Here is a 57671-nt window from a genome sequence, read left to right as displayed (position 1 = left end):
ACCTGGCAAGCCTAGCCGCCGTCCGTACCGGCCGCTTCCGCCACTCCACCGCCCGCACCAGCCGACCGCTTCCGCCACTCCGGCATCCGGCTCCGCCGCTGCGCCGCCCGGTCATCCGGCGGCGGCCAGCACGGCGGCTTCGAGTCGGGCCCGCTCGGCGTCGTCCGGGCCGGCCCCCACCAGGTAGAAAGCGTCGACCACGTCGCCACCCAGGGTGGAGATCCGCGCCGCCCGCACCTGGGCGCCGGCCTCGTCGAGCGCGCTGGTCACCCGGTAGAGCAGGCCGGCCGAGTCGGCCGCCCGCAACTCCAGCACCACCGCGTCGGTGGCGGCCTCCCGGTGCCACACCACCCGGGGGTCGGCCCCGGCCCGGCGGGCGGCGAGTGCCCGGCCCCGTAGCCGCTGGGTGACCGAGACGTCACCGGTGACCGCCCGCCGCAGGTCGGCGGTGAGCGCGATGGTGTCCGGCGGGGTGCCGTACCGGGGCTGGACCCGGAACTCGACCAGCGCCCGCCCGTCGACCGTGGAGGCGTCGGCGGTCAGCACGTCCAGCCGGTGCAGGGCCAGGCAGCCGGCGACCGCGGCGAGCAGGCCGTGCCGGTCCGCGGCGGCCACCGCGACCCGGTCGTCACCGCCGATGTGTACGGCCGGTAGCGGACCCGCCACCAGTGCCGGATCGGGTCGCGGCGGCTCGGGAAGCACCCCGGTGTCCAGCGCGGTGTGCACCCGGCGGACCAGTTCGGCGATCAGCCGTCCCTTCCAGTCCGACCAGGCCGCCGGGCCGGTCGCCAGGGCGTCCGCGCGGGCCAGCCCGTGCAGCAGGCCGAGCGTGGTGGTATCGCCCACCGCAGCAGCGACCTGGGAGATCGTCACCGGATCGCTGAGGTCACGCCGGGTGGCCACCTCCGGCAGCAGCAGATGCAGCCGGACCAGCTTGTCGATCATGTTGACGTCGTCCGGCGGCAGCCCGACCCGGGCGGCGATCCGCGCCGCCACCGGGGCGCCGACCGTACTGTGGTCGCCGGGCAGCCCTTTGCCCACGTCGTGCAGGAAGGCGCCGAGCAGCAGCAGGTCGGGCCGGTCCACCTCGCGGGTGAACGCGGTCGCCTCCTGTGCCGCCTGAACCAGGTGCCGGTCCAGGGTGAACCGGTGCACCGGGTTGTGCTGCGGCAGGCTGCGCATCCGGGGCCACTCCGGCAGCCAGCCGTCGACCAGCCCGTACCGGTCGCAGGTCTCCCAGGTGGGCACCAGACCGGGACCGGCGCCGAGCAGGGTGATCAGCGCGGCCCGGGCCGCGTCCGGCCATGGCGCGGGCAGCGGCGGGCAGTACGCGGCGAGCCACTCGCAGGTCGCCCGGGCGATCGGTAGCCGGCTGGCGGCGGCGGCTGCGGCGACCCGCAGCGACAGGCTGGGGTCCGGGCGGGCCCCGATCGCGGTCCGGGCGAGGACCAGCTCACCGTCGTGCTCGACGACGTCGCGGGCCACCGGACGACGCACCGGCGGGCCGCCGCCGCGCCGCCGGCCTGAGCGCAGCCGGTCGGCGCTGCGCCAGGCGTCGTCGAGGGCGTGGGTGATGGTGCGGGCATCGGAGGCGACCCGGCGCAGCAGGGTGTCCGGGTCGTCCAGGTCGAGCAGCCCGGCGACGGTGGCGCGCTCCTGGGCCACCAGCCGGTCCACCCGCCGGCCGACGGCGACGTGCAGCGCGTCGCGGGTGTCCAGCAGCCGCAGGTGGGCCGCGCGGGCGGCCGGACGCATGCTGTCGGCGATGCCGGCCAGGGCGATGCCGCGCAGGATGCCGACGTCGCGCAGCCCGCCGGCGGCCTCCTTCAGATCGCCTTCCAGCAGGAAGGCCAGCTCGCCGTGGGTACGCCAGCGGGCCTCGGTGACCTCGCGCAGCGCCGGCAGCTGGCGGACGGCGGTGCGCCGCCACTGGTCGGTCGCGGCGGACTGCAGCTCGGCGGTGAGCTCCCGGTCGCCGGCGACGTGCCGGGCGTCGAGCAGGCCGAGCGCGACCTTGACGTCGTCGTGGGCGACGGAAAGCGCCTCCGGCAGGGTACGCACCGAGTGGTCCAGCCCGAGGCGGGCGTCCCAGATCGGGTACCAGATGCGGGCGGCGATCTCGTCCATGCCGGCGACGCCACGATGGAGCAGCACCAGGTCGAGATCGCTGTACGGGGAGCACTGCAGCCGGCCGAGTCCGCCGACCGCCACCAGGGCGATACCGGTCAGCCCGGCCGGCATCAGCGAGGTAAGCCAGACATCGAGTGCCGCCGCCCGGTCCACGCGGGCGGCGGCACCGATGCCGTCGGACAGCGACGGGCCGGGGCCGGCCGCGTGGCGCTGCCGGACCCCGACTCCGTCGGTCATGGGTTCTCCCTACCGGTTCGGTGGGCTCGCCGGCTCAGAGCGCGTCGAGACCGCGCTCACCGGTGCGGACCCGGATGACGTCCTCGACGGCCGTCACCCAGACCTTGCCGTCGCCGATCTTTCCGGTACGGGCCGCCGTCACGACCGCGTCGACGACCTTCTCGACGTCGATCTCGTCGGTCAGCACCTCGATCCGGATCTTCGGCAGGAACTCGACGGTGTACTCGGCACCCCGGTACACCTCGGTGTGGCCCTTCTGGCGTCCGTACCCCTGGACCTCGCTCACGGTCAGGCCGGCGACGCCGAGGGCGTGCAGGGCCTCCTTGACCGCGTCGAGCTGGTACGGCTTGATGACCGCGGTCACCAGCTTCATGTCTAACCCCTCCATCAGGGAACGTTAACCGGCGACCTTCTCGCTGACCGGTGCGGACTCGCCCGAACCGGCGGGCGCCTTCCCGATGCCGGCGGCGGCGAACCCGCCACCCGAGGTGCTACCGAACTCGTAGGCACTCTCCGCGTGCTCGGCGGTGTCGATGCCCTCGACCTCGGCGTCGGCGCTGGCCCGGAAGCCGATGGTCTTCTCGATCGCGAAGCCGATGATGTAGGCGACGACGAACGAGTAGACCAGCACCGCGACCACACCGAGCGCCTGCAGACCGAGCAGGTCGATGCCACCGCCGTAGATGAGTCCGGCGTTGCCCTCTCCGGCCAGCACCTCGACGGCCAGGAAGCCGATCAGCAGCGAACCGATGATGCCGCCGATCATGTGCACGGCGACCACGTCGAGCGAGTCGTCGTACCCGAGCTTGTACTTGAGGCCGACCGCCAGGGCGCAGACCACACCGGCGATGATGCCGAGCGCGATCGCCCCGAGCGGCTCCAGGAAGGCACAGGCCGGGGTGATGGCGACCAGACCGGCGATCGCACCGGAGGCGGCGCCGAGGGTGGTCGGCTTGCCGTCGCGGAACCACTCGACGACGATCCAGCCCAGTACGGCGGCCGCGGTGGCCACCTGGGTGTTGATGAAGGCGACCGCGGCGGCACCGTCGGCGGCGACCGCCGAGCCGGCGTTGAAGCCGAACCAGCCGAACCACAGCAGGCCGGCGCCGAGCAGGACCATCGGCAGGTTGTGCGGCTTGAACTTGTCCTTCGGCCAGCCGACCCGCTTGCCGAGCACCAGGGCCAGCGCGAGTGCCGCAGCACCGGCGTTGATGTGCACCGCGGTACCACCGGCGAAGTCGAGGACGCCGAGCTCGAAGATCCAGCCACCGCCCCACACCCAGTGCGCGACCGGGAAGTAGACCAGGGTGGCCCACAGGCCGGCGAAGAGCAGCCAGGCGCCGAACTTCGCCCGGTCCGCGATCGCACCGCTGATCAGTGCGACGGTGATGATCGCGAACATCATCTGGAAGACGACGAACAGCAGGTCCGGGATGCCGCCCTCGGAGCCCGACTCGAGCATGCCGCGCAGGCCGGCCATGGAGAGGTCACCGGTGACGCCGCCGACGTCGGTGCCGAAGGCGATGCTGTAGCCGTAGAAGACCCACAGCAGGCTGACCAGGCCGATCGCGCCGAAGCTCATCATCATCATGTTGAGCACGGACTTGGACCGCGTCATGCCACCATAGAACAGCGCCAATCCGGGCGTCATGAGCAACACCAGGGCGGCTGAAGTCAAAATCCAGGCGGTGGCACCAGAATCTAGTTCCGGCACGCTGCCTCCTCTCAGTTGGAAACATAACCGGCTCCAAGAGGCAGCATCGCCCGCTCGCCGGTTGCGCGAAGCTTGCTGGGCAGCTGTTTCACGCAGGGTGCCCGTGCCGTTTCCAACACGTGACGGGTTGTTTCCAACATGTGAAGAACACTTCACTATCGCCAGATCAGGCAGGGTCATATCAACCGAATAGCCACCGCCGGCTGTCCGGAAGACGACAGAACTCCTCACCCGTCCCCGGACCGCTGCCGCCCCGGCCCGCCGCCGGTCAGCGCAACGCGTACTCCAGGATGTGCCGTTCGTAGTCGAGCAGCCGCAGGTCCCGCATCGGCCGACGGAGATGGCCCTTGTGCACGATCCGGACGAACGCCGGATCTCCGGCGGCGGCCATCCGCCGGATTCCCTCCACATGGTCGACGACCCGCTTACGGATGGTCCGGACCAACCGGTGCCGGTCGCGGGGGATCAGCCCGTACGCGTCGGCGAACAGCCGCAGCCGGCGCGGCCGGTCCGGATGCCGCCAGCCCAGCGTGTAGGAGTCCCGGTCGGAAAAGAGCGGCACCCAGGTCCACGCGGCGTACGCGACGTCGTAGATCCGCGCCCCCGGCGACGCCAGGTCGAAGTCGATCAGGGCGAGGGTGCCGTCCGGACGCCAGATCACGTTGTGCGGAGCCGCGTCGTGGTGGCAGATCACCTCGGTGTCCGGCGGCGGCGGGCCGAACGAACGCCAGACCGCGCTACGCGGCGGATTGAACCCGTACTGGGCGTCGTGGAACATCCGCAACATCGTCGCGACGGTGACCAGCGCCTCGTCGCTTACCCAGTGCGGCGCCAGCGGATACTCGCCGCACTCCCCCTCGACGTAGGAGAGGACCTCGCGATTGCGTTCGTCCATGCCGAGAGCCCGGGGCGAGCCGGTGAACCCGACATACTCCAGATGCCGCAGCAGCGCGTGCACCGAGGGCGTCCACGGGCCGACGTTGCGCCGGACGGTGTCTCCGACCCGCACCACGGTGCTGACGTTGCCGCCACGCAGTGGGATTTCCTGCTGGGTCACGTACGGTCTCCCGAGACGTGGCTCCTGATTGCGGTACGTCACCCGAGGCTACGCATCCATTCCACGTGGATCGGCGCCCATCAGGGCGTCGACGAACTGCGCCGGATCGAACGGGGCGAGGTCGTCCGGACCTTCGCCAAGACCGACCAGTTTGACCGGAATGCCGAGCTTGCGCTGCACCGCGATGACGATACCGCCCTTGGCGGTGCCGTCGAGTTTGGTCAGCACCACCCCGGTCACCTCCACCGCCTCAGTGAACACCCGGGCCTGCTCCAACCCATTCTGCCCGGTGGTGGCATCCAGCACGAGCAGTGTCTCGTGCACCGGACCATGCTTGCTCACCACCCGCTTGACCTTGCCGAGCTCGTCCATCAGGCCGATCTTGTTCTGCAACCGGCCGGCTGTGTCGATCAACACCGCGTCGACCTTGGTGTCGATGCCCCGCTTCACCGCGTCGAAGGCGACGCTGGCCGGGTCCGCACCCTCCGGGCCGCGGACCACCTCGGCGCCGACCCGGGAGGCCCAGGTGGTCAGCTGGTCGGCAGCGGCGGCGCGGAACGTGTCGGCGGCACCCAGCAGCACGGTACGGCCGTCGGCGACCAGCACCCGGGCGATCTTGCCGCAGGTGGTGGTCTTGCCGGCCCCGTTGACCCCGACGACCAGCACCACGCTCGGCTCGCCGCCGGTGTTCAACGCCCGGTCGAGCTGCGGGTCCAGCGCGGCGACCAGCTCCTCGGTGAGCAGCGTACGCAGTTCGGTGGCGCTGCGGGTGCCGAGGACCCGGGTACGCTCCCGCAGCCGGTCGACGATCTCCCGGGTCGGCTCGATGCCGACGTCCGCCGTGATCAGGCTCTCCTCGATCTCCTCCCAGACCTCCTCGTCCAGCCGGTCCCGGGAGAGCAGGTTCAGCAGCCCCTTGCCGAGCAGGCCCTGCGACCGGGACAGCCGGGTCCGCAGCCGGACCAGCCGCCCGGCCGTGGGCTCCGGACGTTCCAGGGTCGGCGGAACCGGCGCCACCGGCTCTGCGGGTGCCTGCTCCGGTTCGGCCGGTGGCGCGACCGGACGTTCCTCGACCGCGACGCCGACCGGACGCTCGCCGTCGGCGTCGGCCGATGGGCGCTCCTGCGGCTGCTCGCCGCCGAGCGGGGTCGGCGGTGCCGGCGGCAGCGGAGGCTGCCGGCGCAACCGGGGCACCACCAGCCCCAGACCGGCGATCAGCAGCACACCGAGCAGGATCGCGGCGAGGACGAGGTAATCCATGCGGAAATCCTGACAGATGGCCGCGACCGCGTCCCGCCCACCGCACCCATCGGTGACACCCACCCCCCGGTACAGTGTCGCCGGCCGGCGACCAACCCCCGCGGACAGTGTCGCCGGCCGGCGATCACAGCCCTCAGGAACAGGTCGGGGAACTGGGTGACGGGCCTGCATGCGGGGTACAAAGGAGGCCGTCCCGCGTCCCTGGCGAAAGGTCGACCATGTCTGCACACCAGCCCGGCAGGGACCACCGGTGACCGACGGCACAACCGCCGGTGGACCGGACCCGCAGCTCCGACCGGCGGCCGGCCCCCGGCTACTGATCGGGCCGTTGCTGCGGCGGGTGGTCGGCGGGCAGGCCACCGTCTGGGTGGAGACCGACGCCCCGGCCACGGTACGGGTCGCGACGACGGGCACGGCGGGCGGTTCGGCCCGCACCTTCAGCGCGTTCGGGCACCACTACGCGCTCGTGGTGGTCGACGGGCTGGCCCCCGGCTCCAGCCACCGCTACGAGGTCTTCCTCGACGACCGGCGGGTCTGGCCGGAGCCGGACTCGCCGTACCCGGGCAGTGTGATCCGGACCCGGCGGGCCGACGACGACGCCCAGCCGGTGCGGCTGATCTTCGGATCCTGCCGGGAGACCACCCAGCACTCCACCGCCCGACGGTTGCCGCCGGACGCGCTCGACGCGTACGCCCGGCGGCTGGCCGGCCTGGACCCGGCCGGCGGCGACTGGCCCGACCTGCTGCTCCTGCTCGGCGATCAGGTGTACGCCGACGAGACGTCGCCGGTGATCCGACGGTTCCTGCGGCGGCGGCGCCGGCATCGTGGGCTGCTGCCCGGCGCCCCAGCCGACCAGGTGGTCAGCTTCCCCGAGTACACCCGGCTGTACCTGGAGTCGTGGCGGGACCCGGAGATCCGCTGGTTGCTGTCGACCGTTCCCAGCGTGATGATCTTCGACGACCACGAGGTGATCGACGACTGGAACACGTCGGCCGCCTGGCGGGCGCGGATGCGCGGCGAGCCCTGGTGGCCGGAGCGAATCAGCAGCGGACTCGCCTCCTACTGGGTCTACCAGCACCTGGGCAACCTGGCCCCGGACGAGGTCGCCGCCGACCCGGTGTTCCGGGCAGTCACCGCCGCCGACGACGCCACCGATGTGCTGCGCGAATTCGGCGCCCGGGTGGACGCCGAGGCGGACGTCGCGCACGACCCGCAGCGCTGGTCGCAGGTGCAGTACCAGTGGAGCTTCTCGCTGGACGTCGGCCGGACCCGGGTGATCGTGCTGGACAACCGGTGCAGCCGGGTACTGCGGCCGGGGGCACGCAGCATGTTGCCGGCCGGTGAGTGGGCCTGGTTCACCGACCGGGCCCACGGCCGCTACGACCATCTGGTGGTCGGCGCGTCGCTGCCCTGGCTGATGCCGCCCGGCATCCACCACCTCGAGTCGTGGAACGAACGGCTGGCCGAGTCGCCCCGGCGGTGGGTCGCGGCGTCGTCGGAGTGGCTGCGCCAGGTCCTGGACCTGGAGCACTGGGCCGCGTTCCGGCGCTCCTTCGACGACCTCGGGCAACTGTTCGCCCGGGTCGGCGCGGGGCCGGCTGCCGCCGACGGGACGCAACCGGACCGGGTCGGCGCCGGGCCGGGCCATCCGCCGCCGGCTTCGATCAGCATGCTCTCCGGCGACGTGCACCACTCGTACGTGGCGCAGGCCGTGCTGCCTGGGCGGTTACGCACCCCGGTGCACCAGCTCACCTGCTCACCGATCCACAATCAGGTGCCGGCGCTGATGCGGCCGTTGATGCGGTTGGGCTGGTGGCGAGGGCCGACGGCGGCGCTACGGGCGCTGGCCCGCTCCGCCGGACTGCCAAGGCCGTCGGTGCGCTGGCGCAAGCTGGACGGCCCGTACTTCGGCAACGCGGTCAGCACGCTGCTGCACGACGGCGCGACGGCCGAGGTGACGCTGGAGGGCACGACGACCGACGGCGCGCTACGTGAGGTGGCCCGTCGCCGGCTCACCGACTCGGCGGCGGCGCAGCCGACGCCGAGTCGGTCGGCACCGCTGACTCGTCGGCCGACTTGAGCCGCTGACTGATCACCTGGGTGACACCGTTGCGCATGGTGACCCCGTACAGCGCGTCGGCGACCTCCATGGTCCGCTTCTGGTGGGTGATGATGATCAGCTGGCTGCGGTCCCGCAGCTGGGCCATCAGGGTGATCAACCGGCCGAGGTTGACGTCGTCCAGCGCCGCCTCCACCTCGTCCATGATGTAGAACGGGCTGGGCCGGGCCCGGAAGATGGCTACCAGCATGGCGACGGCGGTCAGCGACCGCTCCCCGCCGGACAGCAGCGACAGCCGCTTGATCTTCTTGCCCGGTGGCCGGGCCTCCACCTCCACCCCGGTGGTCAGCAGGTCGTCCGGGTCGGTGAGCACCAGACGCCCCTCGCCACCCGGGAACAGCACGGTGAACACCTGCTCGAACTCGCGCGCCGTGTCGGCGTACGCGCTGGAGAAGACCTCGAGGATCCGGTCGTCCACGTCCGCGACGACGGTGAGCAGGTCCTTGCGGGTCGCCTTCAGGTCCTCCAACTGGTCGGAGAGGAACTTGTACCGCTCCTCCAGCGCGGCGAACTCCTCCAACGCCAGCGGGTTGACCTTGCCGAGCAGGGCCAGCTCCCGTTCCGCCTTCGCCGACCGCTTCTCCTGGGTGGCCCGGTCGAACGGCACCGGCTGCGGTTCCGGTTTGCCGTCGGCGGCGGCCGCCGCCAGCTGGGCCTGGGTGGGCGGCACCGGCTGGTGCGGGCCGTACTCGGCGAGCAGGGTCTCCACGTCCAGCGAGAAGTCCTCGGCCGCCTTCGCCTCCAGCTGCTCGATGCGCAGCCGCTGCTCGGCGCGGGCCACCTCGTCGCGGTGCACGGCGCTGGTCAGCCGCTCCAGCTCGGCCCCGAGCCGCTTTGCCGCGCCGCGTACCTCCTGCAGCTCGGCCTCCCGCGCGGCGCGGGCGCTGGCGATCTCGTCACGGGCGGCGGCCGCGTCGACCATCGAGTCGGCCAGCCTGGTCAGCGCGAAGCGGGCCCCGGCGGTGACCGCGCGGGCGATCTGCGCGCCCCGGGCCCGGGCGGCCCGGCGGGCGGCGGCGCGTTCCCGCGCGGCCCGCTCGGCCGCCGCCTGCCGCAGCAGCGAGTCCGCCCGGCCGGCGATCGACGACACCCGCTCCTCGGCGGTACGGACGGCGAGTCGGACCTCCATCTCGTTCTGCCGGGCACCGGGCAGCATCGCGGCGAGTTCGTCCCGTTCGGCGGTCGACGGCTCCTCGTCGATCGGGGTCGCCTCGGCCAGCCGGAGCCGCTCCTCCAGCTCCTCCAGCGTGGCCAGGTCGCGGTCCCGGGCCTCGGCGGCCTTGTCCCGGGAGGCGCCGAGCCGCTCCGCCTCGGCCCGGGCCGACCTGGCCGCGGCGCCGAGTTCGGCGAGCCGGCGGGCGGCCGCGTTACGTTGCCCCTCCGCCTGTCGACGCTCGGCGGCGGCCTGTGCGACCTGCTCCTTGAGGCCGGCCGCCGCCTCCCGAGCGGTGTCGAGCTGCCCGCGCAGCTCGGCGACGGTGGCTTCGGCGGTGAGCCGGTTGCTGCGGGCCTCCTCGACCGCCGCCTGTACCTCGATGAAGCTGGGGGCCTTGGCGGATCCGCCGGCGGCGGCGTAGGCGCCGACGATGTCGCCGTCCGGGGTGACCGCCCGCAGCTGCGGATGGTCGGCGACGGCCGCAGTGGCCGCCGCGAGGTCGCCGACCAGGATCACGTCCCGCAGCGCCCGGTGCAGCGCCGGCCGGAGCTCATCGGGGCAGCTGACCGCGTCCGGTGCCCAGGTCGCCCCAGGCGGCATCGCCGGCCGCAGGGTGTCCGGCGGGCCGATCATTCCCGGCCCGGCGGGTCCGGCGACCAGCAGGCTGGCCCGGCCGGAATCCTGGATCTTGAGCAGCCGCATCGCCTCGGCCGCCTCGTCGATGCCGGTGACCGCCACCGCGTCGGCGAGACCGCCCAGCGCGGCGGCCAGCGCCGCCTCGTGTCCGGGCGCGACGGTGAGCAGGCCGGCCAGACTGCCCAGCAGGCCGGGCACCTGATCGGCCCGGGCCAGCAGCGCCCCGGCACCGTCGCCCCGGCGCAGCCCCATCGCCAGCGCGTCCTCCCGCGCCTGCCAGGTGGCGGCCTCCTTCTCGGCCCGGCGCTCGGCGTCGGACAACTGCCGTACCTGGGCGGCGGCGGCGTCGTGCGCGGTGACCGCCTCGGCGTGCCGGGCGTCCAGGTCGGCGTTGTCCCGGTCGGCCTCGGTGGACAGTTCGGCGGCCGCGTCCAGGTCCTGCTGGGCCTGGTCGGCGCGGGCCTGTGCGTCGGCGTGCGCGGCGGTGAGCCGGGAGATCTCGTCGGCGGCGCTGGAGGTGCGGGCGCGCGCCGAGTTGACCTGGCCGGCCAGCCGGGCCAGCCCTTCCCGCCGGTCGGCGATCGCCTTGGCGGCGGCGACCAGCGCCCGTTCGGCCTGGGCCAGCTGCGCCTCCAGCTGCTGGCGGCCCTCCACCGCCTCGGCGAGGCGGATCTGGTCCTCGGTCAACGCGGCCCGCAGCTCCTCCTCCTGCTCGCGGACCCGGTGCGCCTCGTCGGTGAGCTGGTCCGGGTCACGCCCGGGTCGTTCGTCGTCGGGCACGCCGGACAGGTGCCGCAGCCGTTCACCGGCCAGCTGCTCGGTCGACCGGAAGCGTTCCTGCAGGGCGGCGAGCTTGTACCAGGTGTCCTGGGCGGCGGCGAGCAGCGGCGCGTCCTCGGCCAGCGCCGACTCCAGCTCGGCCAGCCGGGACTGTACCTCGGCGTGTTCGGACTCCACCTCGGTACGACGCTGCCGCAGTGCCGTCTCGTCGGCGATCTCCTTGTCGAGGGTGGTCCGCAGGGTGGTCAGGTCGTCGGCGAGCAGCCGCAGCCGGGCGTCGCGCAGGTCGGCCTGGATCCCGGCGGCCCGGCGGGCCACCTCGGCCTGCCGGCCCAGCGGTTTGAGCTGGCGGCGCAGCTCGCCGGTGAGGTCGGTCAGCCGGTCCAGGTTGGTCTGCATCGCGGTCAGCTTGCGCAGCGCCTTTTCCTTGCGCTTGCGGTGCTTGAGCACCCCGGCGGCCTCTTCGATGAAGGCCCGCCGGTCCTCCGGCTTGGCGTGCAGTACGGCGTCGAGCTGGCCCTGGCCGACAATGACGTGCATCTCCCGGCCGATGCCGGAGTCGGAGAGCAGTTCCTGGATGTCGAGCAGCCGGCAGTGGTTGCCGTTGATCTCGTACTCGCTCTCGCCGGAGCGGAACATCCGGCGGGTGATCGACACCTCGGTGTACTCGATCGGTAACGCGCCGTCGGTGTTGTCGATGGTCAACGTGACCTCGGCCCGGCCGAGCGGGGCCCGGCCGGCGGTGCCGGCGAAGATGACGTCCTCCATCTTGCCGCCCCGCAACGCCTTCGCGCCCTGCTCGCCGAGGACCCAGGCGATGGCGTCGACGACGTTGGACTTGCCGGAGCCGTTCGGGCCGACCACGCAGGTGATCCCGGGCTCCAGCTTCAGGGTGGTGGCGGAGGCGAAGGACTTGAAGCCCTTCACCGTCAGACTCTTGAGATGCACGGTCCGATTCCTCGTCCGACGGGTCGCCGTGCGGCCGTCAGTGCTGGTCAGTACGGCACAGGCTAACCCGTCGGTCGGACGGTCACCGGATCCGACGCGGCTGGGACACCGTGACCGGGTCTGAGAGGGGGCCGCAGACGGACGGGACGGGAACCGCGCCACGGACGGGGCCGGACAAAAAGCTGCGCGCCGGCACTTGAGTGTCGGCGCGCGGGATGCGTGCGATCAGCGGTACGTACGGTCACTGGCGGCGGGCGCCGGCCTGCACCGGCGCCCGTGGAGATCAGGTGAGCGCAGGCTCGGGGATCCGCAGCAGGTCGTCGCTCTCGGCGACCGCTGCGGCGAGCCGGTCGTTCTCCGCCCGCAGTCGGGTGATCTCGAACTCCAGTGCCTGTACCGTGGCACGCAATCGGGTGACCTCGTCGAGCAGGCGCCGGTCGGGTGCTGCACCAACGTGGCCGTAGAGGGCCTTCGCCATTTCGTCTCCTTGTAATGCGCTGCCGGAAAGGCCGGCCAACGCGCGCCCGTGAACCCTCGTGTCGGTCAACCCCCGGGCATGCGGGGGCGCGACTGGGCGCGACTGGCGACACCCCCATGGTCCGCCGAAGTCGCCGCTTCGTCAAGTTCCACCAGACGAGGATCCCCACCTCCTCCACCGAATCTATCGCCCAAAAGGTACGAAGATCGGCGGTTTAGCGGCACAGATCACAGTGTCAACGACAGAACCTCAGCCGGACAGCCGTCCGCCTTATCTCTTCCTTAGCGGGATCGCCGGTTTGTCTTAGCGGCGTTGCCGGGCACGGCCGGACACCTTAGCGTCGCACCCGGCACAGCGCCCCCGGTCCCACCGGACGCGGCCGGCTGGGCCGACCACCCACCTGCGGAGGCAACGACCTTGTACCGGCGCAACGACCGGGCCGATGGACCCATCCCCGGCGATCCGACGCCGCCCGCTGACCACACCGCATCCGGTGATGTCGGCTGGGACACCGACCGGTTCGGGCAGAGTTCCTGGCGTGACCACCTCGACGCCGGCTGGCGACCCGGCCCTTCCTCGGCCGACGGCTACTCCGGCCCGGCGACGGCCGACGACTACCCGACCGCCGGCCGGTTCCCTGGCGACGGCGGTTACGACCTCGGCAGTTACGGCGGCGGTCACCCGGCCTACGGAGCGGACCGCCACGAGCACTCGGCGTACGACGGCGTGGACCACGGCGACTACCCCGCCGACCCGACCGGGCAGCTCCCCGGCGGGGCGGAATACCACCCGCAGCCGTACGGCCGCCCCACCGACGACGGGTACGACACCCACCTGATCGCCCGCCCGAACGGGCCGGGGTACGCCGAGGGACCGGGGTACGCCGAGGGACCGCACAGGTACGACAGGACCGGCAGCGACGCCTGGCACGCCGAGACCGAGACGCACCGGTACAGCGTGCTGCGGGACCTGGCCGACGGGCCCGGCGACGCCAACGGCTGGCCCGGTGGTGAGGACGGCTGGGCCAGCGGCGACGATCGCTGGACCGACGACGACCGGGGGCCGCGTGAGGACCCGACCGACACCGGGTCGCTGACCCGCGTGGCCCGTCGGCGGCGGTCTGACGCGCGCGACGACTCCGACCCGGAGGTTTCCGACGGCCGACGGCGCCGACTCGCCGTCGGGCCGGTCACCCTGGCCACGCTGGTCGTCGTGCTGCTGGTGGCGATCGGTGGCGGCGGCGCGATGCTGCGCGCCGGGTTCGGCGACGACTCAACCGAAGGCACCGACGACACCGTCGTGGCAACGGATGTCGATTCGGTCACCGACCCACTCACCGAACAGTCCGTTGGTACGGAGGACCCGCAGATCGGCGAGCCGGAGGTGCTCGACGCCGAACTCGGTGCCGCCCCGACCCCGGCTGCGAGCCCGGCACCGCCACCGCCGACCTCGGCTGCCCCGAGCCCACGCCGTAGCACCGCCGCCCCGGAAAGCTCCCGGCCGCAGCGCACCACCGCCGCGCCGGCGAAGACCAGCGCCGCGCCGCAGCAGACCGCCACCGGGGACACCAGCCGGCAGCAGCAGGTCCTGGCGCTGGTCAACGCGGCGCGCGACGACAACGGGTGCGGCGCGGTGACGATCAACGACCAGTTGGCTGAGGCGGCCCGGCTGCACAGCGAGGACCAGGCGACCAACAACGACATGTCGCACGAAGGCAGCGACGGCAGCGACCCGTGGGAACGTGCCAGGCGGGCCGGCTACGAGCAGGCGATCGGCGAGAACGTGGCGGCCGGTTACCCCACCGCCGAGGCGGTCATGGAGGGCTGGATGAACAGCCCGGGCCACCGGGCCAACATCCTCAACTGCGACGCGGTCGCCATGGGGGTCGGTACGGCCACCTCGTCGAACGGGACCCTCTACTGGACGCAGATGTTCGGGTCGGAGCGCTGAGCTGACGTCGGTCAGCGGCGGACGGCCCGCGGCCTAGGTTGGCAGCGCGGGCAACTGAACGACGACCGGTTCATGAACGACTCCCGGCGGATCAGCGCCCCGCACCGGGTGCAGGGCTGATCCTCCCGCCCGTACACGTTGAGTGACCGGTCGAAGTAGCCGCTCTCGCCGTTGACGTTGACGTAGAGCGCGTCGAAACTGGTGCCACCCTCGGTGACCGCCGCCCGCAGCACGTCCCGTACGTGTGCCAGCAGCCTGGTGACCGTCGCGGCCGGCAGCCGGTCGGTCGGCCGGGTGCCGTGCAGGCCGGCCCGCCACAGCGCCTCGTCTGCGTAGATGTTGCCGATCCCGGAGATCAGCGACTGGTCGAGCAGGGCCCGCTTGATCTCGGTGCGACGTCGGCGTACCGCCGCGACGAACGCGGCGTCGGAGAAGTCCGGGTCGAGCGGATCCCGGGCGATGTGCGCGATCTCGGCCGGTAACTCGGCGCCACCGGCCGAGACGGCGAGCCCACCGAACGTCCGCTGGTCGACGAAGCGCAGCTGCGGGTCACCGTCGACGAACCGGAAGCGGACCCGCAGGTGCGTCTCGTCCGGGGCGTGGGCCGGCTGCAGCAGCAGCTGTCCGGACATGCCGAGATGGCCGACCACCGCGTCGCCGCTGTCCAGCGGCAGCCACAGGTACTTGCCACGGCGACGGACGTCAAGAACCTGCCGGCCGGCGAGTACGGCGGCGAAGTGCAGCGGGCCGGGCAGGTGCCGGCGGATCGCCCGGGGATGGCGCACCTCCACGGTGTCCAGCCGCCGACCGATCACCCAGCCGGCCAGCCCTTGCCGCACAGTCTCGACCTCGGGCAGCTCTGGCATGACAGGCCTTTCTCCGACCGGTGCCGGTGGTGTTTGCGCGCTCAGACCTGGGCGGGCGGATCATCGTCAGCGTTGTTCTCGTCAACGGCCGGACCGGGCTCGTTGGCGACCAGATCGGGCTCGTTGGCGGCCGCCGCGGTGCCGGCGACCGCGGTGGAGTCCACCATCTGCGCGGAGAGGGTACGCCACGCAGTTTCGGCGGCCCGCTGCTCGGCCTCCTTCTTGCTGCGGCCTTCGGCCCCGCCGTAGCGCTGCCCGGCGACCACCACCCAGGCGGTGAAGGTCTTCGCGTGGTCCGGACCGGCGTCGTCGATGCGGTACTCGGGCACGCCCAGTCCGAGCGTCGCGGTCAGCTCCTGCAGGCTGGTCTTCCAGTCCAGTCCGGCGCCCCGGCTCGCGGAGTCCGCCATCAACGGGTCGAACAGCCGGCGGATCACGATCGACGCGGTGTCCAGCCCGTACTGCAGGTAGATCGCGCCGAGTAGCGCCTCCAGGGTGTCGGCCAGGATGCTCGCCTTGTCCCGCCCGCCGGTGCTCTCCTCCCCCTTGCCGAGCAGCAGGTACGGGCCGAGCCCCTGCGGGCCGAGAGACCGGGCCACCTCGGCGAGCGCCCGCATGTTGACCACGCTGGCGCGAAGCTTGGCCAGTTGCCCTTCCGGCAGGTCGGGGTGGCTGTGGAACAACGCCGAGGTGATCACCACACCGAGTACCGAGTCGCCGAGGAACTCCAACCGCTCGTTGGTGGGCAGACCGCCGTTCTCGTACGCGTACGACCGGTGGGTCAACGCCCGTTCCAGCAGGTCCGGTTCGAACGCCACACCGAACGCGGCCTCCAGGTGGGCAACCGGCGGACGACGGAACTGGTTGTTACTCATGGCGATACCTCGTCCTGTTCTGCGATCAGCCGGGTGATGTCATCGAGCATCCGGGCGACAGTCGAGGTCACCCGGCCACGGTGCAGTCCGGCGGCGAGGGTGATACCGGTGGCGATGTCGGCGCCGGTGGCGGCACCGTGGCAGACGACCACCGTCCCGGCGACGCCGAGCAGGGCCGCCGCCCGGGGCGCGACCCGGCCCGGTTCCGGGCCGCCGGCCATCGCGTACGCACCTTCGATGCCTTTGAGCAGTACGTTCCCGGTGAAGCCGTCGGTGACCACCACGTCGATGCCGTCGCCGAGCGTGACGTCGTGTCCTTCGACCAGGCCGACGTACCGGCCGGCGGCGGGCAGGGTGAGGCTCCGCAGCAGAGCGTCGGCGGTACGCCGGACCCGGTCGCCCTTGCCTGGCTCGGCACCGATCGAGAGCAGTCCGACCCGGGGCCGGTCCAGGCCGAGCCGCACGGCACCGTACGCGGCCCCGAAGAGGGCGTGCTGGGTCAGGGTGGCCGGGCGCGCCTCTACCGTGGCGCCGACGTCGAGCAGCACCACCGGGCCGGCGACCGCCGGGACGGTGACGACCAGGGCGGGCCGGCGGACGGCCGGCCACCGGCCGAGCCCGAGCGCTGCGGCGGTGACGATCGCGCCGCTGGACCCGGCGGAGATGAACGCGTCGGCCGCGCCGTCGGCGGCGGCGGCCATGCCGGCCCGGATCGATTCGTCGGCCCGGCCGGTGCCGGGCTCTGCGGCGGTACCGGCCGCCATCCCGCCGGGCGCGCCTGTCGGGCGTACGGTGATCCGCCGGCGCTGATCGTCGGGCAGCGCGGCGCGAACGTCGTCCGCCGCGTCCGGCGGGCCGACGAGCAGGAGCTGGAGATCGGGATCGGCGCGGCAGGCGCGCAGAGCGCCGTCAACCACGACGGCGGGTGCCCCATCCCCGCCGAGGAGGTCGACGGCGATCCGCGAGATGCCAGTCCCGGAGTCAGCGCCGGCCGGTGCCGGCCGGCCGGCCCGCTCCTGAGACGAGGCACCCGGCGTTCGCCGGGAAGTCCGCGCCGCCCGGTCGGAGACCGGCGGCGTCACGACGACCGGATCAGACCTCGATGACCTGGCGGCCGTTGTAGGTGCCGCAGACGGTGCACGCGGTGTGCGGCAGCTTCGCGGACTTGCACTGCGGGCACTCGACGGTCACCACCGGCGTGGTCTTCCACTGGGACCGGCGGGAACGGGTGTTGCTGCGGGACATCCGGCGCTTGGGAACGGCCACGGCTCTTACTCCTCTTGGCGGGTCAGTTGCGACAGGCCGGCCCACCTCGGGTCGACCTGTTGGTGGTTGTGGTCGTCCGGCAGCTCGTCCCAGTGCACCCCGCAGTCGGGGCACAGCCCAGGGCAGTCGCTGCGGCACAGCGGGGTGGCCGGCAGTGCAAGCACCACCGCGTCCCGCAGTGCCGGCTCCAGGTCGATCAGATCGCCCTGCAACCGGCCCACCTCGTCGATGTCGGTCGTCTCGTCCGTGGTGCTGTTCTCGTATGCGTACAGCTCCTGGATCGGGACGGTCAGCGACTCGCTGATCGGGCGCAGGCACCGCCCGCACTCGCCGGAGACCGGCCCGGAGACCGTCCCGGAGACGAGCACCCCTTCGGAGACCGACTCGAGCCGCAGATCGAGGCTCAGGTCGGCACCTTCCGGTACGCCGTTCAGCTCCAGCCCGAGGTCCGCCGGCGCGGGCACCACCCGGCTCACCGTACGCAACGCGCCAGGGCGACGCGGCAGTTCCCGGGTATCGAGAACCAGCGGCGACCTGGGGTTGAGTGTCTTCGACGAGTGATTGCGCATAGTTGGACTCCGGCCTGGTAGAGGCCGACAAAGTAGGTTACCCGAGCAGCGGCGACGGCGTCGAACCGGGGCACTGGTCAGTCAGAAGGGCAGCGGGCGTTCGTTCTCTTCACCGGAGAAGGTACCGATCTCCCGCAGCGCGTGCATCTTGTCCCGGCCACGCTCTATCGACGCCAGCGCCCGGGTGAGGAACTGCTCGAAGTTGGCCAGCGCGGTGTCGACGTAGTCGTCGACCTCGGCGCGCAGCCGCTGCGCCTCGGCGCGGGCCTCGGCGACGATCCGCGCGCCCTCATGCTCGGCGGAGACCGTGATCTCGTTCACCGACACCAGCCGGGCGTGCTCGGCCTCGCCCTCGCTGATGATCCGGTCCGCCTCGCGCTTGCCGGCGTCCATGATCTTGTCGCGTTCCTCCAGCAGCGCCGCCGCCCGGCGCAGGTCGGCGGGGAGCTCGGCCCGGAACTGGTCCAGGACACCGATCATCTCGGCCCGGTCGATCATGCAGTTGTTCCGGGACATCGGCACGGCCCGCGCGGTCTCCACCATCGCGATGATCTCGTCGATGCGGTCGAATGGATCCACCGGCATCTCACTCCCTGTTGTCGGAGGGTCGACCCACCATGATGGCAAGGCCGGGCCAGAACGTCATCATCCCAACTGCCGGACCGGTCGGCGCTCCATCATGATGCGACCCAGGACGACATGTGGTCCATCCCACCCCGGGTCCGGGCGAGTCGCGACGCGCCGGGCGGTTCATCGCGGCTCGGTCGGCCCGCCCGGAGCTGCCGGGCCGGCCCGGTTCACACCTGCTGGGTCGGTGGCGCGGTGACCCGGGCGAGCAGCCGGTCGTGGACCGCCTCGGGCAGGTGCGCCGAGACGTCACCGCCCCACTTGGCGACCTCCTTGACCAGACTGGAGGAGAGGAACGAGTAGAGCGGGTTGGTCGGCATGAACAGCGTCTCCACCCCGGCCAGGCCGATGTTCATCTGCGCCATCTGCAGTTCGTAGTCGAAGTCGCTGACCGCCCGCAGGCCCTTGACCACGACGGCCGCCTCCTGAGCACGGCAGAAGTCCACCAGCAGGCCACGGAACGACGCGACCCGAACGTTGCGGTACGACCCGGTCACTTCGCGGAGCATCGATATCCGCTCGTCGATGGTGAACAGGCCAGCCTTGGACTGGTTGATCAGGACACCCACGATGACCTCGTCGAACAGCCGGCTGGCCCGGCCGATGATGTCGAGATGTCCGTTGGTGACCGGGTCGAAAGAGCCGGGGCACACCGCTCGTCTCATGATCGCCGACCGTACCAAAGCATGGTCTCGCCGTAACGCCGCCCGCGTTCGGCAGTGACGCCTTCCACCCAGGTCAACGCCGATCCCCGGGCTGACCGCTCGACTACCACGACGGCGTGCGGGGCGAGCCACCCGCCGGCGACGAGACCGTCCAGGACGGTCCGGAGTTCGGCGTCGGTCACCGCGTACGGCGGGTCGGCGAAGACCACGTCGTAGCCGCCGCCGTCCGGCGGCGTGGCCAGCGCGGTCGCGACCTTGGCAGTGATCAGTCGGGCACCGGTGCCGGCTCCCAGCGCGGCGATGTTCGCCCGCACGGTACGGGCGGCCCGCGCGTCGGACTCGACCAGCAGGACGTGTTCGGCGCCCCGGGACAGCGCCTCCAGACCCACCGCGCCGCTGCCCGCGTAGAGATCGGCGAACCGCGCCCCGACCAGGTCGGTCATCGTGCCGAGGGTGCTGAACAGTGCCTCACGGACCCGGTCGGAGGTGGGCCGGGTGTTCCCGCCGGGCGGCGTGGCGATCCGCCGGCCGCCAAGCCGGCCGGAGATGATCCGGGTCATCGGCGGCGAACCCCAACGGCGGCCGGTGCGCTCATCCCCGGCACGCTACGCGATCAGCCAAACCGGTCGAATGCCGACCCGGACGGCTCAATCCACCCTCGTGGACCAGGTGCGTCTGTTGTGCAGAGAGACACCCCGAAGCTCAAACGGCAACCCGCAAAGCGGACGGCGAACACGTTGCGTCTATGAATTGTCTCGGAACGACAACATCATCCTTAGCTGGACCTGTGGGTCACCACGTCAGTTCAGGAACAGCTAAGGTCAGGCGCTGTGCCGGCGGGACAACGCCGGACACGACGCACGACGCGGGTCGTTGTCGCACCAATCATCGACTGCACCTCACCAGTCAGGTTGCGCACGTCCGCGCCGGGCCCCTGAACCCCTCACTCAGGAGTACCTGTGAACCGTCTGAAGTCTCCGCTTCGGCGCGCCGTGGCCATCGCGGCCGGCGCGACGATCGGCATGGTCGGCGCGGTGGCCCTCGCCACCCCCGCCAGCGCGCACCACCCCATCCCGGTCGGCCTGCCGGTCTGCAAGACGGCAGAGGGCGACTGGAAGATCGTCTGGAAGGTCTGGAACAGCGAGCGGGACCTCGCCGCGACGCTGACCGAGGTCTCGACCGACCCGGCGGAGACCGACATCACCGGTGAGATCTTTGTCGGCGCGGAACTGCCCACCGGCAGGGACGGCATTCGCGGCGAGCAGATGATCCCGTCCGAGATCACCAAGGTGACCCTGACGGTGACCGCCGAGTGGCTCCGCGTCCGGCCCCGGAAGACCGAGGTCGTCACGCAGACCGTCACCAGCATTCCGGTGAAGAAGCCGAGGCTGCTGAAGCTGCTGCCGATGTGCGCCGAGCCGACTCCGAGCCCGACCGTCGACCCGACGACCGAGCCGACCACCGAGCCCACCGTGCAGCCGACTGTCGAACCGAGCGTTGACCCGAGCCCGACCGCGCCGGTCACGCCGGAGCCGACCGAGCCGCCGGTGGTGGAGCCCAGCGAGCCCGAGGGCATCATCGAGTCCACCTGCGACCAGCTGATCTTCACCATCAACAACCCGGAGGACGGCGAAACCGTCACCGTCGACTTCGTGCCGAACGAGGGCGACACCCTCACCGTCACCGTCGGCCCCGGTGAGTCGGGCGTGGCCGAGTTCGACGCGTTCGAGGGCCTTGAGGTCACCCCGGTCGTCGAGGGCTTCGAGGACGAGTCCGAGGCCTTCGCCTGGGAGCTGCCGGAGGACTGCGACACCGGTGGCGAGGGCGGCGGTTCCCTGCCGGTCACCGGTGCCGCCGCTGGCGGTCTCGCCGCTGGCGCCGTCGCGCTGCTCGCCATCGGTGGCGTGCTGTTCTACCTGGCGCGTCGCCGGCGGGTCACCTTCACCGCCTGAGTCAGCCACCCTGGGTCGTGACTGACTGACAAGTCATCCCCCCGCACCACCCCGAGGAAGGGCGTCGACCATCCCCCCCGGTCGGCGCCCTTCCGCCTGTCCGGCCGCAGCCCCGTTCCCTGGTCCGCCGCAGCCGCTCCCGGCCGCGGATTCAGCCCTTTTCCAGGTACTCGGCGCGTTCGGCGTCGACCAAAGTGCCGACGGATGCCGCCAGCGCCGGATGCCGGGTCAGCTCCGGATCGTCGCCGAGCAGGTCGATCGCCTCGGCCCGGGCCTGCCCGATCAGGTCGGCGTCGCGCAGCAGCGACAACAGCCGCAGGTGGGACCGGCGACCCGACTGGGTCGCGCCCAGCACGTCACCTTCGCGGCGCTGCTCCAGATCCAGCTCGGCCAGCCGGAACCCGTCGGTGGTCGACGCGACCGCGTCCAGCCGCTCGCGGGCCGGCGTACCGTCGGCGGCGTCGGTGACCAGCAGGCACAGCCCGGCCGCCGAGCCCCGACCGACCCGGCCACGCAGCTGGTGCAGCTGCGACACCCCGAACCGGTCGGCGTCCAGCACGATCATCACGGTGGCGTTCGGCACGTTCACCCCCACCTCGACCACCGTCGTGGCGACCAGCACGTCGACGTCACCGGCGGCGAAGGCACGCATCACCGCGTCCTTGGCGTCAGCCGGCAGCCGACCGTGCAGCACCTCGATCCGCAGCCCGTGCAGCGGCCCGTCGGCGAGCAGCGGCGCCACCTCGGTCACCGCCAGCGGCGGCCGCCGCGCCCCGGGATCGTCGCCGTCGCCGGAGGGCTCCTCGTCGGCGCCGGTTCCGGTCGCGTCACCGATGCGCGGGCAGACCACGTACGCCTGATGGCCGGCGGCCACCTCCTCGCGTACCCGCCGCCAGGCCCGCTCCAGAAAGGCCGGCTTCTCCGCCGCCGGCACCACGTGCGAGACGATCGGCGACCGGCCGCCGGGCAGTTGGGTGAGCGCGGAGACCTCCAGATCGCCGTACACGGTCATGGCGACCGTCCGCGGGATCGGGGTGGCGGTCATCACCAGCACGTGCGGCGGCTGCTCGGCCTTGGCCCGCAACGCGTCGCGCTGCTCCACCCCGAACCGGTGCTGCTCGTCGACGACGACCAGGCCCAGGTCGGCGAAGTCGACGCCCTCGTACAGCAGGGCGTGGGTGCCGATCACGATGCCGGCCCGGCCGTCGCGGACCTCGTCGAGGGCGGCCCGGCGGGCCGCCGCACCCAGCGACCCGGTGACCAGCGTCACCCGGGTGCCGGCCGGGTCGCCGTCCAGTTCACCGGCCCGCCCCAGCGGGCCGAGCAGTTCCTGGATGCCCCGGTGATGCTGGGCGGCCAGCACCTCGGTCGGGGCGAGCAGCGCCGCCTGCCCACCGGCGTCGACAACCTGCAGCATCGCCCGCAGCGCGCATACCGTCTTGCCGGAGCCGACCTCGCCCTGCAGCAGCCGGTGCATCGGATGCGCGGTGGACAGGTCGGCGGCGATCTCCTCGCCGATGCGCCGCTGGCCGTCGGTCAGCTCGTACGGCAGGCGGGCGTCGAACGCGGCCAGCAGGCCGGCGTCCGCACGGGGCCGGGGCCGCGCCGGCCAGTCGGCGGCGCGCAGCTTGCGCTGCACCAACGTCAGCTGTACGGCGAACGCCTCGTCCCATTTGAGCCGCCGCCGGGCCTGGAACAGCTCTGGTTCGTCGGCCGGGCGGTGGATCTGCCGCAGCGCCGGGTGCAGGCCGAGCAGGTTGCGGCTGGCCCGTACCGCCGCCGGCATCGGATCCTCGGGCGGGGTGAGCACGTCCAGCACGGTCCGTACGCAGCGGGCGATCACCCAGGTCGGCACGGCGGCGGCGGCCGGGTAGACCGGGATCAGCGCACCGGCGAACTCCTCCACCGGGTCCTCGGCGGCCACCTCGCCGTCGGCGGCACCGTCACCGAGCAGCACGTACTCGGGGCCGTTGAGCTGGCGCACGCCCCGGAACTCGGTCACCTTGCCGGCGAACAGCCCCCAGCGGCCCGGTTTCAGGTCCCGTTCCCGCCACGCCTGGTTGCCGAAGAAGGTCAACGTCAGGGTGCCGCCGGTGCCGTCCTCGACGACCACTTCGAGCAGCTTGCCGCGCCGTTGGCGCATCGGCCGTACGGTGGTCCTCCGCACCTGGCCGAGGACGGTGACCTGCTCCCCCACCTCCAACGAACGGATGTCGGTGTGTTCACCGCGCTGGTCGTAGCGGCGCGGGAAGTGGTAGAGCAGGTCCCCGACGGTGTGCAGGTCGAGGTGGTCGGCCATCGCCTTGGCGGTCTTCGCGCCCAGATTGACCTTCAGCGGAGTGTCCATCGTGCACGGCTGCGTCATCCGGCCTCCAACAACGGCTGCGTCATTCGATCCCTACCAGCAGCGGATAGTGCGGCTGCCCGCCGACGAAGGTGTGCACCTCGACGAACGGCCAGCAGCGGGCGACGTGCGCCGCCACCGCCTCGCCCAGGCCGGTCGGTGCCTGCTCACCGATGATCAGGGTGACCAGTTCACCGCCGCCGCCGAGCAGCTGGTCCAGCAGGTTGCGGCAGGTGCCGGCCAGGTCGGTGCCGATCAGCAGCACCTCCCCCTCGACCAGGGCGAGCACGTCGCCGGGGCGGCAGCGGCCGGCGACGGTGAGCGCTTCCCGGGCGGCGTGGCAGACCTCGGCGTACCGGCAGGCCCCGGCCGCCTCCGCCATTGCGATCACGTCGTCGTCGAAGCGGCGTCGCGGGTCGCGGACGGCAAGCGCAGCGAGGGCCTGCACCGGTGACCGGGTCGGCACGACGGCGACGGTGACGCCGCCGGCTTCGGCCTCCCGGGCGGCGAGCCCGGCGACGGCCTGGGTGTCCGGGTCGTTGGGCAGCACCACCACCTCGGCGGCGCCGGTGCGGCGGATGGCGTCGAGCAGCTCGGCGGTGGACGGGGAGCCGCCGACCACGCCGGCGCCCTCACCGGTGAACAGGGCGGCGAGGCCGGTGCCGGCGGCGACCACCACGGCGGCCCGGCCGGCGAGCGGCGGTGCCGGCTGGTCGGCGAACCGGGTGACCGAGATCCGGTACGGGCGACCGGCGGCGATGCCGGCCTCGATGGCGGCGCCGATGTCGTCGACGTGCACGTGCACGTTCCACACCGGAACGTGCACGTCGTCATCGTCCCCTGTGTCATCGTCCCTGCCGGCATCGCCCGCTACGTCGGAGCCGACGACGACCAGCGAGTCGCCGATCTCGGCGAGTACGGCCCGCATCCGATCGACCGCCCCGGCCGGCGCTTCGAGCAGGAACTGCACCTCGTAGGCGTACCCCTCGGAGCCGGCCCCACTGTCGGAGTCGACGGCGGAGCCGGCACCGCCGGGGCTACCGGGTACCCGGTAGGCGGGATCGCCGGTGTCGCCGGTGTCGGCCGCAGGATCGCCGGTGCGGTCGGTGCGGTCGGTGAGCGGGGTGCCGACCACGGCGGCCAACGCGTCGAGCAGCAGGCACAGGCCGCGGCCGCCGGCGTCGACCACTCCGGCGCGGGCCAGCACCGGCAGCTGACCGGGCGTCGCGGCGAGCGCGTCGCGGGCGGCCGAGGCGGCGGCCCGTACCACGGTGGCGAGGTCGTCGGAGCCGGTCCGGTCGGCGGCCCGCGCGGCGGCGGCGACCACGGTCAGCACCGTCCCCTCGACCGGGCGGGCGACCGCCGCGTACGCCGCGTCGGTTGCGGCGGTCAACGCCGACGCGAGGGCCCGGCCGCGCACCACGGCGGTGTCGGTGAGCGCGTCGGCCAGCGCGCGCAGGATCTGCGAGACGATCACCCCGGAGTTGCCCCGGGCGCCGAGCAGCGCGCCCCGGGCCATCAGCCGCAGCACCCGCCCGTGCGAGGTCTGCTCCCCCTCGGAGGAGTTGTCCAGGTCGAGGGCCAGGGCATGCTGGGCCGAGGTGAGGGTGAGGACCAGGTTGGTGCCGGTGTCGCCGTCCGGCACCGGGTAGACGTTGAGCGCGTCGATCTCGCCCTGGTGGTGGCGCAGCGCGGCCAGCGCACCCGAACACCACCGGCGCACGGCGGCGGCGTCAAGGGTGTCCAGCACGGCGATGAGCCTACTGGCGCACGCCGACAGCCGCCGTGAAGACGACCCGGGTGCGGGCCGGGCGGTCGGCGCGCGGAGACGACCCGATCCGGCCGGGCGGCGGCAACAGGCCGGTCGGGCAGGGCGATTGGCCGCCCGGGTGGTCGATCGGGTAGCCTGGCCAGGTTGTCTGGGCGTGGTGTGTCCCGGCGACCGGCGACCTGATGAACGACAAATCCCCAGGAGTATCCCGTGGCTAGCGTGTGCGACGTCTGTGGCAAAGGGCCGGGCTTCGGTCACAACGTGCCGTGGTCGAAGAAGAAGACCAACCGCCGTTGGAACCCGAACATCCAGACCGTTCGCACTCCGGCCGGTGGCGGCAACACCCGCAAGGTGAACGCCTGCACCTCCTGCCTCAAGGCCGGCAAGGTGGTCCGGGGCGCCTGACCGCGCCGCCCACGACCTCGACGTTTCAGCAGCCGCCGGACCCGATCGGGTCCGGCGGCTGACTGTGTACGGTCACCAGTCGGCGGTGAGCACCCGTCACCAGTCGGCGCTGAGCACCCGGCCGAAGGACAGGCAGCCCGGCGAGTCCCGGTAGTAGCCGAAGTTCGGGATCCGGGCGTACCCGCTGCTGCTGTAGAGCGCGATCGCCTCGGGCTGCTTGTCGCCGCACTCCAGGATGACCCGGCGGCGGCCCTGGCCGGCGGCGGAGCGTTCGACGGCGGCGAGCAGCGCGCGGGCCACGCCGCGGCCGCGGGCGGCGTCGGCAACGTACATCCGCTTCAGCTCGGCGTCCTCGCCGGAGCTGCCGTGGCTGCGCCAGCCGGCGCAGCCGGCTGGCGCCCCGTCCAGGTGGGCGATCAGGAAGGCACCGCCGGGCGGGTCGAAGTGGGCCGGGTCGACCGGGGTGTCGTCGCCGGTGCCGCCGTAGCGGGCACCCAGATCGGCCATGGCGGCGGCCACCAGGCGTTGCGCCACCGCGTCGGTGTAGCGGACCCGGCGGATCTCGACGCCGGCCTGAAGCAGATCAGTCACGCGGTAAAGCGTAGTGCGGTCACCGGCGGTGGCTCAGCGGTGACCGGCGCGGCCTCACTGGAAGTGTTCCCAGCCGGCGACGCCCTGGTAGGGCTGACCGTCGACGGTGACCCCGGCGCCCTTGACCACGTGGCCGACCCGCCGCCAGCCCTTCGGGAGCGGCAGATCCTCGGGGAACGTCGCGGCCAGGGCGTGGTCGTCACCACCGCCGAAGATCCACTGGTACGGGTCGACGCCGAGCGCGTTGGCGGTGTCGCGCATCTGCGGCGGCACCTCGAAGGCGGCCCGGCGCAGGTCGATACCGACCCGGCTGGCGGTGGCGACGTGGCCCAGGTCGGCGATCAGCCCGTCCGAGATGTCGATCATGGCGCTGGCGCCGACGTTCGCGGCGGCCGGGCCGGCGGCGTACGGCACCTCGGGGCGTCGGTACGCCTCCACGAGCAGCTTCGGTGACCGGAAGCCGCGGGACAGCACCGTGTAGCCGGCGGCGGCGTAGCCGAGCCGGCCCGCGATGGCCAGCACGTCACCGGCGTGCGCGCCGCCGCGCAGCACCGGGGTGGCGCCGTGCAGGTCGCCGAGGGCGGTCACCGCGATGGTCAGGGTCGGGCTGGCCGACATGTCGCCGCCGACCACGCTCGCGCCTACCTTGGCCGCCTCGTCGGACAGGCCGACCGCCAGGTCCTCGGCCCAGCCGGCGTCGGTCTCCGGCGGGGCACAGAGCGCCACCAGCAACGCGGTCGGCACCGCCCCCATCGCCACGATGTCGGCGAGGTTCGCGGCGGCCGCGCGGTGGCCGACGTCGACGGCGCTGGACCAGTCCCGCCGGAAGTGCCGGCCCTCGACGAGCACGTCGGTGGAGGCGACCACCCGGCCGTCCGAGGCGGCCACCACGGCCGCGTCGTCGCCGGGGCCGAGCAGGGTGGCGGCCCCCGGGTGCAGCCGCGCGGTGACCCGGGAGATGAGCCCGAATTCACCGGCCTGTGCCACATTCACCGGTCCACCTCGATCATTGTCGTCTCCACTCGGGCACCGTCATGAATCCGGCCTGCTCCGTACGGTAGTTTCACGTTCGAGCCGCTCCCGGGCGGCGGATAGGAGTCGGGTCGTGGTCCAGGCATACATCCTCATCCAGACCGAAGTCGGAAAGGCACGCGACGTCGCCGACGCGATCGCGGACATCTCCGGCGTGGTCCGGGTGGACGCGGTGACCGGGCCGTACGACGTGGTCGTGCTCACCGAGGCGCACACCGTGGACGAACTCGGGACGATGATAGTCAGCCGGGTCCAGATGGTGCCGGGCATCACCCGGACCCTGACGTGTTCGGTGGTACGACTGTGACGACTGAGCAGGTGGACGTCTCTGCCGCCGGGTCGCCGGCCGGCGATCCGGCTCCGGACGGACGGTCTCCGGACAGCCCGGCTCCGGGTGGGCCGGACCGGACGACCCGGCAGGCGGCGATCTGGGCGACCGTGGTGGCGTTGCCGTTGACCGTGATCGTGGCGCTCGCCGCGTTCAGCCGGCTCGCCCCGGCCGGGTCCGACGACGACCCCGGGGCCGCAGCGGACCCGTCGGCGTCGGCGTCCGCCGGTGTCGCGCCGGTGCCGACCACGCCGGTGCAGATCGCCGCCCCGACGCTGGACGAACGCGCCGAGATCGTCTGCCGGGCGCTGGTCTCCCAACTGCCGGGTACGCTGCGCGACCTGCCGCAGCGGCGGGTCACCGCCGGCGCCGAGCAGAACGCCGCGTACGGCGAACCGCCGATCACCGTCGCCTGCGGGGTGCCGGCGGCGGAGTTCCCGCCGACCGACCTGGTGTACGCGCTGGACGGGGTCTGCTGGCACGCTGCCGAGCAGGCCGACGCCACCGTCTGGACCACCGTCGACCGGGAGATCCCGGTGCGGGTGAGCGTGCCCGACTCCTACGACGAACCGGGCCAGTGGGTGACCGCGTTCGCCGACCCGCTGATCGAGACGGTGCCCAGCGACGCGGGCGCCGCCCCGCGCGGCTGCCGCGCCTGACTCTGGGTCCGGTCCGGATCCGGTCCTCCGGTCCGGTCTGGTCGGGTCCGGTCTGGGTCCCGGCGGTCGGTCAGCGCAGCCCGGTGCCCCGGCTCAGCGCGGTACGGATCAGCCGGTCCACCAGCTTCGGGTACTCCAGGCCGGCGGCCGCCCACATCCGCGGGAACATCGACGTCGGGGTGAACCCCGGCATGGTGTTGATCTCGTTGAGGTAGATCTGGTCGTCGTCGGTGACGAAGAAGTCGACCCGGGCCAGCCCGGCGCAGTCCAGCGCGGTGAACGTGCGGCAGGCGTAGTCCTGCACCTGCCGGGTGACCTGCTCCGACAACCAGGCCGGGATGTCGTACTCGCAGGAGTTGTCGAGATACTTGGCATCGAAGTCGTAGAACTCGTGGTCGGTGACCACCCGTACCTCGGCCAGCAGGGACGCCTCGGGGCCGCCGCCGGCCTCGCCCTCGATCACCCCGCACTCGACCTCACGGCCGACGATCGCCGCCTCGATCAGCACCTTCGGGTCGATCTCCCGGGCGGTGGCGACGGCGGCGTCCAGGTCGGCCCAGTCGGAGACCTTGGTGATGCCGTACGACGAACCGGCGCGCGACGGCTTGACGAACACCGGCAGGCCGAGGCGCTCCTTGTCGGCGTCGCTGAGGCTCACCCCGGGGCGCAGCACCGCGTACGGGCCGGTCGGGATGCCCTCGACGGTGGCCAGCTTCTTGGTGAACTCCTTGTCCATCGCGGCGGCCGAGGCGAACACCCCGGCCCCGACGTACGGGATGCCGGCCATCTCCAGCAGCCCTTGGATGGTGCCGTCCTCGCCGTACGCGCCGTGCAGCGCCGGGAAGACGACGTCGACGCCGGCCAGGGCGGCGGCCGGACCGTCGGCCGGGTCCAGCACCATGATCCCGTTGCCGGTCGGGTCGGCGGGCAGCACCACGGCCGAGCCGGACCGGTCGGTGATCTCCGGCAGTTGACGATCGGTGATGGCCAGCTGGCTGCCGTCGCCGGTGGTGAGCACCCACCGCCCGGCGCGGGTGATGCCGACCGGGACGATCTCGTACTCGTCGGTGTCCAGGGCGGCCAGGATGCTGCCGGCGCTGACGCAGGAGATCGCGTGCTCGGTGCTGCGGCCGCCGAAGACGATGGCGACGCGGGTCTTGGCTGGGCTGGTCACAGGGGTGCCTTTCGTTCGCGGCCTGCACGCGCCCGCCGGGCGAGGTCGGGGGAGCCCGGCGGTACGCGGTTCACGTCTTCGCGCTCACGCGGCTGACCCTACTCTGCGTACCCGCCCGCCGGGCCCTGACCGGCCCCGGATCCTCCTGATGATGCAAGGAGTAACCGCCGGGTAGCTGAGGACCCGGGACCCGCGTTCGTTGGGCGGCGGGCTACGAGGGTCACGCGTCGGCGAGCCCGCCTGCCTTTGCCCCGTCGACTCCGCCCGTGGCTACGGCTCGACTTGCCTGCGCAACTTCAGCACTAACCACGGCAGACCAGGTCTGGCACCCCCAAACTTATTGACGTGCTCATGACGCCCTGTCAAGCGCCACCCGAATTGAGGCTCCAAGATCGTTGAGCCCCGCATCCGGAGACACAACAACCATCTGGTCAAGATCAAATCTAAGCCCTCGCCGCGGCCCCAAGTTCTGCATCGGGGTCAATTCTACGGAACTGGCCGGGAATTCCCGCCTTGCATTCACCGAAACGAGGCCTTCCAGGTAAGCCGCGTACGAATCTACTTCAACCGAATTGAAGATTTGCCGCATTCGACCCTTGACACCCTCGACGAATTCTTGGCCTACGCCATCTCGCGTCTTGGCAAACGCCTCAAGGACCGCCCCAGCAAGCTCCTCATTCGAAATCGAATTATCCAGGGTCTTGAACCAGCCGTTGACCACCCAAATGCCGGTATTGACACGAGAGTGGCTCGCCACAACTGTCACATGCTGCAATCTGTCTATCGAACCGTAGCCGATCATCGAACGGTCTTACTGTCCTGCGGATCGACAGCGACACCCGCATGCGTTCCACCGCGACGCTTCTCAAGAGCGCGAACGTAACGAGGACCCGGGACCCGGGTTCGTTCGCCGGCGGTCCAGCGGATCATGCGTGAGTGAGCCCGCCTTTCTTCACACCTTTGACGAAGGTCGACCAGGTACCCGGGTCCACCCCGCAGCACCGGTCCGGACATGTCCTTGCCGTCGCGTAGCGCCACGCTGTGGTCCGGCAGGAACGCGGCCTCCACACATTGTTCTGCCCGTTGCTCCGGCTCGAGTTGAACTACCGAGCGGCGGGGATCTCGCAGGCGTCCATTATGTCCATCTCCTATCACCGGGTTCCCGATTACCTGCCTCGACCCCTGCTCAACCAGCGATGCGTCCCAGATGTTGCTGAAGGCTCCCTCATACCGGCCTATCTCGTGCGACTTGTCTAGGAAGAGTGCCCCTGTGAAGCCGTCGACGTACACCGTGGGCGGCTCGGTCGCCTGCCGTTGCCGTTGGTGGCGGACTCCAAGGACAACAAAGGGACCGACATGATCCCTACATGCATCCCAACGGTGAGCGGCAACCGACCATCGGATGGACCTGACGGCCACCTGACGGCTGACTGCGCATCCGATCGGCGCCTCCTATTTCAAGCGCAACTGTTTGATGGTCGGATTTATAGACAGCTCAGGAACTTCCGCCACCAGCCGCACGTAACACTCATCCAGGAATCGAACAGCTTCCCCTAGAAATTCCTCGCGATTTACCGAGCCTTCCGCGAAGTCCTTAGACGAACTAAATACCACTAAATCACCCTCTTGCCGCAAGCGGACAACGTCATTGTTCTCGGTGAAACCGAAGGCGCCATCTCGCCCCGAAGAAATGCGCTCCACCGCAAACGAGAGAGAGAACATCAAGTCGATGAGCGTAACCATCCGGCCCTTAGGGACGATCTCAACGCCTCCTACCGCCAGCCGAAAGCCAACTCCGAAGTACTTATATCTGAGATCCGTCTCACTAAGGACGGCTGGGTCTCCAGCTCTAGCATCATCCCAGGTCCTAAACCAAGGCGACCCTGGATCAGGAAGGAATATCGACAGAGAAATCATGTTTCCTCACTTACACCCGTTGACCTAGAACGGGAAGGCCGTCACAACCTTACCGTCGTCAACAATAACTCGGATGCGCTTCAACTCTCCGCCGCCATTGTCAGGCCCAGCTCGCCCAACGGGCACGCCGAAGTCCCACTCATACACCTGGCCGGGCCGCGGCGCACCCGTGACGGGATCAGGCGTATTCGGCCGCGGCGTTCCTCGGTCGATAGTTGCGGCGATCCGCTGCTGAACAAGCTTATTCTTCCCAGTGAAGATTCCCGCGTCACTCGTTACTAAATCACCACCTGGACGATGCCTATCGACAATGTGTTGCCAATCCCCATCAGCGAGAGCTTTCGTTCCGCACAGCCCGTTTGAGTTGTGCACCAGCGCCGATTGATTTCCGGCCATCACATAGTACGTGTGAATGTCGGCGACAGTGAGATTGTACGCCACGCCACGTCGAGCGGTCAGCCAGTCGATACCGATGACAGAGAGTCTTTCTCCTGACGCCGTGAGGAGGTGGTCGCCTGGGTCGAGGGCGTCGGCGCGCTGCCATTGTTGGTCAGTGTCGTTCCAGAAGGGGTGATCTTCCGTGGTCGTAACATCTCCGCTGGCTACCGCGAGGTTGACAAGTTGGTCGTCGTGGACCCAGAGGTGGGTTACTCTGCGGGGGCCTTCCTCGCCGGTTTCGGGGTCGGTGGCCATCACCTTGTCGCCGACTTCGATGTCCTCGATCGGCTGGGTGCTGCCGTCGGCCATCAGGACTTCGGTGTCGCCACTGAAGCTGCACGCCTTGCCGAGTTTCCTGAGCCAGGCGACGCGGAGAAACCAGAACGCTTTAGCAGAGTATTTTGCGACTGGCCCACCAGGGATAAACATCGCGGCGAAGAGTAGGCATCCTTGCCATTGGCCATCGCCGCAGCGATTGAAGTCCGCGATGCCGGTGAGTTCCGCGAATGCGATTTGCTGCACTCCTACGACATCCGGATCCAGACTGCCAGCAACGCGGTGGACTCACCATCACCGACATGGAGTGGTCGGCTGGCGTGTGTGATCAGTTATGGACGGGTGTAGCGGTCGGTGATCAGCCAGGCCGGGACCGGGCCGGAGTGTGCCTCGATGCGGCTCACCCGGCCAGGGAAGAAGCCGGTCAGCCCCGCAGGTCCTGCCCCGGCCCCGACGGTCAGCGACCCGGGCGCGGTCCAGCTTGGTGGCGCAGGCACCGCCACCGGGTCACCGGCCACGCCGTCGATGTAGAGGGTGAGTGTCGCCGAGCCCGCGTCGTACACCCCGGCGAGATGCGTCCACTGGCCGGGTACCGCCTCGGCCGGACTCGCCGCGACGGCCAGGTCGGGCAGGCCGGCGTCGTCCGCCCCACGCAGCCGGAACACCCACCGCCCGTCGCTGGCTCGGTATCCAAGCTGGAACGCGTCCGTCTCGTCGCCACCCTGGGCGAGCACCACCGTGTCACTGTCGGGCAGTGGATCTGCCGGGTCACCGTCGAGACGGGCCCAGAGCAACACCCCGAAGGAACGATCGGTACGCAGCACCGGGCGCGGGACCGGATCGTACGGGCTGGTGGTCGAGGCGTACCCGCTCGTCCCGTCGAACCAGGCCGCGTGGCCGGTCGGGGCACCGGAGTCGTGGACGAACCCCGAGGTCTCCGGCACGGTGTCCCAGCCGGCGAGGTACAGGTTGCGGCCCCAGGAGCCGAGGTCGAACTCGTCACCGCACCAGCAGTCAGCCGAGTAGTCGAACCCCCACAGCCCAACTTGTCTCGGCGTCAGCACCCCGAACAGCTCAGGAAGCGTGTCACCGGGATCGGAGAAGCGACCATGCAGGTCCTCCAGGTCCGCCACCCGGCTCCACAGCAGGACGTCCGTCACGCCGCCGGACCACCACTGCGCCGGCGCGCCGGCGCTGAAGCCTCGGCCCACCGTGAACGGCCCAGCCGCCTGCCACGGGGTAGCCGCGAACGCGGCCTCAGCGGCCAAGGCTCCGTTGACGTACAACCGAAGCAGTTCCTCGTCGGCGTCGAACACGCCGGTCAGGTGGGTCCAGTGGTCGACGTCGGAAGCGGCGATCGGCGCGGGACGGTACGCGGAGATCAGCGGACTCGACGCTGCCGTACCCGTCGGCACGGTGAATGCCCAGTGCGGAGCCGGCGGGTCGCCGAGTTGGCGGATGCCCAGCTGGAAGCCACCGGCACCGGTCCCGTCGGCACCGACGGCGGTGCGATCGCCAGACAGGTCAGCTGGCCGGACCCAGGCGGCGGCGCTGAACGAGCCCGAGGTGTCGAGCGCGGACACGGCTGCGGTGGCCGCACCTGGGACGTCGACCGGGTCTTCGGCGACTGCGTCGAAAGCCGGCGTGCTCGCCTCGATCAGGTAGGTGTCCGGTGCCCAGGTGACGTCGCCGCTCGGGACCAGGTCGGGGCCGCCTGAGCGGGCACGGAAACGCTCGTTGTTGGTGTCGATCAGCGGCCAGTGGCCGATCGGCGACGATCGCGAGGTGACCAGGAACTGGTACGTCGTCGTCGGGCTGGGCCGGCCGTACTCGTTGCGCGCGTAGACGTGCAGGGCGTTGGATCCCTCGCCCGGTGGGGTGAGGGTCAACGTCACGCTCGCCCCAGGGGCAACGGTCACCGTGGTGCCTGCCGGGTTGCTCCAGCCGTACACGTAGGCGACGACGTCGGGCGACGACGTACTGAAGGTGAACTCACCCGCGACGTCCCGACCACCGTGTGACACGCCGTCGTCGGGGTAGTCGACCGAGGTCACGGTCGGCGCCGGCACCGGGTCTCCGGGTGGATCAGCGGCCGCCGGCCCGGTTGTGCTCAGCGTCAGTGCGGCGGCTGTGGCGATGGCGGCCAGGATCTGTGGCCAGTGATGTCGTGGGCGGCTCGAACGGATCGGCGGCGTCTGGGCAGCATCCACTAGGGACCCCCGTGGCTATGCGTCATGTACGTCCGACCGTAGAGATCCATGGCCGTATCTGTAAAGGGGGCATCACAATCCGCTACCACAAACCTCCCTCACCGGACATCGAGCAACACAGGGTTATCAGTCGGGTACGACCGGCCAGGCGTACAACTCTGACGAAAACCCGTCGACGTTGAGCCGAGCCACTCGTCCACCGATCGACGGAGTTCTCAAGTCCACTAGTGACGGCAAGATGGGTCAGGTCGAGCATCCCAGGAGGTGGTAGCCATGTCCCCGTCCGTGTTGAACTCGTCCGTACCGCGCCGACGACTGGGCCGGGAGCTGCGTCAGCTGCGCGAGCGGCTGACCCAGCTGCCGCAGACGTCGGTCGCCAGCGAGCTGGAGTGGTCGCCAGCGAGCTGGAGTGGTCGGCGACGAAGCTGTGGCGGATGGAGCGCGGCGAGGTCCCGGTCCGCTCCGGCGACGTCGTGCTGCTCTGCGAGTTGTACGGCGTCGAAGAGGAGACCACCGAGATCCTTGCCGCGTTGGCGACCAAGACCCGGGAGAAGGGCTGGTGGCACGACTACGCCAGCCTGCCGTCCTGGTTCGAGCTGTACGTGGGCCTGGAGGAGGCCGCCAGCCGGATCCGCGTCTATCAGAGCCAGCTCATCCCAGGCGTGCTGCAGACCCGGGAGTACGCCACCGCAGTCTTCACCAAGGATGTCGACGGCGTGCCCCGTCACCAGATCGCCGACCGGGTCGCGGTACGGCTGGGCCGGGCCCGGCTGCTGACCCGGCTGGAGCCGCAGGCGCCGGAGTTCGACATCGTCGTCGACGAGGCGGTGCTGCGCCGCGTGGTCGGGTCGCGCCAGATCATGGCGGCACAGGTGCGCCGGCTCGCCGACGCCGGCCGGCTGCCGAACGTATCGATCCGGGTCCTGCCGTTCTCGTCCGACCTGCACGCCGGGGTGCTGACCGGCAGCCTGTTCACCATCCTGGACTTTCCCGAGCAGTACGAACCCACCACCGTCTACCAGGAGTCGATCACCGGCGCGCTCTTCCTCGACAAGCAGGCCGAGTGCGACCGGTACGCTTGGGTCTACGACGACATCCGGTCGGCCGCGCTGAGCGAGGCCGAGTCGCGGGCGCTGTTGCTGGACACGGCGAAGGAGTACGAGTCATGGCCGACCTGACCGGCGCCACCTGGCGCAAAAGCAGCCGATCGAACAGCCAGGGCGACTGTGTCGAGGTCGCCGACGGGCTGGCCGGCGTGATCGGCGTACGCGACTCCAAGGACCCCACCGGCCCGGTCCTGACCGTCTCCCCCGCCAACTGGTCGGCCTTTGTCGCCGCCATCAAGACCGGCACCCTCACCGCCTGACCGCACACCGCCAGCACGCCGGCGGGGTCCAAACCGCACCTCGGTGGACTCGTCGCTGACCAGAATCGTCCCACCAACGATTCGACCGAGGTAGGTGACGATGAACTCCTGGCGCACCTGTTGCAGTGTCTCGCCGACCTCCATCGTGCCGCCGGGCAGCGGCCAGTTGCCGGAGTCTGCTCGTCGGTGCATCAGCACCCGACCGCGATCGTCGGTGACGATCGCCGAACCGCCTGGGACGATCCTGTTCGCCCTCGGCGCGGCCGGGTCGCGGTAGTAGTCACGGCGGCGGGTCACGACACCTCCCGATACGGGTACGGAGTGCAGGTCTGAGCCAAGTCGGGTGGCTGCTCCCCACGGGAGTCGGCCAACACCTGCGCCAGATCGGTCACCAACCTGACCACCTTTCCCACGATGCTTCAGCGGCGCCACCCCATCCGCCACAGGTCGGATATCAGATGGCGCAAAAATGGCAGCTGCCCATCGATCTGCATTCCACCATTTTCCCGTATCAATGCAGAGAATCTTGTCAGCGGGATAAACGCCGTTGCGATCGAAATTACACCCCCGAAGACACAACCCGCCACCATGATACCAATGACCCCAGACGCGACTACAAGCTCCAATATTGCAATCAGGAATAGACCAACCAGAAAGCACATCAAAAAGCCCCTGATCCCCCAAATCATCATCCTATACATAGTTGCGCTACGATATTCGTTACCATGGAAATCTGACATCGAATTGTCACCACAATTTCCAGCGCTTGATAATCCAGGTTTAGCCACACCACCCTCACCAAAGGACACGCCCGCACCTCCGGACCCAGGGGTCCGGCAACCCCTGCCCGGGCACACTGGACGGGAGATGCGGGAAGCTGCGCCCCGGGGGTCAACACCTCCCGACGAGCAGCCTCGGCACTCGATTGCGATCCGCACGCCCCGGCGACAGACCGCAGCCCACTGCGGTCAAGCCCGACAGCTCAGGGCCCGGGCCGCCACCTCTTCAGGGCAAAAAGGTCAACCGCGACCATGCCGAACAGTTTTGGCCCACGTTAAAATACGTTCACACCCGAAAAGTTCGTTAATTCTTTGACGCTACGATTCATGACAATTATCAGCATTTGCACAACAAAGACTCCTATTGCAAATGTCACAAACACCACCAGCAATATCGGCACCAGTATCCCAACGGGACCACCGAGCACCACCGCCAGAACCAAAACCAAGAAGGTCAAGGCTGGAAGTATAATAACGCGACGCCCGATCAGGACTCGCCAATATGCAGAAGCTTCACGGACACGACAAACGAGATCGTCAGATGACTCTACCATTCAAACCACCTCCCAACTCGAGTGTTGACAACCCCGCCACTATATGAGACCGAAATAATAGGAGCGCCTACGTTTCATCCACCAAAACCCGCAGTGTATTGCATTGCACAGTGTACGGATCGCCGAAGGCAACCTCTGCCCCGAGAATCGGACCTTCTCCAACCGTTCCCGACACGAAGGGTTGAGCACCTTCCAAGAGGCCTATTCAGCGGACCTCCGACCCGCTACAGTAGACCCCAAATAAAAGGACGATCCGCCCTTCCGTAGGATGGAGTTACCACACCACATCTCAAAGAAAAGCGGACCGCCGAACATGTATCATGCCACTGGCTTCACCACGGAGCAGATCCGCGACCTCTGCGTGCTGGTCCGAACCGAATGCCAGGATACGGCAACCGGCTCGCGCCCGACAACCGCGCCTACAACCGACTGCTACGCGGCCTGCGGGGTCACGGCGAACGCGGCTTCGCCATCCTGACCGGACGGTGGAAGGCGCTACGCCACATCATCGCCAGCCCGCGCAGGATCGGCGACATCGTCGCCGCCGCCCTGCATCTGACTCACTTCGAATACAAATACCTACCCGAAAGTCGGTGAGATCACCTCACTGGATGGATCACCCACCACGGGAGGCGTACACATATGCACGTACGTCCGCAGAGTTCGGCACTTGCTGAACAAGCGCATCTACACTATAAAGATTTGCATTACCCATGCCGAACTTCTGAAAAATCTCCTCCGATCCGATACCCCATTCTAAGCGGTGAATGATTTCTTCATCCATCCAAGGCTCCCGGTACAGGAGAGGTTGCTCTGCTTCTTTTCCGCCGAATGAGCTCGCTTGAGACAGATCCCGCATCTCGTTCGCTTGGAGGAAGTTGTTCATGCAATTAACCGGCGACTCGAGTTTCAGATAAATCTTGTAGTAGTAGCCGAGCCCATTATCGACCAACGCGTACCTCAGGCCGTCCTGCATGCACTCCGGAACCGTGAGTCCAGCTCGCCGCAGGCCCTCATACAACGACAAATCTCCACTGTCAACATCGTATGCCCGCGGGTCCGGCGGCGGCCGGTCCTGGTCGGCGCATCCACCGCCAACGACCACGCCGAGCAATACTAAGACCGCCGTCAAGACTAGTCGCTTCAAATCCGCCCCTTCGCGCATGACATAATTGGCCTTCCTTGGAATCGAGCAACTGACCCTACCAGGAATGATAACCGCTCGTCCCGACCACCGCGAACTCGCGGGCCAATCCAAAACCGGCAGCGTCGGCGGGTCCACTAAAAGGGACCCCTTGCAACTTTTCACTTCTGTCGAAGTTCCAGGATTTATATGCCGTCACGCTATAGCCACCAGAGGTCCCGACATTCCCATTGGCGTCCCGGGTAACCACGACGGAACCTCTCACCTGATACGTCATCCCGCGGTAGGCGAAAAACTCCGACTCACTCTTATTCTGATCAAAACTCATCGCAGTCCATCCGCCATCGAAAGCATATGTGCAGGTCGGACCATTACACATCTCGATAGCATGGGCTTTAATCTCCTCCAGGGTAAATCCAACCGCTTCACCAAATTCTGGTGTCTCCAACAAACGATCGACATCGACCAGATAATCGCCTCCGGTCGCACCCATGTAGTGTTCCATGAGATCGCAGGCGAGACCGTTGTCCATTCCAGCCAACCCTGACATGCAGGACAGAATCCACCAGCCTTCGAGTCCGACTTCCGCGTTCGTAAGTTGGTTGCAGCGAGCACTGTACCAGAAGTCACAGTACTTTGGCGGGTCACCGAGGGACATGAAGGGAACGTTGGTGTCGTCGACCGGGCACGGGTAGGAGCCGTTGATTGACCCGCGGATAGCCGCACCTCCACTCTGGCAGGAGAGGGTGGTGTTTTTGGGGCAAGCCGTGCCGACGCATCCACGGTCCTGGCTTTTCGTCGTCCATTTTCCGCCGACTTGGGTGACCTTTTCGCCTGTACTGGCGAAGTGTTTCTCGTCCCCCTGGGTGGTATTGGTGATGAGGGGTTTGAGGCCGTCGGGGTCGCTCATGGTGATGGGGTTGTTGTTGGCGTAGGAGTAGCCGTTCCAATGTTGGGGGGCGCCCAGGTTCTGGATGGGGTCGACGCTGATGAACCGGCCGTGTTCAGCTTCGTACTCGCGGGCACCGATGTGGGTGAGTCCGGTGGGGTCGATGTCGCCGCCGACGAAGCCCTTCAGGTTCGGCCAGATCGGTGTGCTGCTGGTGCCGCGCGGTTCGCCGTAGGGGGTTTGGCGGCGCTGCGTCACGGCCTGTCCGCCGGTGCGTGAGATGGCGATGGTCTGGGTAGATTGGTGGTCAGTAATGAGCCACTTGAGGCCGAAGGCGTCGCGCATTGCGAACACGCCGTCGACGTAACTGTAGTAGCGGGTAGCGGCCTTTGTCCCGGTGGAGGTGGTGTAACGGATTTCCATGCCCGGTAGGTATAGGGTCTTGCCGGTGGCGTCGCGGCGGATGAGCCGGTCACCGTCGGCGGTGTAGACGTTCTCGTGCTGCTGGCTGCCGTCGGTGAGTTGGGCCAGCCGTCCTTGAGTGTCCCAGTCCAGGGTCTGCGTTGTTGCGGTGGTGCCGGGTCGGGTGATGGTGTTGCCGGCGTCGTCGTAGCTGTAGTTGGTGATGCTGCTGCCGGTCGGCCCGGATGTTGTGACGGAGGTCAGAGCGTGTGGGCGGGCCGCGCCGGCCGCCGGGTAGGCATAGGTTTTGGTGGTGTCACCGGCGCTGGTGTGTGACACCTCGGTCAGCCGGTTGCCGATGTCGTTGAACGTCCAGGACTGCCAGTAGGGTGCCGGTCCGCCGAGTGTTGCCGAAGTCGGCGCGGGCTCGCAGTCGTCGACGGCGGGGGTCCAGGCCTCGGTGAGGCGGCGCAGGTGGTCGTAACCGAAACACTGGATGTCGGTGGTCCCGCCGGTCGGTACGTCGGCGATCTTGGTGACGTTTCCTGCCGGGTCGTAGCTGTACCGCAGGTCGGACACGTACTGCGGTGCGGTCTCGCGGATCGTTACCGACTGGGTCAGCCGGCGTGTGGCTTCATCGTAGTGATACTCGCGGTCGACCCACCCGCTGTTTTCCTGCTTGTATCTGATCAGGGCCGGCTCACCGAGCGCGGTGTACGTGGTGTCCTGCACATACATCTCATTGCCGCTGGTCTCGATCCGCTCAACCAGGCCGGTGGTCGGGTCGTACACGTAGTCGAGCCGTTCGCTGCTCAGGTCGGTGCCGCCACCGGGGTAGTAGTCCGAGTTCTTACTACCGTCGACCCGGTAGGTATGCAGGAAGGTGTAGAGGCCGGCGAGGCCGGTCTCCGCAGCCGGGATGATGTAGTCCACGCCGTTGGGCCGGTACATCTCGTTGTAGCTACGGATCCGGGTGGTGTAGGCCGACCCGTCGATCCACCGGTTCGCGGTGTGCAACTGCCCCTTACCACCGCCGACGGTGTCGTACGTCCACGTCGCCCGCCGGGTCGCGGTCGACACGACACCGTCGTACACCCCGGTCCTGCGCCCGAGCACATCGTATTCGTACGCCAGGACCTGGCCGTTACCGTTCGTCGTCTGCGTCACGTCGCCGTAGTCGTTGTAGTCGATCGACGTGTTGCCGGCGTCCGGATCGACCGCCGAGACCTGCCGGCCCCGGATGTCGTAGCCGTACGTCCACGTGTTGCCCACCGGGTCACTGACCTGCGCCAGCTGGCCCTTGCCGTCAACCTGGTAGGTGGTCGCCACGAAGGCGGCGGCTGTCGTTGCGCCCTTGTGCTGCCGCTGCTCGACGACGTTGCCCCGCGCATCCGAGATCACCGTGACCGGCGTGCCTCCCGCAGGTGGGGTCATGGAGACCCAGTCACCGCCGTACCTGGTCGAGGTGCGCCACTTCTCCGCACCCGATGACCGGAGAATTTCCTCGGTCACCCGTCCGGCTCGGTCGTACTCTGTGACGGTCTGGCGGTGGACCTCCCAGTCCGGCACGGTACGCAGACTGGTCCCAGGGCTGACCGTGTTGTCGTAGACCGCATCATTGTGCAGGCGGACCCGGCCGGCTTCGTCGTAGACAGTCTCGGTGAACACCGTGCCGCCGCCGGACTTCGCCGGCACCTGCGTCTGCCGGGGGCGCAGCAGCCCGTCCAGGAGTTGGTAGCTGGTGATGTAGTTGTCTTCAGCGTTCAACGTGCGGGTGGTGACGGCGTTGACCCCACCGGTACGGCGCAGCAGATAGGCGTACTCGGTGTTCGGGTCCTCACCAGTGCTCTTGTTCCGGTTCGGCAGCCAGACCTTCACCAACCTGCCCAACGCGTCGTAGTCCAGATCGGTGCGTCGGTTGTTGACGTCGACCTTCGTCAGGGCGACGCCCCAGGCCGGGTCGAGATCCTGCGACGACTCCCAACCGAGCGGATTCGTCGTGGTGACCTTGGTCAGCGGGCCGCCGGTCGACGGCGTGTACGCCGTTGACGTCTTGTTGTCCCGCACGTCCCAGCTCTCGACAGCCCGGCCGTACGGGTCGTAGCTGGCCCGCCCCGCGGTCTGCCAGGTAGTGGTGCCACCGCCGGTTGGTGCCCAGTCCTTCAACACCTCGACCCGGGTGACGTCGCCCTTCGTCGGCGCGGTGCCGTACGCCTGGCCGTCGTAGCTGGTGCGGGTGTCCCCGATGATGTGGGACGCGTTGGTGGCCGGCTGCCCACACGGCAACGCGAAGGTTTGGCTCCGGGCAGCCAGGTCGAGAATGTTGACGCTGGTGTTCCGAACATAGGTGGTCTTCTGGCAGCGGTCGTCGCCGGGCACGTTGGTCACCCCGTTCGCGGTCACGTGGCCCAGGTCGTTGACTTCGGTGATCATCCCGTAGCTGTCGTACGTGTTGACCACCTTGGTGGTCCGCCAGCCCCGGCCGCCGTCGAGCATCGTCGCGGCGTAGGCGGTGTCGACTCCGGTGTACCGCGCGTAGCTGGTGAACCCGCCGATCGTGCGGGTCGCGGTCGGTGCGGACTGCCACGGCCGGTTCACCGTCTTCGACACCGGTGCGCTGGTCACCCCGTTGTACACGACCTGTTCGCGGACCATGCCCGACCAGGCGTCCTCGTCGTTGACCGGGTCCCCGATCGAGGCGCTCACCTGAACGCTGCGTGTCCCGCCCGACGGCGACGACCGGTCACCGTGCAGTCCGCGCAGGTATTTGGTCTCGGTCAGGGTCTCCTGCCCCGGCGCGCCGACCCGCGACCGTACGGTGGCGTAGCCGCGGTAGTCCGACCAGGTGCGGTACGCGTCCTTGGTGAGCCCGTCATCCTTGGTGTACCGCCAGGCCGGGTTTCCCACGTACTCGTAGGCGGTGACGACGTCCACCCCGCCGCCGGTCAAGTCGGCCTCGTACACGGTGGTGACCAGGTACTTGTGGAAGTAGTCGGTCTCGGTGCCGCCGCCGAACGCCTCAGTGATCACCGGGTAGCACCGCAGTGTGTTGGTGTGCGCGGCCGATGGCATCAGCACCCCCGGCTGACACTGGGGCGCCGTGTACCTGACCGAGATCTTTGCGCCCGTCTCGGTCCAGATGGTGTCGATCCGGGACCAGTTCATCGTCGGCTTCGAGTCCCCGATGGTGTCCACCCGGTTGGCCATCTTCACCGGGTCGAAGCTGACCTGCGGCAGGGTGACGGGTGTCGATCCCGCGTGCCCGGTGTGGGCGATCGAGTCGAGCCACAGGCCACGGCGGGTGCCGTCCTCGGTCGATGGGAAGTCATGCGTCAGAGCCCAGGAGTCGACGTTGCGGTAGCTGCTGGTCGCCGCGTTCCATACCTTCGTGGTGACGCTGGCGAGTCGGCTCGTCGACCAGAACGTCGGGGTGTGCTGCCCGGAACATGTCGAGCCGGTACAGGACTGGTCCCACGGGGTGTCCGGCCAGTTCGGCTCGTTGTGCGTCGAGCAGGAGGTGGTCAGACACCTGTTGCTGCTCTGGAACGCCACCTGCGCCGGTGCTGCCGTCGTCGTGTAGACGGTGTCGGTGCCGCCCCGATTGTCGGTGCCGTAGTCGATCCGCTGCAGCACCCCGCCACGGGTGTAGGTGGCCGTGCTGGCGGCGGTGAGGTTCCGCCCGTACTTGTTGGTCTGCGGGCTGTACCACAGCGACATCGTGTTGCCGTGCGGGTCGACCACGTAGTCAAGGTTCCACCGCCAGGCCTGGTTGCAGAACGAGGTGCTGAACGATCCCCCATGGCACGGCTCCCCGGAGTGGTTCCCGGCGACCGGCACGGTCCAGACCGACTGGGTGGTCGGCTTGCCGGAGGTCCAACCGGTCAATCGGTCCAGGCCGAAGAAGTACTGGGTCCCGTCAGCGGTGGTGACCTTCCAGTACTCGTTGTCGTTGTCCGCGTTCGTCGTGTTGGTGAGCCGCTGCACCCGGGAGCCGTCGTCATGTTTCGGCTTCCAGGCCCCGCTGCCGCCGTCCCTGATCAACTCGACCGAGCTGCCGCTCAACGAGAGCACCGCGTTGTCGCGCGCCCAGCAGAGGTCCCCGGTCTCGACGGTGTTGTTCGCCCCGCCGCTCATGTCTTCCCGGCACGGACGGTACCGCCGCTCGATGAACCCTGGCGCGTACTCGAAGCCCTCGCCGATCCACGACGGCTGGTTGTTGGTGGCTTCGCTCCGCCCGTCCACGTTCGATGACGAGTACGACAGCGCGACACTGGGTTGCGGGCCGCCGAGCGACGGTGGCACCCGCATCGGGTAGGACCAGGCGAAATTACCTGCTCCCCCGCCGGCCGACCAGGTCGACGACGGCTGCAGCTGGGTCGCGCCGTAGTCGCCGGCGGTCGACGCGGCATCCGCCATCAACGCGACCAGGGTGCCGGCCGAGCCCGCCCGGGCGCTCTCGGTGCCCGACGTCAGCTCCACCTCCGCCGTGACGCGCTGGTCGCCCGCATGGTTACGCGAGGGCAACGGCACCAGTACGCAGCCGTCGACGGGCCGGTCGGCCAGTGCACAGTCCGGCAGCTCCACCAGCCGTAGCCGCAGAGCCCAGTCCGCGCCGTACGCTGCGGCGAATCCGGAGTAGTCGACGGACACCGCCAGCCGGCCGACGTCGGCCATCTCATCGGCGCTGGTCAGCCGCATCACCACCCCGCTGTCCCAGTCGCTCGCCGCGCCGTCCCGGTCGAGCACCTCAACCCGGACTCGGCCGGCTCCCGCCGCCGAGCGGTTGGCGGTGGTCGATGCGGGGGCCAGCCAGATCGGCGTACCGGGCACCCGCACCTGCCCTGACGACACCGGCTCACCCAATTGGCGGGCCTGCTCCCGGGTCATCGTGCTGCCAGTCAGGTCGACCTCGTACGCGCCCGGCTGTGGCCACGTCACTGGCGCCGGCACATCTTCAGATCGTGCCGGCTGATCGTCGGGCCCGTCTGCCCGAGGCGGCACCTCGATCGTCTCGACGGTCGGCAGGTCCCTTGGTTGCAGGCCAGCCGGCGCGGCGACGACTGGCGTCGCTGGCGGCGCCACCGCCGCGACAGACACAGCCATCACCACAGCCACAGCGACCCCGACCGCGGTGCGAACCCGACGCCAACCTGGAAGGGCACGTCGTCCAGTGCGGCGCCACCGAGGCATCCGGGATCGATTCGTCATCGACGGACGGGCGTTGATCGACACTGCGGCCTCCGATGCAGAGCTGCCACGGACGAAGGAATGCTTGGTCATTGCTGGCCGATCCAGAGGTTCGCGACCCTGCGGGCATCCATAACACCGGAGTAGGCCGCAACCCGGTCGATGCTGCCGGGGAAGAATCCGCCCAGGTTGCCGTTCCACCGCTCGCGGGCGAGAGCGAGGGAGCCGGTCGCGGCCCACGTCATCGGTGCGCTGAGGGCAACCGGACCCGCCGTCTGACCATTCACATACAAAGTGACTGACTCTGTGCCGGCGTCGTAGACACCGACAAGGTGGAACCATTCGCCGGGGACCGGGACAACCGATGAGGTCACTACTGCCAGGGTGGGGCTGTTGCTGACGTCTGCGCCATGCATCCAGAACGCCCACCGTTGCGTGGCGGCCTGGTAGCCGAGCACAAAGGCGTCGGCCTGGCTCCCCCCTTGGGTGACGACGGAGATGTTTCCGGTCGGCAGTGGGTCGGCCGGGTCGCCGTCGAGTTGCGCCCACGCCGAGATGGTGAACGACTGGTCGGTGCGGACGACAGGATGCTGTACCAGGGCGTAGGGGTCAGTCGTCGAGGCGTAGCCGGAGACGCCGTCGAACCAGGCAGCGTCGTTCTCGTCCTGACCGTCGGCAATGAACGTCGCAGCCTGCGGGACCGAGTCCCAACCCGACAGGTAGAGGTGACGCTCCCAGCCCTCCGTGTCGAACGCCTGGTCGCACCAGCAGTCCGCAGTACCGGCAAAGTCCCAGAAGCCAACGCTACGCGGGGCGAGGATCCCGTGGCTAAAGGACGTTCCCGCGAGTGGATCGCCGTTCGTGCCGTGAAGATCGTCGTCGACGACGACCCGGTCCCAGATCCGTAGATCGGTGACCTCGCCACGCCACGTGTCGGTCTGCGCCCCATACCACAATGCCCTACCGACGACGACCGGACCGCCGGCCGTCCACGATGTGGCAGTCCGCGTTGTCTCCGCTACGAGTTCACCATTGACGTAGAGGCGCATGATTCCGAGGTCAGCGTCGTGAACCGCAACCAGGTGTGTCCATTTTCCGACGTCGGCAGCGGTTAATGGTGATGGCGAATCAGCTCGGTTGTTCGCGCCGACCGTCGGTGAATTTCCCATCATGAACGACCAGTACGGCGCAGGCGGGCTGCCCAGATACCGGATTCCGAGATAGAAGCCGCTGAAGTCGGTATCATCCTGGCTGATCGCCGTACGGTTTCCACCCGTGAGGGCCGAGGCTCGCACCCACGCCGCGACGCTGAACGACTCCGCAGTGTCCAGGTCGGGTACCGTCGCGGTCGCGCTGCCATAGATGTTGGTGGGCGACTCGGAAACGCTGTCAAAGTACGGGACGCTCTCGCCAATCAGCCTGGTATCGGCAGGCCAGGTGACATCGCCGGCAGCCGTTAGGTCACCGGCGGTGCCGTCGATATTCTGCAAGCCCCTGTTGTCGATGGTGTCCATCGGCCAGTGACCGATCGGCGACGACGGCGAACCGACGAGGAACTGATAACGGGATGTCGGGCTGGGCGTGCCTGCGGTGTCACGGCTGAAGACATGCAGCACGTTGTACCCGTGCCGGGGCGGGGTGAGCGTGACCGTCCGTGAGGCCCCAGGTGCCACCGTCACCTGGTTACCGGGTGGGTTGCTCCAGCCGTAGACGTAGGTCGTCACGTCCGGTGCACCACCGGCGGTGAAGGTGAAGGAGCCGGACTGACCCGGACCGCCGTGCGCGGTAGGCCCGGACGGGTAGTCCGACGATGTGATGCCTGGTGCCGGCGGCGCGCTGGCGTTGACGGTGAAGTGGCACGCGCCGGACCAGTCCGACCCGTCATGGGCGTCGGTGGTGTAGACCCGCCAGACGAAGGTCTTACCCTCGGCCCCCGCCCCGAGGTTCAGCGTGATCTCACCGAAGTTGTTGGCCGGCCGGGACGGCCCGGTAGTCAGGGTCGCGGTCGGGCTGGTCACGTCCTTCCACTCGAACCGCCCGGTCAGGGTGTCGGAACCGTCCGGGTCGACATACCGGGCCCGCAAGGTCGGGGACGTGGTACCGACGACACCACCACACGCCACCGACGAGGTGGTCAGCTCCGTCGGAATCCCTGGCCGCGAGTTGTAGCTGACGATCAGCCAGGTCTGATCGACGTAGAACTTCTTCCAGCGGTCCTGCGTGGACTCGTACTGCCCCGAGCTGTTGCACGCGCACAACCCAACCGTATAGCCGGTCCACTGTCGGTTCACCGCGTACTGCACGTCGCTGGTCAGGGTGGAGCCGCCGAACTCGACGTTGACATCCGGTTGGATGACGCCGCACCCACCCGCCTCGTTGGCGTTGGCGTCCTGCGCCGCCAGCCACTTCGACGACGGCAGCGGACGAGTGCCCCACGACATCCGGGGCGTCGCCGACACACCCGCCGTCCGGTACAGGTGCACCCATGTCGCCGAACACGACCAGGAGTGGTCGAGCTTGGCGCGGACCTGCGCGGAGAGGATCCGCTTGCCGCGGATCTGCCAGACGTTGAAGTCGAAGAACGACCGGTACAGCGCCCCGTCGTAGGAGTTACGCCCAACCCATGCCCGGTTGCCCACGTCCCAGTTCGTGTTGATGCTGTTCGCGTACGCCCACCGGGTGCTCTTGTTGTCGAAGGCCGGATCGATGAACACCGGGTAGACAGTCTCCGTGCCGGCCAACACCGCCGGGTCCGGTACGACCTCCAGATCCCCGATGGCCACATCCACCTCGATCGGCACCATCGGCGCCGCCGGTCCCGGCCCGGCGGCGGTCGACGGATCCGGTGTCACCGCCGATCCGGCCGCGTCGCGGCCGGCCGTCACCTCACCGCCTACGGATGGATCGACCGACGAATCCCACATCGACGCCGTCGGTGTGACACCGACGGTTCGCCCGTCCGGGTCTACCAGCCGCAGTCCGCCCTCGGCCAGTGGCTGCGGGGTGATGTCCCCACCGAGCACGTACCGGATCCGCCCAAGGTCCGGATGAGCCGCAGCCTGAGCGGTCTTGACTTCCAACACATGCCGGTAGCCGGTCGGGGTGGCGATCACATGCAGGTCCGTGTCGGGGAACACCGACCCGTAGACAGCGGTGTCGCCCTGCACCGTCGGCGCGGGAAGCGGCTCCGGCCACGACAGGGTGAACTCGTGCCCACCCATCCGCACGGCCACCAACGGACCCGTACCGTCACCGCTGAACGACACATCGGCCGTGGTGGCCGTCGGGGCGAACCGGCCGTCCGGCCGCTCCACCAGCTCAGTCGAGACCGGCGTCCACGAGTCGGCCCCCGCACGGACCCGCTGCGGCACGACCGCCGATTCCAAGGTGCGGGAACCATCTGGCTCCACATAGACCTGTGAGTACTCGTCACGCAGGTCGAGGGCCTCGACCCGAGCCGCACAGGCCTCGGCGATCCGCTCGGCCGCAGCGGATGTCGCCGCCTCACCGGCACACTGCGGCTGCGGGGCCTGAGCCTCTACCGGGGACGGCGACAGCGCCGCACTGACAAGTCCCAGCACCACGGCGGTCGGAACCGTCAGCCAATGATGTCGTGGACGGCTCGGACGGGACGGCGACACATGAACAGCATCCACTTGGGACCCCCGTGGCTATTGGGCATGTCCGTCCGACCCTAGAGATCCACCCCCATAGCTGTAAAGACTCCATCACGATCTGCCACCACAATCCGCTCACCAGCCGGCAAGCTGGACCAGCCCGCTGACTCAGCGTCGCCTGCCCTCGCCCCCATCTATCCGAGGTACGGACAATCACGCCGCTCAGCGTGGTGGCGTAGCCGGAGCCGTACCGTGTCGTGGATGGGGATGTCAGCGAACTCGGCAGGATCGACGAACCGCACCTCGGTCGACTCGTCGCTGACCAGAATCGTCCCGCCAACGATCCGACCGAGGTAGGTGACGGTGAACTCCTGGCGCACCTCGCCGTCCGCGTACGCGATCACGTGAGCCGGGTCGGCGTAGACGCCGAGCAGCGCGGTGACCTCGATGTCGAGGCCGGTCTCCTCCTTCACTTCTCGGACGACGCACTGTTGCAGTGTCTCGCCGACCTCCATCGTGCCGCCGGGCAGCGACCAGTTGCCGGAGTCGGCGCGTCGGTGCATCAGCACCCGACCGCGATCGTCGGTGACGATCGCCGCACCGCCAGGGACGATCCTGTTCGCCCTCGGCGCGGCCGGGTCGCGGTAGTAGTCACGGCGACGGGTCACGACACCTCCCGAAGCGGATACGGAGTGCAGGTCTGCCAGACCTGCTCGAACTGGTCTGCGTACGCGGCGAAGACCCCATGCGGTGACAGCTCCCGCAGGTGAAGGGCTGGGTGCTGATAGCCCCGCGCGCGGTACAGATGCGGCGTCACGATCATCTGATGGTCGAACCGGAAGACCGAGTTGTACAGGTGCACCGTGTGCAGACCGACCGTCACTCCTGGTACCTCGTACAGCGGCTCGCAGAAGTTGAGTGCGTTGCGGATGCGGCCAGGCAGCGTACCGCCGATCTGTTCAAGGTCGTCGCGCTCGGCGACGTGCGGACAGTCCGGGTCAGCGAAGGCCATCCGGACTCGGGCGCCGTTGGCACACTTGTCTGCGATACGCTCCATTGTGTCCGGCAGCATCTCCATGATGAACGGGTACGCGTAGCCGAGTAGGTCGATCTGCTTCGTCGCGCCGGTCAGCAACGCCGTCCACACCTGCTGTGGAACGTCCGCCCGGTGGGCGTAAGCGCCGACGACCTCGGCGGTACTCTCCGCCCCTGCGGCCAGATCCGGCCGTACGCGCGGCCAGAGATCGGCTTCGTCTTCACCGAGTGTGTCGGCAACGGCCAACCGGGTGCGTTGCCGCGGGATCCGGCCGCCGAGCCAACGGTTCACGGTCTTGACGTCGACACCCACGGCGGCGGCCAGGGCGACACTGTCGAGTTGTGCCCGAAGCATGGCAGAGCGCAGGCGGTGACTCATGCCGCCACGGTACCGGACACAACTGGGATGCTTTGGGTACAGATAGGTGGTCGGCTGAGTGTCCGTAGGGATGTTTCTGGGTCCCCGCCCGGCTCCTACTGTCTGGGCTCGCAGATCGCGATACCGAGCGTCAGGAGGGCTCACGGTGGCCGCGTCAATCTTGAACTCGTCCGTACCACGCCGCCGGCTCGGTCAGGAGGTCCGCAAGCTCCGCGACCGGCAGAACCATGTCTCAACGGCCGTGGCTGCCGGCATGCTGCAGTGGCCGGCGAGCAAACTACGTCGGATCGAACACGGCGAGATCCCGGTGTGCGCCGAAGATGTGGCGTCACTCTGCAGCCTGTACGGCGCCGAGGCCCCGATGATCGAGGCACTCACCGGTCTCGCTACCAAAACCCGAGAGAAGGGCTGGTGGCACGACTACGCGAGCCTGCCGCCGTGGTTTGACATCTACAGCGGATTTGAGGAAGCCGCGAGCCGGCTACGCATCTACGAGTTCCAGATCGTCCCCGACCTGCTGCAGAGCAGGGCGTATGCCGCCGCAGTCACCGGAGCGACCGCTGCCGACCCACCAGCTACGCACACCGCGATACGTATGGCGACCAGGACCGCTGGTACCGGCGTCCTGACCCGCAGTACATCTCAGGTGCCGGATATCGAGGTCGTCCTCGCCGAGTCCGTGCTGATGCGCGTGGTCGGCTCGTACCCCGTGATGGCCGAGCAATTGCACCGGCTGACCGATGCGTCCCGGCTCCCGAACGTCTCGGTTCGCGTCCTACCGTTCTCCGCTGGACTGCACCCTGGGATGACAGTTGGCACCCCGTTCACCATCCTCGACTTCGCCGACGCGAGCGAGCCCAGCATCGTCCATCACGAGATGCTGACCGGCGCGCTCTTTCTCGACAGACAGGCCGAGGTCGACCTGTACGCCCTCACCTACGACGGGATCCGATCGGCGGCGCTCGATGCAGCCGAGTCGCGAACGCTGCTGCTCGACACGGCGAAGGAGTACGAGCACTTCTCGGCCTGACCTGACTGCCTGACCACACCTCGATCACTGCGGCGGCCGCCAGCTGCGCAGGTCGAATAGGTCTCTCACCACTAGGCCGAACAGCTTCGGCCCACGCTCGAAAATCTCCATGGCGGCCAGCTCGGGATCTGATGGATGTGACGGTACACCGGGCGGATAGCGGACCAGTGCAGGACCATCGCAGCGGCGAACACCACGAACATGAGTTCGAGCACCGGCCTGAACACAGCCACCGGCCCACCGAGCAGGAGCGCCATGACCGATTGACTCCGCCCGAGCATCGCGCGCCAGTAGGCTGGCGCCTCTCGAACACGCCACAGAGGATCGTCGGCAGCTCTCACCAGTATCGGACGTCCAACGCATCCTTGAGCAATGACGCATCGAGGTCGAGCATCGGCATCCTCCATTCGAAGTGGGCCAGGTAGCGCAGCGGCAACGTCACGATCAGCCCGAACACGATGACGATCGGCAACACGAACCAGACCTGCGGCCAGATGAAGAAGCAGGGCAACGCCACGGCCATCGACCGCAGAAACCAGACGCTCAGCCGGTAGACCGCCAGTCGCCGGTAGCCGGACGGCGGACCGCCACGCGGCTCCTGCTCCATCACCCGGATCCCGCTTCCCGCGCGCTGGCTCCCACGTGGCCCAGTCTGTCAGGTGGCGTCCAGGGTGGCGGTGATGTCGCGTACCAGATCCATAGTGTCTTCGATGCCGCAGGAGAGCCGGACGAAGCCCGGTGACGTGTCGTCACCCCACTGGGCCCGCCGGTCGGCCGCCGTGTGCAGGCCACCGAACGACGTGGCCGCCGAGACCAGCGTCGACGCGGTCAGGAACCGGCCGACCCGGTCGGCGTCGCCCAGGTCGAACGACACGATCCCCGGGATGCGCCGCATCTGGGCGACCGCGACCGCGTACGACGGATCGGTCGGCAGGCCGGGCCAGCGTACGCCGGTGACGTCACGGCGCCCGACCAGCGCGGCGGCGACCGCTTCCGCGTTGGCTGACTGGCGGGCCAGCCGCAGGTCCAGGGTGGCCAGTGACCGGTGGGCGAGCCAGCAGTCGAACGGCCCCGGCACGCTGCCGGTCAGCTTGCGCCAACGCGTCGCATCGGCCAGCGCCGCCGCCGAACGGGTGGCCAGGTAGCCGAGCAGCAGATCCGAGTGACCGGTCAGCGCCTTGGTGCCGGAGGCGACCACGATGTCCGCACCCAGGTCCAGCGGACGCTGCCCGAGCGGGGTGGCGGCGGTGTTGTCGACCGCGACCAGCGCGCCGGCTTGGTGCGCCGCCGCCGCGAGCGCGGCGACGTCGCAGACGTCCAGGCCCGGGTTGGCCGGGGTCTCCAGCAGCACCAGTCGCACCCCGGCGAAATCCGGGTACGGCCCGGCGGTCGGCACCAGCCGCACGGTCACACCGATCGGCTCCAGCACCGTGGCGGCCAGCGCCCGCACCGTGAAGTAGCCGTCGGCGGGCAGCAGCACCGTGTCGCCGGGGCGCAACGTGGTCAGCAGCAGCGCGGTGATCGCCGCCTGACCGCTGGCGAAGACGAGCGTGTCGCCGCCTTCCAGGTCACCGATGGCCGATTCGAGCGCCCGCCGGGTCGGGTTGTCCTCCCGGGCATAGCCGTCGCGGTCCGGCGACGGCCCGGAAACCGGGTCCAGGTGGTACGGGGCGGCGAACACCGGGCCGGGCAGGAACGGCTGGCCGGGGGTCGGCTCGGGCAGCCCGGCGGCGACGCACCGGGTGCCGTCGCCGTACCCCGGGTCGCGGGAAGTAGCGGTCATGGCCTTCATCCTGGCCAAGGTCGCCGGCCGGCGGCAGAGCCTATTCCGGTTTCGTGGCCCGCGTCATCAGCAGCGTCAACGCGGTACGCGGGTCCAGGCCCTCGTGGCAGATCCGCTCGACCTGCTCGGTGATCGGCATCTCCACCCCGTGCGCGCGGGCCAGGTCCCGGATCGACAGGCAGCTCTTGACCCCTTCCGCGGTCTGCCGGGTGGCGGCCTGCGCCTGTTCCAGGGTCTCCCCCCGGCCCAGGTGCTCGCCGAACGTCCGGTTGCGCGACAGCGGCGACGAGCAGGTGGCGACCAGGTCACCGAGGCCGGCCAGCCCGGAGAAGGTCAGCGGGTCGGCGCCGAGCGCCACCCCCAGCCGGGCCGTCTCGGCCAGCCCCCGGGTGATCAGGGTGGCCTTGGTGTTGTCACCGAGGCGCATCGCGGTGGCGATGCCGTACGCCAGGGCGATCACGTTCTTCACGGCCCCGCCCAGCTCGCAGCCGATCACGTCGTCGTTGGTGTACGGCCGCAGGTAGCCGGTGAGCATCGCCCGCTGCACGGCGGCGGTGCGCGCGGTGTCGGTGCCGGCGACGACGCTGGCGGCCGGCTGCTCGGCGGCGATCTCGGCGGCCAGGTTGGGGCCGGAGACCACCACGACCCGGTCCGGGCCGACCCCGGTGGTCTCGACGATCACCTCGCTCATCCGCTTGGTGGTGCCGAGTTCGATCCCTTTCATCAGGCTGACCAGGGTCGCGTCGGGGCCGATGTGCGCGACCCAGTCGCCCAGGTTGCCGCGCAGCGTCTGCGACGGTACGGCGAGCACGACCAGCCCCGCGCCCTTGATCGCCTCGGCGGCGTCGCTGGTGGCGGTGACCCGGTCGGGCAGCCGCACCGCCGGCAGGTAGTCGGGGTTGGTGCCGTACTCGCGGATCGCGGCGGCGACCTGCTCGCGCCGGGCCCAGAGGACCACGTCGGCCCCGGCGTCGGCGAGCACCTTGGCGTACGCGGTCCCCCACGAGCCGGCGCCCAGGACGACGGCCCGGCCGGTCCCGGTCACTGTCCCGGCTCCGGGGCGCCGGTGGTCCGGTTGTTGCGGCGGGCACTCGGGGTGTACAGCGGCGGGGCCTCGCCGCCCCGAATCTCGGCGACCATGTCCCGCAGTCGCAGCATGATGGTCTCGGTGATCTCCTCCAGCACCGCCCGGGTCGGCTCGACCCCGGCCCATCTGCTCAGGTCGAGAGGTTCACCGGCGACGACGGTCACCTTCCGGCCGGGCAGCAGGTTCAGTTTCCCGGTCCGCGGGTCGTACATCTGCTGCGGACCCCACATCGCCACCGGCACGACCGGGGCACCGGTGGTCAACGCCAGGCGGGCCGCGCCGGTCTTGCCGCGCATCGGCCACAGGTCCGGCTCGCGGGTGGTGGTCCCCTCCGGGTAGATCACCACCGCGCCGCCTTCGTCGACGCCGACGATCGCCGCCTCCAGCGACTTGATCGCGTCGACGCTGCCCCGGTGCACCGGGATCTGCTTCACCTTGAGCAGCCAGCGCCCGATGACCGGGATGGTGAACAGGCTGGCCTTGCCGAGGAACCGGGGCCAGCGGCCCGTCTCGTAGAGGAAGTGACCGATGACCATCGGGTCGGCGTGCGACATGTGGTTGGCGACGACGATCACCCCACCGGTGCCGGGAATGTGCTGCATCCCGGACCAGTTCCGCTTCGTCCATACGAGCAGGGTCGGTTTGACCACCATCACGATGAAGCGTCGCCAGAAGCCCAGTTTCCGCCGCGCCACCCAATCCTCCTCGTCACCGCACCCTGGCCACCACCGGGTCACCGCACCCGACCGCCGTCTTGCCGACCGACGCAGCGAATCATGCCCTGTCCGACCCGGCCAGAGCCAATGCGAGCCCAGCCGGCAGGATGGAGCGGTGCGGAACGCGACCTGGTCGGTGGTGCTGCCGGTCAAGCGGCTCGCGGTGGCGAAGAGCCGGCTGCGGGGCGCGCTCGACGGCGTACCGCATGAGGAGCTGGCGCTGGCCCTGGCCCGCGACACCGTCGCCGCCGCGCTGGCCTGCCCGCTGGTCGCCGAGGTGGTGGTGGTCACCTCGGATCCGGCGGCCACCGCCGCGTTGGGCGCGCTCGGGGCCCGTACCGTCGCCGACCCGGAGCTCGCCGCCCCAGACCTAGCCGCCCCAGACCTCGGGGCACCGGAGGTGAGCGGGCTGAACGCGGCGGTGGCGCACGGGGCCGCGACGGTCGGCGGCAGCCGGCCGGTCGCCGCGTTGACCGCGGACCTGCCGGCGTTGCGGCCGGCGGAGCTGGCCGCCGCCCTCGACACCGGCACCGGCACCGCCAGCGCCGTCGACACCGCAGGCACCAGGGCCCGCCGCTGGTTCGTGCCGGACGCCGCCGGCACCGGCACGGTGCTGCTGGCGGCCGCCATCGGCACCGCGCTGCGGCCGGGTTTCGGCGCCGGATCGGCGGTACGGCATCAACGGTCGGGTGCCGTCCGGCGCGGCGGGGACTGGCCGACGCTGCGCCGCGACGTGGACACCGCCGCCGATCTCACCGACGCGGCCCGGCTCGGCCTGGGTCGGCACACCGCCGCGCTGTACGCCAGCGGGTACCGTGCTGACATGCGGCAGAGGTCGGTGAGCTGAGATGCAGGGCACGGTGGCGACCTTCGATCCGGCGACCCGTAGCGGCACGGTGCTGCTCGACGACGGGGCGGAGCTGGCGTTCCCGGCGGCCGCGTTCGACGCTTCCGGGTTGCGGCTGCTGCGGCTGGGTCAGCGGGTACGCATCGAGCGTGACGAGTCCGGGCACGTCAACCGCGTTACGTTGCCCACATTCGGCTAGCTCGAGCCGGGCGAATTCATGCCAAGTTCACCGTGATCAGGTCATGATTACCGGGTGACGCCCGCCCCCTCCAGGCGCGCCGCCGCCCGTCCGCGCCGCGCAGCCGACCAGCCCACCGCTGACCAGCCCGCCGGCACCGGCCAGTCTGCCGCCGACCAGCCCGCAGCCGACAGCGGCGCGACCGCGACGCCACGGCCGGCCCGCCGTCAGTCGTCGAACGGCACCGCCCGCCAGGCATCGGCCGGCACGGCCCGCAAGTCGACGCCCGGCACCGCCCGGAGATCCACGGCCGGCAGCGCCCGCAAGTCAGCCGGCGGCACCGCCCGCCGACGCACCAAGGCGGCGCCGGACGCGGCGCCACAGGCGGCACCGGAGACCGCTGGGCCGGAGGCGGTAGCCGCGCCGGAGACCACCGAGCCGGCGCCGCAGGCGGTGGCCGAGTCCGCGACCGACGCACCGGCCACGCCGCTGCCGCTGCAGGCCCCCGACCCGGCCAACCCGGTGTCGGACACCGCCGAACCGGCCGACCCGGACGAGCCGGCAACGCTGGCCCGCCAGCCGCTGCCCGACGACCGGTTCCTCAACCGGGAGCTGTCCTGGCTCGACTTCAACGCCCGGGTGATCGAGCTGGCCGAGGACCCGCAGACGCCGCTGCTGGAGCGGGCCAAGTTCCTGGCCATCTTCGCCAGCAACCTCGACGAGTTCTTCATGGTCCGCATCGCCGGACTGAAACGCCGGCTGCAGGCCGGGCTGCCGGTACGCGGCGGCGACCGGCTGCCGCTGCGTACCCAGCTGGAGCTGATCGCGGCGAAGACCGCCGGCCTGGTCGCCCGGCACGCCCGCTGCTTCACCGAGGAGGTCCGGCCCCGGCTGGCCGCCGAGGGCATCCACCTGATCCGGTGGAGCGATCTGAGCACCGGTGAGCGGGAAGGGCTGCGCACCTACTTCCGCGAGCACATCTTCCCGGTGCTGACCCCGCTGGCCGTCGACCCGGCGCACCCGTTCCCGTACATCTCCAGCCGGTCGTTGAACCTGGCCGTCGCGGTCCGTGACCCCGACGGCGGTCCGGAGCTGTTCGCCCGGATCAAGGTGCCGAACAACGTGCCCCGGTTCGTGGTGGTCAGCCAGGAAGGGCTGGGTGCCCGGTTCCTGCCGGTCGAGGATCTGATCGCCGCCCAGCTCGGCCAGCTGTTCTCCGGAATGCAGGTGGTGGAGTGCCACCTGTTCCGGGTGACCCGCAACGCCGACTTCGAAGTCGACGAGGACCGCGACGAGGATCTGCTGCAGTCGCTGGAGCGGGAGCTCGCCCAGCGTCGGTTCGGCCCGCCGGTGCGGCTGGAGGTCGCTGCCTCCATCTCCGACCACATGCTCGACCTGCTGGTCCGCGAGCTGGACATGGACAGCCACGACGTGCTGCGGGTGCCGGGGCTGCTGGACCTGTCCGCGTTGTGGCAGGTCTACGAGAGCTCCGACCGGCCGGACCTCAAGGACCGCCCGTTCGTGCCGGCCACCCATCCGCGGCTGGTCGAGGGCGAGGTGCCGCGCAGCGTCTTCGCCACCCTGCGCGACGGCGACATCCTGGTGCACCACCCGTACCACTCGTTCTCCACCAGTGTGCAACGGTTCATCGAGCAGGCGGCGGCCGACCCGCTCGTCCTGGCGATCAAGCAGACGCTGTACCGCACCAGCGGCGACTCGCCGATCGTCGACGCGCTGATCGAGGCGGCCGCCGCCGGCAAGCAGGTGGTGGTGCTGGTCGAGGTGAAGGCCCGGTTCGACGAGCAGGCCAACATCGGCTGGGCGCGGATGCTGGAACGGGCCGGCTGTCACGTCGTGTACGGCCTGGTCGGGCTGAAGACCCACTGCAAGACCGCCCTGGTGGTACGCCAGGAAGGCAACCAGATCCGCCGCTACTGCCACATCGGCACCGGCAACTACCACCCGAAGACGGCCAGGCTGTACGAGGACTTCGGCATGCTGACCGCCGACCCGGAGGTCGGCGCTGACCTGACCGACCTGTTCAACGTGTTGACCGGCTACAGCCGGCAGACCGCGTACCGGCGGCTGCTGGTCGCCCCGCACGGGGTGCGCAGCGGGCTGATCGAGCGGATCGGGCGGGAGGTCGCCCATGTCCGCGAGGGCCGGGGCGGGCTGGTGCAGATCAAGGTGAACTCGCTGGTCGACGAGGAGCTGGTGGACGCGCTGTACCGGGCGTCGCAGGCCGGCG

46 protein-coding genes and 3 pseudogenes (1 of these 49 running past the window's edge) are annotated in these 57671 nt (G+C 69.7%); 13 read left to right on the top strand and 36 right to left on the bottom strand.

What is annotated here, in order from left to right; all coding sequences use genetic code 11:
• Window positions 1-111: 111 nt before the first annotated feature.
• From O7621_RS14785 to ftsY, 5 genes are all read right to left on the bottom strand, one after another.
• Window positions 112-2367, bottom strand: a complete 2256-nt coding sequence (locus O7621_RS14785) for a [protein-PII] uridylyltransferase (RefSeq protein ID WP_282229812.1) — start codon at window positions 2365-2367, stop codon at window positions 112-114.
• 34 nt (window positions 2368-2401) lie between these two features.
• On the bottom strand, window positions 2402-2740 hold the full coding sequence (locus O7621_RS14780) for a P-II family nitrogen regulator (protein ID WP_199757473.1): 339 nt from the start codon (window positions 2738-2740) through the stop codon (window positions 2402-2404).
• A gap of 24 nt (window positions 2741-2764) precedes the next feature.
• Entirely contained in the window at window positions 2765-4018 is a 1254-nt protein-coding gene (locus tag O7621_RS14775) for an ammonium transporter (protein ID WP_282229811.1), read from the bottom strand.
• A gap of 331 nt (window positions 4019-4349) precedes the next feature.
• On the bottom strand, window positions 4350-5180 hold the full coding sequence (locus O7621_RS14770) for an aminoglycoside phosphotransferase family protein (protein WP_199757471.1): 831 nt from the start codon (window positions 5178-5180) through the stop codon (window positions 4350-4352).
• Window positions 5181-5186: 6 nt separating this feature from the next.
• Entirely contained in the window at window positions 5187-6398 is a 1212-nt protein-coding gene (gene ftsY, locus O7621_RS14765) for a signal recognition particle-docking protein FtsY (RefSeq protein ID WP_282229810.1), read from the bottom strand.
• A gap of 250 nt (window positions 6399-6648) precedes the next feature.
• Here ftsY and O7621_RS14760 point away from each other — a divergent pair, with 250 nt between their 5' ends.
• Entirely contained in the window at window positions 6649-8478 is a 1830-nt protein-coding gene (locus O7621_RS14760) for an alkaline phosphatase D family protein (RefSeq protein ID WP_282229809.1), read from the top strand.
• On the opposite strand, the gene smc is transcribed toward O7621_RS14760, so the two are convergent.
• Window positions 8411-12037, bottom strand: a complete 3627-nt coding sequence (gene smc / locus O7621_RS14755) for a chromosome segregation protein SMC (RefSeq protein ID WP_282229808.1) — start codon at window positions 12035-12037, stop codon at window positions 8411-8413. The genes O7621_RS14760 and smc overlap by 68 nt on opposite strands.
• A 283-nt stretch (window positions 12038-12320) precedes the next feature.
• Entirely contained in the window at window positions 12321-12515 is a 195-nt protein-coding gene (locus tag O7621_RS14750) for a hypothetical protein (protein WP_123600485.1), read from the bottom strand.
• Between the two features lie 417 nt (window positions 12516-12932).
• Between O7621_RS14750 and O7621_RS14745 the strand changes: the two genes are divergently transcribed.
• Window positions 12933-14465 (top strand): CAP domain-containing protein, encoded by a 1533-nt coding sequence (locus tag O7621_RS14745; protein WP_282229807.1) that lies wholly within the window; start codon window positions 12933-12935, stop codon window positions 14463-14465.
• 11 nt (window positions 14466-14476) lie between these two features.
• Here the strand turns inward: O7621_RS14745 and mutM are convergent, their stop codons facing one another.
• From mutM to rsmD, 8 genes are all read right to left on the bottom strand, one after another.
• On the bottom strand, window positions 14477-15331 hold the full coding sequence (gene mutM, locus O7621_RS14740; RefSeq protein ID WP_282229806.1) for a bifunctional DNA-formamidopyrimidine glycosylase/DNA-(apurinic or apyrimidinic site) lyase: 855 nt from the start codon (window positions 15329-15331) through the stop codon (window positions 14477-14479).
• Between the two features lie 41 nt (window positions 15332-15372).
• Complete coding sequence (gene rnc, locus O7621_RS14735) at window positions 15373-16206, bottom strand: ribonuclease III (RefSeq protein WP_282229805.1); 834 nt, start codon at window positions 16204-16206, stop codon at window positions 15373-15375.
• Window positions 16203-17174 (bottom strand): phosphate acyltransferase PlsX, encoded by a 972-nt coding sequence (locus tag O7621_RS14730; protein ID WP_282234599.1) that lies wholly within the window; start codon window positions 17172-17174, stop codon window positions 16203-16205. The genes rnc and O7621_RS14730 overlap by 4 nt, the downstream gene beginning before the upstream one ends.
• A gap of 124 nt (window positions 17175-17298) precedes the next feature.
• Window positions 17299-17472 carry a 50S ribosomal protein L32 gene (gene rpmF / locus O7621_RS14725; protein ID WP_123600480.1) on the bottom strand — a complete coding sequence of 58 codons (174 nt, stop codon included), beginning with the start codon at window positions 17470-17472 and terminating at the stop codon, window positions 17299-17301.
• Between the two features lie 5 nt (window positions 17473-17477).
• Complete coding sequence (locus tag O7621_RS14720; protein ID WP_282229804.1) at window positions 17478-18041, bottom strand: YceD family protein; 564 nt, start codon at window positions 18039-18041, stop codon at window positions 17478-17480.
• Between the two features lie 81 nt (window positions 18042-18122).
• Window positions 18123-18620, bottom strand: a complete 498-nt coding sequence (locus O7621_RS14715) for a hypothetical protein (protein ID WP_123604406.1) — start codon at window positions 18618-18620, stop codon at window positions 18123-18125.
• Between the two features lie 218 nt (window positions 18621-18838).
• The gene (coaD, locus tag O7621_RS14710) at window positions 18839-19333 is read right to left on the bottom strand and encodes a pantetheine-phosphate adenylyltransferase (protein WP_278167761.1); all 495 of its coding nucleotides are present in this window, start codon (window positions 19331-19333) and stop codon (window positions 18839-18841) included.
• Complete coding sequence (gene rsmD, locus O7621_RS14705) at window positions 19330-19893, bottom strand: 16S rRNA (guanine(966)-N(2))-methyltransferase RsmD (protein WP_282229803.1); 564 nt, start codon at window positions 19891-19893, stop codon at window positions 19330-19332. The genes coaD and rsmD overlap by 4 nt, the downstream gene beginning before the upstream one ends.
• A gap of 399 nt (window positions 19894-20292) precedes the next feature.
• Here rsmD and O7621_RS14700 point away from each other — a divergent pair, with 399 nt between their 5' ends.
• Entirely contained in the window at window positions 20293-21285 is a 993-nt protein-coding gene (locus O7621_RS14700) for a cell wall anchor protein (protein ID WP_282229802.1), read from the top strand.
• A gap of 151 nt (window positions 21286-21436) precedes the next feature.
• Here the strand turns inward: O7621_RS14700 and recG are convergent, their stop codons facing one another.
• Together recG and O7621_RS14690 are read right to left on the bottom strand one after the other, a co-directional pair.
• Window positions 21437-23650: an ATP-dependent DNA helicase RecG gene (gene recG / locus O7621_RS14695; protein ID WP_282229801.1), complete on the bottom strand. Its 2214-nt coding sequence runs from the start codon at window positions 23648-23650 to the stop codon at window positions 21437-21439.
• Between the two features lie 22 nt (window positions 23651-23672).
• Window positions 23673-25379: a DAK2 domain-containing protein gene (locus O7621_RS14690; RefSeq protein WP_282229800.1), complete on the bottom strand. Its 1707-nt coding sequence runs from the start codon at window positions 25377-25379 to the stop codon at window positions 23673-23675.
• A 231-nt stretch (window positions 25380-25610) separates the two neighbouring features.
• Between O7621_RS14690 and rpmB the strand changes: the two genes are divergently transcribed.
• Window positions 25611-25805: a 50S ribosomal protein L28 gene (gene rpmB / locus O7621_RS14685; RefSeq protein ID WP_123600473.1), complete on the top strand. Its 195-nt coding sequence runs from the start codon at window positions 25611-25613 to the stop codon at window positions 25803-25805.
• Window positions 25806-25901: 96 nt separating this feature from the next.
• Here rpmB and O7621_RS14680 read toward each other — a convergent pair whose 3' ends face one another.
• Together O7621_RS14680 and O7621_RS14675 are read right to left on the bottom strand one after the other, a co-directional pair.
• Window positions 25902-26366, bottom strand: a complete 465-nt coding sequence (locus tag O7621_RS14680; RefSeq protein ID WP_282234598.1) for a GNAT family N-acetyltransferase — start codon at window positions 26364-26366, stop codon at window positions 25902-25904.
• Window positions 26367-26450: 84 nt separating this feature from the next.
• A complete protein-coding gene (locus O7621_RS14675; protein WP_282229799.1) occupies window positions 26451-27389 on the bottom strand; it encodes a thiamine-phosphate kinase in 939 nt (312 codons plus the stop codon).
• Window positions 27390-27501: 112 nt separating this feature from the next.
• Between O7621_RS14675 and O7621_RS14670 the strand changes: the two genes are divergently transcribed.
• Together O7621_RS14670 and O7621_RS14665 are read left to right on the top strand one after the other, a co-directional pair.
• Window positions 27502-27735: an Lrp/AsnC ligand binding domain-containing protein gene (locus O7621_RS14670; protein WP_123600471.1), complete on the top strand. Its 234-nt coding sequence runs from the start codon at window positions 27502-27504 to the stop codon at window positions 27733-27735.
• Window positions 27732-28415: a DUF3515 family protein gene (locus tag O7621_RS14665; protein ID WP_282229798.1), complete on the top strand. Its 684-nt coding sequence runs from the start codon at window positions 27732-27734 to the stop codon at window positions 28413-28415. Before O7621_RS14670 ends, O7621_RS14665 begins: the two co-directional genes overlap by 4 nt.
• A gap of 70 nt (window positions 28416-28485) precedes the next feature.
• On the opposite strand, the gene O7621_RS14660 is transcribed toward O7621_RS14665, so the two are convergent.
• From O7621_RS14660 to O7621_RS14640, 5 genes and pseudogenes are all read right to left on the bottom strand, one after another.
• Complete coding sequence (locus O7621_RS14660; RefSeq protein WP_282229797.1) at window positions 28486-29589, bottom strand: D-alanine--D-alanine ligase family protein; 1104 nt, start codon at window positions 29587-29589, stop codon at window positions 28486-28488.
• A 349-nt stretch (window positions 29590-29938) separates the two neighbouring features.
• Window positions 29939-30391: a hypothetical protein gene (locus tag O7621_RS14655; protein WP_282229796.1), complete on the bottom strand. Its 453-nt coding sequence runs from the start codon at window positions 30389-30391 to the stop codon at window positions 29939-29941.
• Window positions 30392-31041: 650 nt separating this feature from the next.
• Window positions 31042-31314, bottom strand: coding sequence for a hypothetical protein (locus O7621_RS14650; RefSeq protein WP_282229795.1), 273 nt, complete (start codon window positions 31312-31314; stop codon window positions 31042-31044).
• Window positions 31315-31860: 546 nt separating this feature from the next.
• Window positions 31861-32280, bottom strand: a pseudogene (locus O7621_RS14645) (Hint domain-containing protein); the annotation flags it as partial.
• 272 nt (window positions 32281-32552) lie between these two features.
• Complete coding sequence (locus O7621_RS14640; protein WP_282229794.1) at window positions 32553-34289, bottom strand: LamG domain-containing protein; 1737 nt, start codon at window positions 34287-34289, stop codon at window positions 32553-32555.
• Window positions 34290-34819: 530 nt separating this feature from the next.
• Here O7621_RS14640 and O7621_RS14635 point away from each other — a divergent pair.
• Together O7621_RS14635 and O7621_RS14630 are read left to right on the top strand one after the other, a co-directional pair.
• Window positions 34820-35608 carry a helix-turn-helix transcriptional regulator gene (locus tag O7621_RS14635; protein WP_282229793.1) on the top strand — a complete coding sequence of 263 codons (789 nt, stop codon included), beginning with the start codon at window positions 34820-34822 and terminating at the stop codon, window positions 35606-35608.
• On the top strand, window positions 35596-35796 hold the full coding sequence (locus O7621_RS14630; protein WP_282229792.1) for a DUF397 domain-containing protein: 201 nt from the start codon (window positions 35596-35598) through the stop codon (window positions 35794-35796). Before O7621_RS14635 ends, O7621_RS14630 begins: the two co-directional genes overlap by 13 nt.
• 129 nt (window positions 35797-35925) lie before the next feature.
• Here the strand turns inward: O7621_RS14630 and O7621_RS29180 are convergent.
• The 3 genes and pseudogenes from O7621_RS29180 to O7621_RS14620 all read right to left on the bottom strand — a co-directional run.
• Window positions 35926-36093: pseudogene (locus O7621_RS29180) on the bottom strand (NUDIX domain-containing protein); the annotation flags it as partial.
• A gap of 122 nt (window positions 36094-36215) precedes the next feature.
• Window positions 36216-36605: a hypothetical protein gene (locus O7621_RS14625; protein WP_282229791.1), complete on the bottom strand. Its 390-nt coding sequence runs from the start codon at window positions 36603-36605 to the stop codon at window positions 36216-36218.
• A 245-nt stretch (window positions 36606-36850) separates the two neighbouring features.
• Window positions 36851-37033 (bottom strand): hypothetical protein, encoded by a 183-nt coding sequence (locus O7621_RS14620; protein ID WP_282229790.1) that lies wholly within the window; start codon window positions 37031-37033, stop codon window positions 36851-36853.
• Between the two features lie 495 nt (window positions 37034-37528).
• Between O7621_RS14620 and O7621_RS14615 the strand changes: the two are divergent.
• Window positions 37529-37726 (top strand): annotated as a pseudogene (locus tag O7621_RS14615) (transposase family protein); the annotation flags it as partial.
• A 19-nt stretch (window positions 37727-37745) separates the two neighbouring features.
• On the opposite strand, the gene O7621_RS14610 reads toward O7621_RS14615, so the two are convergent.
• The 5 genes from O7621_RS14610 to O7621_RS14590 all read right to left on the bottom strand — a co-directional run bounded on the left by O7621_RS14610 (window position 37746) and on the right by O7621_RS14590 (window position 49782).
• Entirely contained in the window at window positions 37746-38294 is a 549-nt protein-coding gene (locus tag O7621_RS14610) for a hypothetical protein (RefSeq protein WP_282229789.1), read from the bottom strand.
• A 37-nt stretch (window positions 38295-38331) separates the two neighbouring features.
• Window positions 38332-44661 carry an RHS repeat-associated core domain-containing protein gene (locus O7621_RS14605; protein WP_282229788.1) on the bottom strand — a complete coding sequence of 2110 codons (6330 nt, stop codon included), beginning with the start codon at window positions 44659-44661 and terminating at the stop codon, window positions 38332-38334.
• A gap of 179 nt (window positions 44662-44840) precedes the next feature.
• On the bottom strand, window positions 44841-48335 hold the full coding sequence (locus O7621_RS14600; protein WP_282229787.1) for a LamG domain-containing protein: 3495 nt from the start codon (window positions 48333-48335) through the stop codon (window positions 44841-44843).
• A 227-nt stretch (window positions 48336-48562) separates the two neighbouring features.
• The gene (locus O7621_RS14595; RefSeq protein WP_282229786.1) at window positions 48563-49036 is read right to left on the bottom strand and encodes an NUDIX domain-containing protein; all 474 of its coding nucleotides are present in this window, start codon (window positions 49034-49036) and stop codon (window positions 48563-48565) included.
• Complete coding sequence (locus tag O7621_RS14590) at window positions 49033-49782, bottom strand: XRE family transcriptional regulator (protein WP_282229785.1); 750 nt, start codon at window positions 49780-49782, stop codon at window positions 49033-49035. Before O7621_RS14590 ends, O7621_RS14595 begins: the two co-directional genes overlap by 4 nt.
• 145 nt (window positions 49783-49927) lie before the next feature.
• Between O7621_RS14590 and O7621_RS14585 the strand changes: the two genes are divergently transcribed.
• Window positions 49928-50812 (top strand): DUF5753 domain-containing protein, encoded by an 885-nt coding sequence (locus O7621_RS14585; protein ID WP_282229784.1) that lies wholly within the window; start codon window positions 49928-49930, stop codon window positions 50810-50812.
• Between the two features lie 337 nt (window positions 50813-51149).
• Here O7621_RS14585 and O7621_RS14580 read toward each other — a convergent pair whose 3' ends face one another.
• From O7621_RS14580 to O7621_RS14565, 4 genes are read right to left on the bottom strand one after another with little or no spacing between them, the layout of a single operon-like run.
• Complete coding sequence (locus O7621_RS14580; RefSeq protein ID WP_282229783.1) at window positions 51150-51419, bottom strand: hypothetical protein; 270 nt, start codon at window positions 51417-51419, stop codon at window positions 51150-51152.
• A 48-nt stretch (window positions 51420-51467) separates the two neighbouring features.
• Complete coding sequence (locus tag O7621_RS14575) at window positions 51468-52595, bottom strand: cystathionine gamma-lyase (protein ID WP_282229782.1); 1128 nt, start codon at window positions 52593-52595, stop codon at window positions 51468-51470.
• 40 nt (window positions 52596-52635) lie between these two features.
• Window positions 52636-53640, bottom strand: a complete 1005-nt coding sequence (locus O7621_RS14570; protein ID WP_282229781.1) for an NAD(P)H-dependent glycerol-3-phosphate dehydrogenase — start codon at window positions 53638-53640, stop codon at window positions 52636-52638.
• Entirely contained in the window at window positions 53637-54377 is a 741-nt protein-coding gene (locus O7621_RS14565; RefSeq protein ID WP_281553849.1) for a lysophospholipid acyltransferase family protein, read from the bottom strand. The genes O7621_RS14570 and O7621_RS14565 overlap by 4 nt, the downstream gene beginning before the upstream one ends.
• 136 nt (window positions 54378-54513) lie before the next feature.
• On the opposite strand from O7621_RS14565, the gene cofC reads away from it, so the two are divergent.
• The 3 genes from cofC to O7621_RS14550 all read left to right on the top strand — a co-directional run.
• Entirely contained in the window at window positions 54514-55245 is a 732-nt protein-coding gene (gene cofC, locus O7621_RS14560) for a 2-phospho-L-lactate guanylyltransferase (protein ID WP_282229780.1), read from the top strand.
• A 1-nt stretch (window position 55246) separates the two neighbouring features.
• The gene (locus O7621_RS14555) at window positions 55247-55444 is read left to right on the top strand and encodes a cold-shock protein (RefSeq protein ID WP_123600457.1); all 198 of its coding nucleotides are present in this window, start codon (window positions 55247-55249) and stop codon (window positions 55442-55444) included.
• A 474-nt stretch (window positions 55445-55918) separates the two neighbouring features.
• On the top strand, window positions 55919-57671 hold the 5' portion of the coding sequence (locus tag O7621_RS14550) for an RNA degradosome polyphosphate kinase (RefSeq protein WP_282234597.1). The gene runs 395 nt beyond the window's last position; the window shows 1753 of its 2148 coding nt (coding positions 1-1753); it begins with the start codon at window positions 55919-55921; its stop codon lies off the right edge, out of view.

It is taken from the genome of Solwaraspora sp. WMMD937 (assembly GCF_029581175.1).
In the GTDB taxonomy this organism is placed as follows: domain Bacteria; phylum Actinomycetota; class Actinomycetes; order Mycobacteriales; family Micromonosporaceae; genus Micromonospora_E.
This window is presented reverse-complemented; position numbering and strand designations above follow the sequence as displayed.

Bases quoted from the DNA above. Each gene is read 5' to 3' on its own strand.
- O7621_RS14785 (WP_282229812.1), bottom strand. From the start codon at position 2,367: ATGACCGACGGAGTCGGGGTCCGGCAGCGCCACGCGGCCGGCCCCGGC.
- O7621_RS14780 (WP_199757473.1), bottom strand. From the start codon at position 2,740: ATGAAGCTGGTGACCGCGGTCATCAAGCCGTACCAGCTCGACGCGGTC.
- O7621_RS14775 (WP_282229811.1), bottom strand. From the start codon at position 4,018: ATGACGCCCGGATTGGCGCTGTTCTATGGTGGCATGACGCGGTCCAAG.
- ftsY (WP_282229810.1), bottom strand. From the start codon at position 6,398: ATGGATTACCTCGTCCTCGCCGCGATCCTGCTCGGTGTGCTGCTGATC.
- O7621_RS14750 (WP_123600485.1), bottom strand. From the start codon at position 12,515: ATGGCGAAGGCCCTCTACGGCCACGTTGGTGCAGCACCCGACCGGCGC.
- mutM (WP_282229806.1), bottom strand. From the start codon at position 15,331: ATGCCAGAGCTGCCCGAGGTCGAGACTGTGCGGCAAGGGCTGGCCGGC.
- rnc (WP_282229805.1), bottom strand. From the start codon at position 16,206: ATGAGTAACAACCAGTTCCGTCGTCCGCCGGTTGCCCACCTGGAGGCC.
- O7621_RS14720 (WP_282229804.1), bottom strand. From the start codon at position 18,041: ATGCGCAATCACTCGTCGAAGACACTCAACCCCAGGTCGCCGCTGGTT.
- coaD (WP_278167761.1), bottom strand. From the start codon at position 19,333: ATGAGACGAGCGGTGTGCCCCGGCTCTTTCGACCCGGTCACCAACGGA.
- rsmD (WP_282229803.1), bottom strand. From the start codon at position 19,893: ATGACCCGGATCATCTCCGGCCGGCTTGGCGGCCGGCGGATCGCCACG.
- recG (WP_282229801.1), bottom strand. From the start codon at position 23,650: ATGACGCAGCCGTGCACGATGGACACTCCGCTGAAGGTCAATCTGGGC.
- O7621_RS14655 (WP_282229796.1), bottom strand. From the start codon at position 30,391: ATGATCGGCTACGGTTCGATAGACAGATTGCAGCATGTGACAGTTGTG.
- O7621_RS14630 (WP_282229792.1), top strand. From the start codon at position 35,596: ATGGCCGACCTGACCGGCGCCACCTGGCGCAAAAGCAGCCGATCGAAC.
- O7621_RS14610 (WP_282229789.1), bottom strand. From the start codon at position 38,294: ATGCGCGAAGGGGCGGATTTGAAGCGACTAGTCTTGACGGCGGTCTTA.
- O7621_RS14590 (WP_282229785.1), bottom strand. From the start codon at position 49,782: ATGAGTCACCGCCTGCGCTCTGCCATGCTTCGGGCACAACTCGACAGT.
- O7621_RS14580 (WP_282229783.1), bottom strand. From the start codon at position 51,419: ATGGAGCAGGAGCCGCGTGGCGGTCCGCCGTCCGGCTACCGGCGACTG.
- O7621_RS14575 (WP_282229782.1), bottom strand. From the start codon at position 52,595: ATGACCGCTACTTCCCGCGACCCGGGGTACGGCGACGGCACCCGGTGC.
- O7621_RS14555 (WP_123600457.1), top strand. From the start codon at position 55,247: ATGCAGGGCACGGTGGCGACCTTCGATCCGGCGACCCGTAGCGGCACG.